Origin of the sequence: Adhaeribacter pallidiroseus (genome assembly GCF_003340495.1) — a bacterium.
Classification (GTDB): domain Bacteria; phylum Bacteroidota; class Bacteroidia; order Cytophagales; family Hymenobacteraceae; genus Adhaeribacter; species Adhaeribacter pallidiroseus.
Map to the genome: position 1 here is coordinate 4,669,343 of NZ_QASA01000001.1, position 57,671 is coordinate 4,727,013.

Sequence of the window (57,671 nt, forward strand, 5' to 3'; positions counted from 1 at the left end):
TCAAGTAACCGCCGGGGTTCCAGGCGGGCACCAACATGGGCTGCATTTTATTAGTGCTATCGGTGGCGCGGGCCCACACTTCGTAATACCCTTTATCCGGAAAGTTTATCTGCGCTGTCCATTGCTGCCAGCAATTGCGGTTACGGGGTGCTTTTAACGTACATTTTTGCCAGGTAGCCCCAAAATCAATGGAAACGTGCATGTCGTTCACTTTTAAATCGCCGGCCCAGGCGTGGCCGCGTACTTCCAGGGCCTTGCCCGCCGTTACCTGCGCCCCGGTTTTCGGGTAAGTAATCAAAGATTTTACCGGCATGGCTTCAATAATCCGGAAGTGTTCGTTGTCCTCCGGAATTTTAGCGCCGGGCGCAATGGGGTGAATAGGTAAACGGTAATCGTGGCCGTTCATTTTGGCGCCATCGTGTACTTTGTTACGGATAGAAATACGGGTTAGCCATTTGCCGCTGCAAGAGGCCGGCCAACCGCCGAATAACACCCGTAACGGGTAACCGTGCACTTCCGGAATAGCCTTGCCGTTCATGGCCCAGGCAATTAAAGCTTCGTCTTCCAGGGCTTTGCGCATGGGTACGCCCCGCGAAATAGGTACTTCGTCGGCTTTGCCGCTCAGGTGCGTGTCTTTGCCGTAGTAGCCAATGTACACCGCATCTGGCTTTATGCCGGCGGCTTCCAGCACGTCGCGCAAGCGTACGCCGGTCCACTCGCAGCAACCCACGCCACCGGTGGTCCACTGGTTACCCCGCCCCGCCGGGCTAAACTCCGACCGGCCGTTACCGGCGCATTCATGTACCAATTGGTAGGTATAATGTTTGAATTTTTTCTTCAGATCGTCCAGGGTAAATACGGTTTTCTTTTTCACCGATTCGCCATCAATGGTCAGGGTCCAGGACGAGGCATCGAGATTAGCCGGCATTAAGCCGTTGTTGCGGATAAACAGTTTATCGGCGGGCGTCACGGCATCATCGAGTAAGTACGGCGGCGTTTCGGCGTTCAAAGGTTTATCGCTCAGCAAAATTAAATCCGGATGCTTGCCCGCCGGTAAAGGCGATTTATCAGCAGAAACGCTTTTGGTTTGAGCCGCTAATTTTTCTGGGCCAGCCAGTAAACGCCAACCCAAACTAAGACCCGCTAACCGGGCTGTTTTAAAAATAAATCCCCGGCGGTCGAGTTCCGGAAGCATATTTAACTTTTCAGGAAAGCTGTTTTTTTTGTTTTCTTCACTATTCATAACAGGTACGGACAAATAATCCCGGCTTAAAACAAGGAAAATTAAGAAATATCGTTTAGTAAACGAAATACGCCAGCGCAAAGGGCAAATTTTTAAAATTTTAATTTTAACCCGGATTAATTCCTTTTCAAGGTTAAATATAGCTTGCCGGATTTACGCAAAATCGCGGTTAAATCTTCCGGTTACCGAAGAGGGCGTATAATTCCTGGCACTTTTGTGTATATTTGCTTTTAACTCAAGTCTGTAAAACCACTAGCCTCCATACTATTTTATACAACTTCAACCTGCTTTTAAATTATTGATTATTTCCAACGTTTTTTATGAAAAAAAAATTTGTTACCTGCCTGCTGTTGTGTACAGCTTTTTTGGCGCGTGCCCAAAGCAGCAAGATTGATTTTACCGAATATACCCTGGACAATGGCTTGCACGTAATTCTGCAACCCGATAAATCTACCCCGATTGTGGCAGTATCGGTAATGTACCACGTGGGTTCTAAAAACGAACAATCGAACCGTACGGGTTTTGCCCATTTTTTTGAACATTTAATGTTTGAAGGCTCCGATAATATTAAACGGGGCGAGTACACCAACTTAGTGCAAACCGCCGGCGGCACTTTAAACGCCAACACCTCCCAAGACCGTACCTACTACTACGAAGTGCTACCCTCTAACCAACTGGCTCTGGGCTTGTGGCTGGAATCGGAGCGGATGCGCAGCGCTAAAATTGACCAGGCCGGGGTAGAAACGCAACGCAACGTAATCAAAGAAGAAAAAAAAGAACGCATCGATAACCAGCCGTACGGTACTATTCTGGAAAAAACCTTTGCTAATGCGTATTCGGAACATCCGTACCGCTGGGTTCCCATTGGTTCGGCGCAATACATTGATCAGGCTACTTTAAGTGAGTTCGTTGATTTTTATAAGACCTTTTACGTACCTAATAACGCTACCCTGAGTATTGCGGGCGATATTAACGTAACTCAGGCCAAAGAATTGATTCAGAAATATTTTGCCGTTATCCCGAAAGGCACCAAAGAAATACCGCGGCCTACCGTAAAAGAAGCCCCTAAAACCCAGGAAGCCCGTGAAATTGTATTTGATAATGTGCAGTTACCCGCCGTAGTGCAGGCCTACCATATTCCGGAGCAAACCAACCCGGATTACTACGCCATTACCATGCTCACTAATTTGCTTACCGGTGGCGAAAGTGCCCGTTTGAATAAAGCGTTGGTAGATCAGCAGCAAAAAGCGGTGTACGTGGGCTCTTTCCCGATGCAGCTCGAAGATCCGGGTTTATTTCTGGCTTTTGCCGTGGCCAACGCCGGCGTAAACATCGACGAAGTAGAACGGAGCATGGATGCCGAAATAGAGCGGGTAAAGAAAGAACAAATCAGCGACGCGGAGTTCCAGAAACTGCGCAACCAAATCGAAAACAGCTTTGTCCAGAAAAACTTTACGGTAGCCGGCCGCGCCGAGCAATTAGCGAACTATCATACCTTCTACAAAAACACCAACCTGATTAATACCGAACTGCAAAACTTTTTAAAGGTAACCAAAGACGATCTGGCCCGGGTGGCGAATCAGTATTTCACCCGCGAAAACCGGGTAGTTTTGCACTACTTGCCTAAGTCTAATAATTAATTTTAAAAAAATTACTGGTTATCCGGCATTTGCCCCGGTTAAATAGCGCAATGCCCTTTTATTCAATCTCAAGAAAATGAAACGTATCTTTTATAGTTTACTGCTTACTCTTTGTTACCCCTTGGCGCTGCTGGCGCAAAATCAAACCCCGCCCCCGCCCGGTCCGGCGCCTGATATTCAGGTTGGGCAAGCTGCGTCTTTTCAGTTGAAAAATGGCTTAAAAGTATTCGTGGTAGAAAATCATAAGCTACCGGTCGTTTCCATGTCGCTGGTGCTGGATAACGATCCCATTAAGCAAGGCGATAAAAACGGGTACGTGGATATTGCCGGCACTATGCTGCGCACCGGCACCAAAACCCGCAGCAAAGAAAAACTCGACGAAGAAATTGATTACATCGGGGCCAACCTCGAACCTTCGGCGAATGGCTTTTCGGCTTCGGGTTTAAAAAAGCACGTGGGTAAACTCATGGAACTGGCCGCGGATGTTGTGCTGAACCCTAACTTTAAGCAAGAAGAACTCGATAAAATTAAAAAACAGACAGTATCGAATCTGGCTAATTCCCAAGCAGACCCGAACTTTGTTCAAAGCGTGGTGCGCAGCACTTTGCTCTACGGCAAAGATCACCCGTTCGGCGAAGTACCCACCGAGCAATCGGTTAACAACATTACCCTGGCCGATATTCAGGGCTATTATGCTACGTACTACAAACCCAATGTAGGCTATTTAGCCATTGTGGGCGATATTTCGGTGAAAGAAGCTAAATCGTTGACTAAAAAATACTTTACCAACTGGAAGAAAGGCGACGTAAAACGCAACGAAGTAGCGAAACCCGCGCCTATAACGGGTACCCGGGTAGCCATCGTGGACCGGCCGGCAGCGGTGCAAAGTGTACTGGCCATTGCCAACGTGGCTGATTTAAAGCCTGGCACCGACGATGCCATTACCGGGCGGGTATTAAACACCATGCTGGGCGGCAGCTTCTCGCGGCTTACCCAAAATCTGCGCGAAAAACACGGCTACACTTACGGCGCTTACTCCGACTTATCGGCGAGTAAATACATCGGCGAGTTTACCGCTAGCACCAACGTGCGCAACGCTGTAACCGACAGCGCCGTGCAGGAAATCTTGTTTGAATTAAACCGCCTGCGGACCGAGAAAGCGACCGCGGCTGAAGTACAAAAAATTAAAAATATTGTAACCGGCGAGTTTGCCCGCTCCCTGGAAGACCCGAACACCGTGGCTTTGTTCGCCATAAACACGGCCCGCTATAACTTACCCAAAGAGTATTACCGCGATTATTTAAAGAAAGTAGCCGCCGTTACCCCGGAAGCGATTCAGCAGGTGGCCCAAAAATACGTGAACCCCGACCAGGCCGTAATTCTGGTGGTAGGCAACGCCGACCAGATTGAAGACCGCCTGAAGCGTTTTGATAAAGACGGCACCTTGGAATACTACTCACCCACCGGCGACAAAGCCGAACGCACCACTTTAGCCTTACCCGCCGGCGCCTCCGCCGACAAAGTGCTGGATAGCTACATACAAGCAGTGGGTGGCCGGGCTAACCTGGAAAAAGTAAAAGATTTAATTGTAAGAAGCACCATCACTTCCACGGGAGCCAATTTAACCTATACCCAGTATTTTAAAGGGCCGGATAAAATGGTGCAATCCATTAAGGTGGGCGACCTGGAAATTCAGAAAACCATTATTAACGGCAATAAAGGCAAAGTAATCAGTCAGAACGGAACCAGAGTAATGGACCCGCAGGAAGTGCAGGAGCAAAAAATACAATACGGCCTGAACAGCTTTTTACGCTACAATACTTTAGGCGTCAAGAAAAACCTCAGTACTTTAGAACGCATTGAAGGACGCCGCGCTTATCGCCTGGAATTAACTTTACCTACCGGTCAGCAATTGTACCAGTATTACGACTTAGAAACCGGCTTAAAAATACGCGAAGTAGTTATTACGGCCACCGAACTCGGCAATGCCACCCAAGTAACCGAAGTAAAAGATTACCGCGAAGTAAGCGGCGTAAAAGTTCCTTACCTCACCCAACTCCGGGCCGGCAATCAATTGATTAGCACGAATGTGCAGAGCGTAGAAGTAAACAAAAACCTGAAAGACGATCTGTTTAAATTGTAATTAACAACCAGATTAAATCAGAAAAGCAAAAAAAGGAGTTAATGTAAAATTAACTCCTTTTTTTATTGGCATTAAGTTCCATTATTTAAAAATCCGGACTTATATAAAAATATTTCTTAGGCCGTTTAGGAAGGCACAAGCAATTGGCAACGCCGTCGTTTGTGTCTTCACAAACGAGTTCTACCGATGGACAGTAAACACCATCCAAAAAAGTCAAGGAGGAGAAAATTTTTAAAATTTTGTTTTTCTGTAAGAATAAAGAGCTGGTAGCTATTAATTAAATCAATTTCAATTAAACAAGGAACCCTGGATAGGCTGCGAAATGGGTTTAGATCCTTCTTGGGAAACAGGTATAGCAGTGGTGGTAGCTAATTTATCGAGCATATACCGGATTACTTTCGGAGAATGTAGGATGTCTTCGTAATGCACAAAAAAGTACACTGTTTGCAGCCCTTGTTCCAGCCAGATGACCAACTGCTTTAGCCAGGCGTCTGCTCGGGCATAGTCGATAGCATCGTGGCGGTACCCATTAAAACGGACAAAAGTTGTATTGGTAGTGAGTCGGAGGTGTAGCACATCGCGCCGGCCGGCTACATCCGTAATAACCGTGCTTACCGCGCAGGCTTCCAGCAGGGCCGCTAAGTCCGCAAAAGCTTGTTCACCGGTAAACCAATCCGGGTGGCGCACTTCCACAGCCAGCGGTATTTCACGGGGTATTTGCGTTAAGAAATTTTCTAAAACCGCTAATTTATCCGGGCCAAAGCTCGGTGGTAATTGCAAGAACGACATGCCCAGGTTTTCTTTAAAGGCCCGCAACGACGTGCAAAATGCCGTTGTGGCACTCTCTACGCCTTGCAACTCTTGCTCGTGGCTGATTTGTTGCGGCCACTTCGGACAAAATTTAAAATCCGGACGCACGGCCGCGCACCATTTGCTTACGGTAGCTTCGTCCGGGATGCGGTAGTGCGTGGTGTTTAACTCAATGGTATTAAACTGCTGGCTGTAGTAACGAAGAAAATCTTTAGCCGGTAACCCGACCGGATAATAAGTACCTAGCCAGCTTTTATTCGTCCAGGTGGGGCAACCCAGGTAAGCTTGGGGCTTTAAGTAAGTGCTTGTTTTTTGGCGCGCCAGTACTTGTTGGTTAGCCAATGGCTCGACCGGAAAGCTAAAATCGATTGCTTCTAATACAGTTACTTTGCCAAAGTCCATAAGCTTTAAACTTATAAAAATTTAAATAATTATTTGGTACTAAAAAGCAAAAACCGCTTTATAATTTATTCTTCTACTAAAAACCTTCTGATACAGGTAACAAAGCTCATTTGACCTAATTAACCCTGTAAACGTGATTTAGTAGTTTTTATCCAAGACGAGCATTGCATTATAACCCTTACAAGGCCTTATCTTAAAAATGCCCTCCTTACCACTACTCTTTATACAAGCAAGCGCTAAAGGGCTGTAATGTAGTTTTTCTAAATTTTTATTTTATATTTGTCTTTCCACCAAATAATGAAGACATGATGTTATCAAAACTACCTTATGTATTCAGCTTTACTTTCTTAATTTTTTGCAGCCTTTCTTTCGAAGGATTTGCACAAAACACAGGATCTACTACTGGTTCGGCCACTTGGTACGGCTCGCAACATCACGGCAAAAAAACCAGCAGCGGCGAAGTTTTCAATAAAAATCAAATGACTGCCGCCCACAAATACCTCCCCTTCGGCACTAAAGTAAAAGTAACGAATATTGTCACCCAAGAAAGCGTGGTAGTAAAAATAAACGACCGGGGTTCTTTCCGGCGCAAAGGCCACATCATTGATTTATCGGAAGCCGCCGCCCGCCGGATTAATGTAGGCGGTGGTACCAAAGTAAAAGTGCAGGTTTTAAGCGCTACAACCGCCGAAGAGTTAATAACGCTGGAAGAACCCGAATCGCAGGAAATGCTGACGCCCGTTGTTAGTCCGCTTTTTACGGCTACCTCTTATTTTGTCATTCAGGCCGGTTCTTTTTCAGACCCCGATAAAGCGAGATCTTTCTCCGACAAAATCAAAGCTTTTATTAAGGAATTACCCATTGCAACCAGCGAAGATACGGTAAACGGCAAAAAAATACACCGGGTAGTGGCCGGTAAATTCAACGACCGGAGTGCGGCCGAACAAGCCAAAGCTGAACTAGAGAAAAATGGTATCATGGGCATGGTAAAACAAATCAATTCCGGCTCTTAATTTTTATCCTGGAAAAGCAGCTTACCGGCATCAGAAATTTTAAAAATCTGGTGGTTTTAGCGGTTGCACGCTACCGGAGCGGGTAAGCTAATTACCAAGTCCTCCCTTTTAACCAATACTGCTTCTTATTTTTTCAGCGGATCGTGCCCCCAGTTTTTAAGGGAGTATAACCAGTTGCTGGTTTCCAGGTCGTGGGTTGGTTGCTGCGCCATGTGCCGACTGATGTACGAAATAACTTTGTGCATGTGCTCGTAATCGGCTTCTTGTAGATCCGCTTTTTTCGTTTTTTTAATTTCTATAATGCGCCGGGCCGATTTTCGCCCGATTGACTCGCCATCGCCACTATCCTGCCCTACTTTGTTTGATTCTTCGGTGCTTAGCCACCTTTCTATTTCGGCAGGGCTCATGTTTACTAATTCGTTAAAGCGGTGGTACGCGGTTTCTTGTTCGGTTGCTTCTTTCATAATATTACTTTTTAAAGAAACCGTTAAAGGGCAGAAAAGTTATTCTTTTGACTCTCACCAGATACCAACCGCAAATCTTTTAGCGCTTAAAAACTACTTGTTCTGGTATTCAGTTAAAGAGTAAATAATTTACCTTTGCGCTCCCGTAACGCAAAGCAAGATTACTGCTTTTAAAACTTAATACTAAATGACTCATCCGCGAACCACTGCCCAACGTGCCGAAAAAGGCTTACGTTCTACCTTGCTGGGCATTGTGGCTAATTTATGCATGGTAGCCATAAAAGCTTTGGCGGGTTATTTTGGCAATTCCTACGCTTTAATCGCCGACGCCATTGAATCGGCTTCGGATGTTTTTACTTCTTTTATTGTTTGGGTTGGCTTGCGGGCGGCTTCGAAAGAACCCGATCAGGATCATCCGTACGGCCACGGCAAGGCCGAGCCTTTGGCCGCGATAATGGTTGCTTTATCTTTAATTGGTGCCGCTATTTTTATCGCCATTCAAAGCGTAGATCATATTCTTACGCCGCATACTTCGCCGGCACCGTTTACTTTAATTATTCTGGTAATCATAATTTTGGTAAAAGAAGGCATGTACCGGTATACCAACCGGGTAGGTTCCGAAATAGAGAGTGCCGCCGTAAAAGCCGATGCCTGGCACCACCGCTCCGACGCGATTACTTCTTTAACGGCCGCCATCGGCATTGCCATTGCCTTAATTGGTGGCCCAGGTTACGAAAGCGCCGACGACTGGGCCGCGTTGATTGCTTCCGTTATTATTGTGATTAATGCGTACCGCATTTTTATGCCCGCTTTCACCGAAATCATGGATGCAGCCCCGCCCTCCGACTTCGCCAACGAAGTCCGAAATATTGCCGCCACCGTGCCCCAGGTGCAAGGCCTGGATAAATGCCTGGTGCGTAAAATGGGCTTCGAGTATTTCGTGGATTTACACATTATTGTGGACGGTAATTTATCGGTGCGCGAAGGCCACGATATTGCCCACGCGGTAAAAGCCGAAGTAATGCGCCAGAAACCGTCGGTGTACGATGTGCTTATTCATGTGGAGCCTACTTACTTGTAATTTTTTAAAAAAACACCTCATTTATAACAATTTACCCGTTATTTATTTCAATAACTTTTCTATTCCTAGCATTAAATTTTGGGAGCAACCTGGGCCTGAGTAGTCTGTTAAAAACAACTACCCGGGAAGTTGATGGGTTTACCTAAACTATTAAAAACCATAAGCCAAAACTTTACTACTGGGTTTGGCCAAACTCTTTGTTCTACTTTTTTAGTATTGATAATTTCTACCTGAGGATAGCCTAAGAAATGTGGTTAATAAAGCTTTGACCGCACTTAGTATTTTTTTAAAAATTTCTGGCGTTCCGATTTAATTATTTGCAGGATCGATCAAATTTCAAATTTCCATTAATATTTTACCTTACGCTTTTGATAAAACTTTAACGCTATACGCCAATGGCTAAATCCATTTCTACCCTGCTTTGTTTGTTGTTTTTCTCGTTGGGGCTGGTTAAACCCGTACAAGCCACCCATATATTAGGCGGTGAAATCATGTACCAGTCTGATACCACCGCTTTAGCCAATCCACTGCACTATTTTTTTAAATTAGTTATTTATCAGGATGGAAACACCGTGGCCGATATGCCTTCCTCTACTTTGTATTTTGGCGATGGAATCTTCCGTACTTCTGATAGAGCAAGTAAAAAATTAATTGAAAGCTCTTGTGTTGCCGTTTACCGGTCTACTTATTATTTTGATTATACTTTTGCCGGCCCAGGCACTTATACGGTTGCGTACCGGGAGATAAACCGTGACAAACAAATTCAAAATATTGAAAATGCAGTGGATCAAGCTTTTGTTATTACTGCCCAAATAACGGCTGATGCATTTGAGAAAGTAAATACTTCGCCTCGGTTTATTCTACCAATTCTTCCCTGCGCCATACAGAATCAACCTTTCCGGCATAGCCTGGCTACCACTGATTTAGATAAAGATAGTTTAGTATACGAGTTAATCACGCTCTTAAGTAGTACCAATTCCAATTCTAATGACAACTTTTCGGTAAAAAACGTAACAGGCTACACTTTGCCGCAACAGGTAAGTCTTAATTCTAAAACCGGCGAATTTATTTGGGATAAGCCCGGTCTGCTTGGCCGCTACAGTTTTGCCGTACGCGTAAAAAAATTTAGGAATAACCGGATAATAGGCAGTACCCTGCGCGACTTCGTAGTTATGGTTACGCCAGACCCTAACAATTTCACCCAAGTTTTTACCATCGAAAACCGCTCCGAACTTTCAATTACCGATGACAATCAGATTTCCTTAACTCCAGGTCAACCGCTCGAATTAAAAGTAAAATACCAAACCAGCGGCCAAGCTACAAACCTGAATGCTTATTCGGAGTTATATCAATGGCAACCGTTTACAATAGATACCACAGCCACTACCAATAGCATCACGGCCGAGCTAACCTTAAACCCCGAAGAAGCCTGGCGGCGTAGCCAACCGTATATTTTAGTTTTTCGGGGTACTTCCGAATTAAACGGCGTGCTGGCGCAGCAAGATTTTACCATTACGCTGGTAGCTACCCCCAAACTGGTAAGTGGTGGCATTAATCCGGATCCCGGAGAAGTAGCCCCTGATCAAAAAGATTTATTTGTAGTTTATCCGAATCCGGCGCAAAATCACTTTTGGGTAAAAAATCAAAAGCAACTGCCCCGCACCCGGTATGTATTGTATAACGCTCTGCAGCAACAAATTTTAATAACCGAGTTAAATAAGCTAAATACCCGCATTACGTTACCAACCATAGCCAACGGAATCTATTTTTACCAGATTTTAGCCGAAAATGGCAAGGTATTGCAAAGCGGCAAATTACTTATTGAATAAATTCTTTTGCCATCTCTCTTAAATTAAGCCCCGAATTACTATAGCCTCTTTCATTAATTCGGGGCTTGTTTTTCTCTATTTTACAAACAAATTAAATAGTATTCAGGATTTGTCCAATCTCATCTAGATTCCACCTTTTATCTGATAGCCTGATTTTAAAAAAATCATTAATGAGATGTAGTTGTTAATTTTTTAATCTTAAGCTTATTTTTAAATTTTTTATAAGATTCTACCCTAAACCTCTGTTATTTATAAATACATTTGGTATTTGCACAATAAGAATCATCGTGTTATCTTTGCACCACTTATCAAGAAAGACGGAGGGACTTGGCCCGTTGATGTCTTAGCAACCCTGGCTGGCAGGGTGCTACTTCCAGCCCCGAACGGTGCACACCGTGGGGGAAGATGAGGGTAGAAAAGGCGTTTCGCCTGAAAAACTCAGCTCAAAACTCTTGATAAGCAAAAAATTACGCCCTCCAGAAGGGTTAATCTTTTTTTGCTTATAACACGATGACACGCATAGAAGAAGAAGTAAAAAAACGCATCCTGGTGCTGGATGGCGCCATGGGTACGCAAATTCAAGGCTACCAACTCACCGAAGCCGATTACCGCGGCGAACGTTTCCGGGATTTTCCGCACGACCTAAAAGGCAATAACGATTTACTTTCCATTACCCGGCCCGATATTATCCGGGAAATCCACGCGAATTACTTTGCCGCCGGGGCCGACATTGCCGAAACCAATACGTTTAGCTCTACTACCGTGGGTATGGCCGATTACCACATGGAAGACTTGGTGTACGAACTCAATTACGAGTCGGCCAGAATAGCCCGGGAAGTAGCCGATGAATATACCGCGCAAAACCCGGATAAGCCGCGCTTTGTAGCGGGTTCCATTGGCCCGACCAATCGTACCGCTTCCATGTCGCCGGATGTAAATAACCCGGCCTTCCGGGCCATTACCTACGACGAATTAGTAGAAGCGTATACCGGGCAGATTGAAGGTTTGATTGACGGTGGTGTAGATGCTTTACTGGTAGAAACTATTTTTGATACACTCAACGCCAAAGCCGCCCTGTTTGCCATTGATCAATATTCGCAGCGCACCGGCAAACGCATCCCCATCATGGTATCGGGTACCATTACCGACGCCAGCGGCCGGACTTTATCGGGTCAAACGGTAGAAGCCTTCTTATTTTCTATTTCGCATTTACCTTTACTGAGCGTAGGTTTAAACTGCGCTTTGGGCGCGAAACAATTACGGCCGCACTTACAAACCCTAGCCAAAGAAGCGAAGTTTTACGTAAGTGCGCACCCGAATGCCGGTTTGCCTAACGCTTTTGGCGAGTACGATGAAACACCGGAGCAAATGGCCGCGCATATCCACGATTTTCTGGAAAACAATTTTGTCAATATTATCGGGGGTTGTTGTGGCACGTCGCCGGCGCACATTAAAGCCATTGCCCAGGAAGCAGCTAAATATCCGCCCCGCGCTATTCCGCAATTACCCGCCTTACCCAAATTAAGCGGTTTAGAGCCGCTCACGATCTTCGAAGGTTCTACCTTTGTGAACATTGGCGAACGCACCAACGTAACCGGTTCCAAGAAATTCGCTCGGCTTATTCTGAATGAGCAATACGAAGAAGCTTTAGCTATTGCGCGCGAACAGGTAGAAAATGGCGCCCAGATTATCGACGTGAACATGGACGAAGGCATGCTCGATTCGGAGAAAGCCATGGTTCATTTTTTAAATTTAATTGCCTCCGAGCCTGATATTTCGCGCGTACCCATCATGATTGACTCCTCGAAGTGGAGCGTGATTGAGGCTGGTTTAAAATGTGTGCAAGGTAAAGGCATTGTTAACTCAATCAGCTTAAAAGAAGGCGAAGAAAAATTTAAAGAAATTGCCCGTAAAGTACTGAGTTACGGTGCGGCCGTGGTAGTAATGGCTTTCGACGAACAAGGCCAGGCTGATTCTTACGAACGCCGCATTGAAATCTGCGAACGCGCTTACAACATCCTGACCAAAGAAGTAGGCTTTCCGGCCGAAGACATTATTTTCGACCCCAATATACTCACCGTGGCTACGGGCATGGAGGAGCATAACAATTACGCCATCGACTTTATTAACGCTACCCGCTGGATAAAAGAAAACTTGCCGGGGGTGCGCGTGAGCGGTGGGGTAAGTAACGTATCCTTCTCCTTCCGGGGTAATGATTTGGTGCGCGAAGCCATTCACACAGTATTTTTATACCACGCCATTAAAGCTGGGCTGGACATGGGAATTGTAAATGCCGGCCAGATTGAGGTGTATGAAGAAATTCCGAAAGACCTGCTCCAGTTAGTAGAAGATGTATTGTTTAATCGCCGGCTCGATGCCACCGAGCGCTTGATTGAACACGCCGAAAAAATAAAAAACAAAGGCAAAGAAATTGTAAAAGACGAAGCCTGGCGCAACGCCCCCGTGCAGGAACGTTTAACGCACTCGCTGGTAAAAGGCATTACCGATTACATTGACATTGATATTGAAGAAGCCCGTCAGCAATACGAAAGGCCTTTGGAAGTAATTGAAGGTCCCTTGATGGCTGGGATGAATGTGGTAGGCGATTTATTCGGTGCCGGTAAAATGTTTTTACCGCAGGTAGTCAAAAGCGCCCGCGTGATGAAAAAAGCGGTGGCGTATTTACTCCCGTTTATTGAAGCGGAAAAGGATAGAGTAGCAGCTTTGTTGCCCCACCCCCACCCCCTCCCCGGAGGAGAGGGGAGCTTTGCTGATAATTATGTTAAACCGATACCCCCTGAAAAATATACTAGGTTAAAAGAATTAGCGCGGGTGCATCGTAAAACCCCAACTAAAGCAGAGAATATACTATGGCAGGAGCTGCGGGGTAAGAAGTTGGATGGATTTAAGTTCCGGCGGCAACATGCTTTTGAAGACTATATTGTCGATTTTATTTGCCTAAAACAAAAATTAGTAATAGAAGTAGACGGCGAATACCACGAACAACAGCAGGAATACGACACACTTCGTACCGAATTCTTGCAAGGTTTAGGCTACCGGGTACTGCGCATCACCAACAACGAAGTAGAGCAAAACCTCCAAACGGTACTCCAAACTATAAAAAAGAACTCCACAAAGAGCTATCAAAAGAAAACTCCCCTCTCCCCCGGGGAGGGGCCGGGGGTGGGGCCAGCCGCTACGCCGGTAAAGTATTATTAGCTACCGTTAAAGGCGACGTACACGACATCGGCAAAAACATAGTAGGCGTGGTGCTGGCCTGCAATAACTACGAAATCGTGGATTTAGGCGTGATGGTTTCCTGCGATAAGATTTTACAAACCGCCATTGACATAAACGCGGATATTATTGGGCTAAGTGGTTTAATTACGCCCTCCCTGGACGAAATGGTATTTGTGGCCAAAGAAATGGAGCGCCTGAATTTTAAAACGCCGCTTATTATTGGGGGCGCTACCACGTCGCGGGCGCATACCGCCGTTAAAATCGACCAAAACTACAGCGGTCCGGTAGTTCACGTACTAGATGCATCACGTACGGTGCCGGTAGTAGGCAACCTGCTGCAACCCGAACAAAAAGAAGCTTACGCCAAAAACGTAAAAGCCGAATACGAAGTACTGCGCGACACTTACCTGAACCGCAAAAAAGACAAGCAGTTTATTACGTTACCCGAAGCCCGCGCCAACAAGTTTCCGATTGAATGGCGCGCCGAAGACGTGTACACGCCCAAAGTATTAGGTACTCAGGTATACACCGATTATCCGCTCAGCGAGATTGTCAATTACATCGACTGGACGCCATTCTTCCAGGCTTGGGAACTGCACGGCAAATATCCCAAAATACTAAACGACGAAGTAGTGGGAGCCGAAGCGGTGCGGGTTTTTGAAGACGCGCAGGTATTACTTAAAAAAGTAGTAAAAGAAAAATTATTGCAAGCCAACGCCGTAGTTGGCATTTACCCGGCCAATACCGTAAACGACGACGATATGGAAGTGTATACCGACGAAAGCCGGCAACTCAGCCAGGTTACTTTCCGGACTTTGCGGCAGCAAGGCAAGAAAGGTTCGGGCGTAGCAAACTTAGCGCTCGCCGATTTTGTTGCTCCGAAAGAAAGCGGATTAAACGATTACATCGGGGGATTTGCGGTAACGACTGGTTTGGGCATTGATAAGTTAATTGCGCAATACGAAGCCGACCACGACGATTATAACAGCATCATGATCAAAGCCCTGGCCGACCGCCTGGCCGAAGCGTTTGCCGAATTAATGCACGAGAAAGTTAGGAAAGAATTGTGGGGCTACGCGCCGCAGGAGCAATTAACCAATGATGAGTTAATTGCCGAAGAATACCAGGGTATTCGTCCGGCACCGGGTTACCCGGCTTGTCCGGAACACAGCGAAAAGCTGACCTTGTTTGAACTGTTGCAAGCCGAAAAGCATACCGGCATAACCTTAACCGAAAGTATGGCCATGTACCCCACCGCGGCGGTATCGGGCATGTATTTTTCGCATCCGAAAGCCCGTTATTTTGGCTTAGGTAAAATAGATAAAGACCAGGCCGAAGATTACGCCAAGCGCAAGAACATGACTTTAAGTGAAGCCGAGCGCTGGTTGGCGCCTAACCTGGGGTACGATAACTAAATAAAATAAAATTAGAAATTATGAATTAGAAATTAGACTTGGCTCCGGAGCAAAAATTTAAAATTTTCGGCCATTTCTAATTTCTAATTTTTAATTCATAATTCCTGACATGAAAGTAACCGAACATATCGCAAACGCGACAAAAACGCTTTTTTCTTTTGAGATTTTACCGCCGGTAAAAGGTACCAGCATCCAATCCATTTACAACGGCATCGACCCGTTGATGGAGTTTAAGCCGCCATTTATTAACGTTACTTACCACCGCGAAGAATACGTGTTTAAGGAACGAGAAAATGGCTTGCTCGAAAAAATCAGCATTCGCAAACGGCCGGGTACCGTAGGCATTTGCTCGGCTATTATGCATAAATACAATGTAGATGCCGTACCGCATATTATTTGTGGAGGCTTTAGCCGGGAAGAAACCGAAAATGCCTTAATGGACCTTAACTTCTTGGGCATTGATAACGTGCTGGTTTTACGCGGCGATTCTATTAAAACCGAAACCCAGTTTCGGCCGCATCCTGATGGACATGCATACGCATCAGATTTACTCAAACAAATTTGTGATTTGAATAACGGCAACTATCTGGACGAAGACATTGCCAACCCGGTGCCTACTAATTTTTGCGCCGGCGTAGCCGGTTACCCCGAAAAACACAGTGAAGCGCCCAATCTGGAAATCGATTTGAAATACCTGAAGATGAAAGTTGACATGGGCGCGCAGTACATCATTACGCAAATGTTTTTCGATAATCAAAAGTATTTCAACTTTGTAAAAGCTTGTCGCGAACATGGCATCAACGTACCCATTATTCCGGGCATTAAACCGCTTACCGTAAAGAACCAATTGCGCATGTTACCCAACTTGTTTCACATCGATATTCCGAATGATTTAGTGCAGGCCATTGATAGCGCTCCAACGCCGCAAGCGGTACGCCAGGTAGGTATTGAATGGGCCACGCAGCAGTGTAAAGAGTTGGTTCAATTCGGGGTGCCTTGCCTGCATTTTTATACCATGAGTAAATCCGAGGCAACCGCCGCCATCGCCAAAGAAATTTTTTAAAAAATTCTTTTGAGTTCTATCAAAGGCCAGTTGACTTTCCCGTTAACTGGCCTTTTTTGTTTTCTAACAGTTTTAAGTTGACCCAAGGAAATATTCTTGCTTAATGCTGGATTAAGAACCAACACAACTTATAGTGAGCATTAAAAGTACTGGTGTATACCATCATCATCAAACTAGTTTTATGCTGCAACAATTTCTGGAACGTGCCATTCCCTCTTGGGAATTAATCTGGCAACTCGGTCCGTTTATTTTTGGGTACGTGTTGGTAGTAGCTTTATTGGTTTCGCATTTAAAAAAGCAGCACCGGGTACGCACAGCTTACACTCGTAAAATTTTTCATTTTTTAATTTTTTCTACCGCCAGCATTTTTCAGGTAAAGTACGGTTTACCCGCGGTTATATTGTTTGGCAGTATTGTAAGTTTATTCGTGTTATATGCGGTATTTAAAGGCGACCACTTCCCCTTCTACGAGGTAATGGCCCGGCAATCCGACCGGCCACATCGTACTTTATTTATTTTAATACCTTTAATAACTACTGCCCTAGGTGGCGTTCTATCAAACCTCTTTTTTTTAAAATTTGCCTTCATCGGCTATCTGGTAGGTGGCTGGGGCGATGCCGTAGGCGAGCCAGTGGGTTCGCGCTGGGGCAAACACCGCTACCAGGTGCCATCGTTGCTGGGCGTAAAGGCCACTCGTAGTTTAGAAGGCTCCGGCGCCGTAGCATTTGTGAGTATCGTGGTGGCTTTTCTGGGGCTTTACTTTATTGGCTATCCGTTATCAAATTGCTTAAAAACCGCGGTTGTTTGTGGACTAGGCGGTGCCGCTATTGAATCAGTCAGCAACCACGGCCTCGATAATTTAACCATGCAGCTTACGGCAGCTGGTCTGGCTTATTGGCTATTAGCTTAAAATCAACCTTTTTAGCCAATCTTATAACGTTACTTTTCCTCTGTAAGAATCGCTGCAAAAATTCAGTATAAAAAGCGGCTCTGTGCTTAAGTTTTCTAACGGAATAATTACTATACTTGTACCGGTCCGATTTTTTTTGACCATACTTTAGTAAGTCATTGATTTAATAGCAGTTAAAAATTTTGCTCATTTTTAGATTTCTACACCCTTAACCTTATGCGCAAATTGCACTACTTTCTACTAATAGCTTTTTCTGGTATTTTAATTATTTCTGGCTGTAAATCCGGTTCCGGCGCACAATCCTCCACGAGTACTTCTGCTGCGATGGCTGGCCCGAAAGACACCCGTTTGTTTGAAATGCGGGTTTATTACGCGCATCCCGGCAAATTAGCCGACCTGGAAAACCGATTCCGGACCAATACTACCCGGATTTTTGAAAAACACGGCATGACCAATATTGGCTACTGGCTACCCCTGGAGAATCCAGACAATAAACTGATTTATATTCTGGCTTACCCGAACCGCGAAGCCCGTGATGCTTCCTGGCAGGCTTTCGGCTCCGATCCGGAGTGGAAAGAAGTGGCTTCTAAATCCGAAGAAAACGGTAAACTGGTAGCTAAAGTAGACCAGTTGTTTATGGAAACGACTGATTATTCGCCGGCCATTACCTTGAAAAAAGCTACGCCGGAGCGTACTTTTGAGCTACGCACGTATACCACCACGCCCAATAACTTAGTAAACCTCGATGCCCGTTTCCGGGACCATACTATGGGATTATTTAGCAAATACGGTATGGAAAACATTGTTTACTTTCATCCGGTAGCGGGCCAGCCGGGAGCCGAAAATACCTTGGTTTATCTATTAGCGCATAAAAGCCAGGAAGCCGGCTTAGCTTCTTTCGATGCTTTCCGGGTAGATCCGGAGTGGGTAAAAGTAAAAGCAGCTTCGGAAGTAAAAGGAGGCGGATCTTTAACCACCAAAGTAGAATCGGTTTACATGAAACCGACGGATTACTCCCCCATGAAATAAAAAATACCTGGTACAGCAATCCATATTCAGGCTATTCAACAAAAGCACTTACCTTCCACAGTAAGTGCTTTTTGTTTGATCAAACCAGAACGAACGTCCACTTTTTTAAATTTTAAAAATTTTGTCAGTCTGCCATGCAACAGATAGCCTGAGCCAGGTGCAAGTGTTGACGCTAAACTGTTCGAGCGGTCAGCGAGTTTTTAGCGTCTTGATCTTTTTGGTTCTTTTGTATCAAGACAAAAAGAACAAATACCTCAGCAATGAAACAACTTCACTAAGCAATAAAGCAACTCCGGCAGCTATGCGAACAATAATTAACTGGTAAGTAGCCAATGTAACAGTCGCAGCTATGCAAACGAAAGCTTTTTAAATTAAAAGACACGGAAGTAAATCCGCGTCATCGTAAAATATAAAGCACAAGCGATGCAACTACAAAACCCATGCTTCTGCTCACTTCCCAAGCACCTTCAAAAATTAGAAAATTTTAAAAATTATAGCGCTTTACAAATCAAAAGTAAAAGGCAATGATAAAAATCATTTCTAATATAAAAGAAACCTAATATTTTGCCATTCAGAAGTAAATATTGTTACATTTGACGTGCTAAAGCAAATAAGCAGCACCTTTTGGGTAATAAAATGCGTAAGCTTTTATCATCGAAAAGCTGCTTTCACTTAAACCTGTTCTTTTCTGATATGCCAACAGCTGACCAAGAATCTGTAAAAAACTTTTTAACGGAACTTCTTACCCGCGCCACCACGCCCCCAGGAATTACCTGGCTCGAAAAACAATTAGCCGAAGCGCGAACCGAAAGCAAATTTTTCAGGCTTTTAGTATGGCTCCCCGGTTTGTCGGGAAAAAGAAATTGGAAATTACCGAAACGGACCTCGCGGCGGCGCAAGCTTTACGCCCAGGTTTTAACCCGACAGGCTGGACCGCCGACCAAACGGCCCGCACTTTATTAGCTTTGTCGTTGCCGCACCAATCGCCGGAAGAGTATGTAAAAACCCTGGATAAATTGTTTGCTACCGCCGACGTAAACGAACTAGTGGCTTTGTACGCGGCTTTACCCGTTCTACCGTATCCGGAAAAACTCATCCCGCGCCTCGCCGAAGGCGTGCGTACGAACATGACTTTGGTGTTTGAAGCCGTTGCCTTACAAAATCCGTATCCGCACGATTATTTGCCCGAAGAAGCCTGGAACCAGTTAGTCTTAAAATCGATCTTTACCAGCCGGTCGTTGTACCGGATCTACGGTTTAGAAAATCGCCGAAATTTGAAATTAACCCAAATGCTGTCGGATTTTGCGCACGAGCGCTGGGCCGCCGGCCGTACTTTAAGCCCGGAAGTTTGGCGCAACGTGGGTCCGTTCGTAGACGCCGCTATCTGGCCCGATATTCAAAAGTTATTTACCCAACCCAACGATACAGAACAACAAGCCGCCGCTTTGGTATGCGCCGAAAGCAATTACCCGGCAGCGAAAACCATGCTCGACACCGTGCCGGATTTAAAAGCGAAGATTGCCAGCGGCGAACTTACCTGGGATACCATCGGCGAAGCCGTAGCTGCGCAAACCGTTTAAATAGTTGTTAGTTGCTCGTTTTTCGTTATTAGTTATTCCATAAGATTTAGAAGCATCCCGGAAACAGTAAATTATGTTTATTTATTTCTGCTGGCGTACTGCATTTTTAAAATTTTGAGGAAGAATCCTAATTAGGTTATTCCGAAAAAGTACTTAAATAAAATAGATTTAAGTAACGACGCGAGATAAAATAATTGATAATTCAGGTTTTATTATCCGCATAACCAACAACTAAAACGACCAACTACTTATACTCATTCATCATCTTTATAAACGAAATAAAATGAATACTACCAGTCCTTTCCCGTTGATTGACCCCCACGTACACATGACTTCCCGGACCACTGACGATTATGAAGCCATGCGCCGGGCCGGTATTGTCGCGCTTATTGAACCTGCTTTCTGGATGGGACAACCGCGCACCGAAGCCGGCACCTTTAAAGATTATTACAGCCACCTGATTGGTTTCGAGCGTTTCCGGTCGAGTCAGTTTGGTATTAAACATTACTGCACCATTGGTTTAAATTCTAAAGAAGCGAATAACGAAGCTTTAGCCGAACAGGTAATGGAACTGCTGCCCTTGTACGTAGCCAAAGAAGGCGTAGTAGGCGTGGGCGAAATTGGCTACGACGACCAAACCGCTGCCGAAGATAAATACTACCGCTTACAGCTCGAAATAGCCAAAGAAGTAAACCTGCCGGTACAAATCCATACGCCGCACCGCGACAAGAAAAAAGGCACCCTGCGCAGCATGGAAGTAGCCCTGGAACACGGCCTAGACCCCGGCATGGTAATCGTGGATCATAACAACGAAGAAACCGTGAAGGACGTGCTGGACCGGGGCTTTTGGGCCGCGTTTACCATTTATCCGCATACCAAAATGGGCAACGAGCGCATGGTAGAAATTGTAAAACAATACGGCCCCGAAAGAGTCATGATTAACTCGGCTGCCGACTGGGGCATCAGCGATCCGTTGGCCGTGCCTAAAACCGTAGCCTTAATGCTGGAACGTGGGATACCCGAAGAGCAGGTGCAGTTGGTAAGTTACGGTAACGCCTTAGCTGCCTTTGGCCAAAGCGGACAAATGCCGGAAAGCGACTGGCTCGAAGCCCAACCTATTGATCAAAGTCAGAAATTTTCGGGCAGTTCTATTTTACGCGGTGGCCAAACGCCCCGCATTGATGAAGCTAACACCCCTACTTCTAATATCATCCGCTAAACTTAACGCTTGCTTATGAACCGCATTTTTGCGCATCTGGTGCTTATGCGCCCGGCTAACATTGTTACGGCCATTGCCGATATTATGGCGGGTTTTGCCGCGGCCGGCGCCGTACGCTTGATTCAGCAAGAAGTTGGTTCGGCTTACGGCTCTTTGTACCACCCGCTCGCTTCGGACTTAGGCTGGCTGGTTTTATCTACCATTGGTTTATACGGTGGCGGCGTGGTATTTAACGATGTATTTGATGCGGAGTTAGATAAAGTAGAGCGCCCGGAACGACCCATTCCTAGCGGTGCCGCCACCAAGGCCAGTGCTGCTACTTTAGGTGCTTTATTACTGTTACTGGGTATTGGAGCAGCATTTGTGGTATCTACCACCAGCGGTGTTATTGCCGCAGTGGTGGCGGGCTTAGCCTTATTGTACGATGCCTGGGGGAAACACCAGGGGTTTCTCGGGCCGATTAACATGGGCGCTTGCCGGGGTGGCAATTTACTTCTGGGTATGAGTGCCGTTACTTCCAGCCTGGAGCATTATTGGTACCTGGCCTTTATCCCGATTGTGTACATTGCCAACATTACGGTTATTAGCCGCGGCGAAGTACACGGCGGCAGCCGGCCTATTTTACAGGCTGCCGTGGCCTTATACGTGCTGGTATTTTTAAGTATTGGTGCTCTCTCATTTCTACCCCATTTTTCTTTACTAACCGCCTTGCCTTTTGCTTTGCTTTTTGCTTACTTGATATTGCTGCCTTTGTTAAAAGCCGTAAAAACCTTGCAACCCCAAGAAATACGCTTGGCGGTAAAAGCCGGGGTATTATCTTTAATTATCATGGATGCCACCCTGGCGGCGGGTTTTGCGGGTTGGTTGTACGGGCTGGCAGTATTATTGCTTTTTCCGGTATCGCGGTTTATGGCCAAACAATTTGCGGTTACCTAGCCCATAAGTCAGGTACCGCTTGTTAACAGATTAAATTATAATTAAAAAACGTTTCGTACAAAACCACTTTTTTATTTTTAATTTTGTTATCTGTACAATAATAGGCCGTGATAAAAGCGGCAATTTTTTAAATCTTATTCATGCAGATATACCCGATCCAGCAGACATTTCAGGTAACGTATCATTATACCGTACACTTTACCGAAAACTTATTTTCTATCCGGAATTCTTTATTACGCGATGTAATAGCCAGCGGCGGCGAAGGAACCCGGAAAGTTTTTTTTGTGGTAGACCATCACGTAGCCGAAGCGCTGCCGGCTTTAACCGCCGATATCAAAAATATACCACGCATTATGCCGATACTTTACAACTTGCCGCTGATTCTTTGATTATTCCGGGAGGCGAACAATGCAAAAATGACCCCGCGTACGTGGATCAGGTGATTGATGTGATTAACGAAAAAGGCATCGACCGGCATTCGTACGTACTGGCCATTGGCGGCGGCGCTTTGTTAGATATGGTGGGGTATGCTTGTGGGATAGCGCACCGGGGTATCCGCCACATTCGCATTCCTACTACCGTTTTATCGCAAGACGATTCGGGCGTGGGTGTAAAAAACAGCATTAACGCCTACGGTAAAAAGAATTTTCTGGGCACCTTTACGCCCCCCTTTGCCGTAATCAACGACTTCCATTTTCTGCGTACCTTAACGCACCGCGAATGGCGGGCCGGTATTGCCGAAGCCATTAAGGTAGCGCTCATTAAGGATGCCGATTTTTTTAAATTTTTGCAGGAAAACACGCAGAAACTGGCCGAACGCGATATGGCCGCCATGCAGTACCTCATTCACCGGTGCGCCGAAATGCACGTGCAGCACATTGCCAGCGGCGACCCCTTCGAGAAAGGTTCTTCGCGGCCTTTGGATTTTGGGCACTGGTCGGCGCACAAAATGGAGCAGCTCAGCAATTACCGCATTCGCCACGGCGAAGCGGTAGCCATGGGTATTGCTTTGGATTCCACGTACTCCTATTTAAAAGGCATGCTTACCGAGGAAGAACTAAAACAAATTCTGGAAGTAATTACCGGCGTTGGTTTTGAGTTATTTGCCCCCGAAATGCTTTCGCACCTGGAAGACGATACGCACCCGCAAAGTTTACTGCGCGGTTTACAGGAATTCCGCGAACACTTGGGTGGTCAGTTAACCATTATGCTGTTGGCTAAAATAGGCCATGGCGTAGAAGTACACGAGATTGATAACGAGATTATGATTGCCGCCATCGAGCAACTCCGCCACCACGCGGAAGCTACTGTGTAGATAAATTTTTAAAAATTTACCCGAGCTGGTTAAAACTTATCTGGAAACAGGTGGTTTAACCAGCTTTTTTATTTTGTTCTGAAATTTGATAACCAGTAGCATTACCTATCTTTCATGTAATCGTCATAAACTTCTTTATTACTGTAGTATAAACTATTGTTTTTGGGGTTCTTTTTAAGTTTTTCCACAAAATCTTTTTCAAAGTAGTTTTCAATATCTTTTGGTTTTAGCATCTCCAACTTATCTATATTTTCTTGGTCGAACCCAAAGAACAAAGCTCCAGTTACGCTACATGCAACTATGCTATCAAGCTTTATAGTCGTTCGACCAGATTGGCTTTCCAGAATACTGGAAAGTGCTCTAATATCTGCCCGAAATTCAGGTATGTAAAAATGCAAGTAGAAGAGCGAATCATGTAAGCTTTTTGATAATGTGTCGCTGCTAAATGTGGGGTTCATCCGATTGAACAATTCTTCTTTATTAAACTCCAATACAAATGCTTGATCTACGTCAGCCTGAATGTTTACGCCCTTCTTAGGTAAAGTAGTGGCACAAAATGAAAAAACTGAAATAAATGCCAGTAAGTTAACTGTAATACTTTGCTGGTTTATTCCTTTATAAATTTTAGAGTTAAAATAATTAAAAGAAAGAGGAAGTATAATAAGCGTTAAAAGGTCAGAATAATCAATTGTCCGATAAAATTCAATTCCGATATTATTCCAAAAATTAAAAAGTGGTTGAGAAACAGGTAATTTCCAGAAGGTGAACAGAATTCCTGTTAGAAGGTATATTAATAGGTTAAAGCGGGGAAGTAGTGCAGAGAAGAAATACGGAAAAATAAAAAGGCCGGCAATATCAGAAAGCTTACCAGTTATTTCATTTGCAAACTCGTATTTAGCATAGAAATCATTTACCAACAAAGTTCCTAGTCCAATTAAGAAAAGAGGATCCTTTACTTTCCCAAGTTGTGTCGTGCTGTTAACTTTATCCGTAATCACAGTAATTTTGAAGACGCTAAATTTTTAAATTTACTCCGTCTTTTTCGCCCCAGACTGAAAAATCTGATCCATTAAAATCCACTTATCGCCTGCTTTGGCCCAGGGCAAGGGCACTTGGTATTTCCACATGAGTTGTTCCCAGTCCTGCACTTTAGGCACTGTAGCATCTAACGCGGCCTTTTTCTCGAAGGTAAAATCATCGTCGGTGTCCATAATCATAAACATGCGGGTACCGGTCCGGTATATTTGTAGATTAGTAATGCCGGCATCCCGGTCATTTTGGGTTACTTCGGGCCAATCGTTGCCGGGGCTGTGATAGTTTTCGTACTCCTGGATTAATTCCGGATCATCTACTAAGTCTAAAGCAAAGCAAAATCGCTGCATAATTTGGGGTGGGCTTGAATACCTTACTAATTTTTAAAAAATTTGTGGAATGCCTTTATAGTTTGCTGGGCTGCTTCGTCCGGATTAGGCCAGGGCAAAGCTTCGGCGGATACATACCCGTTGTAATTTATTTCTTGCAAAGTTTTAGCAATTTCGGCAACTGCTGTATGCCCCAAGCCAACTGGTCGACGGTTACTATCGGCAAAGTGAATGTGGCCAATAGAAGATTCGTTCTGCCGGATGCTTTCCGTTAAAGAACTTTCCTCGATGTTCATGTGAAACAAATCGGCTAATAATTTTACGTTCCGGGTTTTCAAAGAATTTAAAAATTCGGCACCATCGCTCAAGCTATTCAGTAAATTCGTCTCGTAGCGGTTCAAAGGCTCGTAAATTAAGGGAACTTCTCGGGCTACCGCTGCTTCGCCCAGAAAATTTAATCCTTCTGCCAGCCACTCCATCGCCTGCTCGCGCTCCACTCCGGCTACTATGTTGCCTTGCATCGAGCCGATAATGGCAAGAGCCTGAAACTGGGCACCAAAAGCAATCATATCCGCGATAAAAGTAGTGGCTTGTTGCCGGATAGCCGGATCAGGATCAGTTAAAGTGAAGCCTTGAATAACTTTACCCGCTCCCGTACCCACGGCTGCTAATTTAAGTCCGGATTGCTCCAACAAAGTAGTTAATGTGGCTGGATCTATAGCATCCGCAGAAGCCGTAAAAAGCTCAATTCCTTCAAACCCCAACTGAGCAGCTTTAGTTATACTGGTTTCCAGATTTTCCCAATAAATCCAAGGACCAGTTTTTATCTGGGGCACCAAGGCAATGGTTACACAAGATTTTATCATGTATTTTTAGTTAGAGCGAGTTGGAACTAGTTTATTTTAATTTTTGCTTCTGGTAGTCCACTCTAGAAACTTAGTCTCGTATCTCCAATCAAAATACGGGTGTTTTTACCTTTCAAAATCTACCATTATTTTAGTAATAGGGCCCGGATTATCCGACCAGGCCGCCAAGGCAGCACCAGCCTCGTCGATTGTTACTACTTTTGAAATAACCGCATCTACCGGAAATTTGCCAGATTCCAGGTAGCTGATTACTTCCGGAAATTCGCCGAGGCAATTACGGGAACCCAAAATTTCAATTTCTTTACGTACAAAAATGCCCGTGTTAAATTCGACGGGCTTTTTAGCGTAACCGATGCAAACTACTCGGCCGGTGTAGGCTACTTCTTCTACCGCGGCCCGGTACGTTTGCGGACTGCCCACGGCTTCAATAATAACATCCGGCCCGTCGCCATCGGTAATATCGGCTAAAGCTTGGTGCAGGTCTACTTTGGTGGTGTTAATGGTGTGCGCCACGCCAATCTTTTGGGCAATTTCCATTTTAGAATCGGCGATATCAATGGCAATTACTCTGGCGCCGCGGTTCACGGAGGCGGCTAATGCTCCCAGGCCCACAATGCCGCAACCAATTACGGCCACTGTATCTTTTTCAGAAACCCGACCCCGAGCCGCCGCGTGAAAGCCTACCGTGAGCGGTTCCACCAGAGCCAGTTCCCGGAGCGATAATTTATCGGAAGCGAATAAATTTTTCCAATGAATGCTGATGTAGTCGGTCATGGCGCCGGGCCGGCGCACGCCCATGGTTTTATTATCCTGACAGGCATTCGGGCGGCCTTTCCGGCAGGATATGCAAGTGCCGCAGTTTAAATACGGGTAGACCGTTACCCGCATGCCGGGCTTAAACTCCGCTGGCACCGCGCTACCCACTTGTTCAATGGTAGCGCCCACTTCGTGACCCAGAATATTGGGATATTCCTGCAATTCAAATAAGCCCCGGAAGCCATTTAAATCGCCGCCGCAAAAACCTACCATGCCGATGCGTAACAAAACTTCGTCAGGATTGGGTATCATAGGCTCTACTGTCCGTACTTCGGTTTTCCCGGGTTCCATTAAAAATAAAGCTTTCATAAGCGGTTCATTCGTTTATTTTTTAGGAATATTATTTTCTGGTCGGCCTTCATACCACATCTGGTTTTTAACCGGAGCTACCATTTTTAAAATTTTTTCTAGCAAGTCGGCCGGTATTTGTAAATCTAAGGCCTTTAGATTTTGCTGTACCTGCCTTGTTTCCGACATGCCCACGATAGTAGTAGCAATAGCCAGATGATCAACGGCGTATTTAATAGCTACATCACTTAGATTTACGCCATAGCTTGCGCACAATTGTAGGAGTTTGGGTTGCACGTCTTTGACAGCCTGCGGCGAGCGGTGCCAATCGGGCAAAGGCGCATCCGAAAGAATTCGTTGCATTAAAGGCGCTGCATTCATTAAACCAAAGCCTTTCTCTTGAGACAGCGGCACTAGTTCGTCGTTAATTTCATCGGCAAGCAAGTTGTAATGCGCCCACGAAAGCATCGTATCCAGTTCCACTTGCCGGGCAATTTCGGCGAGGTAACGCACTGGTAAACCCGTAATACCTATAAAGCGGGCTTTGCCCATTTTTTTAATTTTTTGAACGGCCGGGATGGCTTCTTGCAATAGCTGCTGCTTATCTACAAACTCAATATCGTGGAGCTGCAAAACATCTACGTAATCAGTTTTTAACCTTGCCAGCGATTCATCAATGCTTTTCAGAATCCGGTTATACGAAAAATTAAAATCCTGTAAACCATAGCGACCGCATTTAGTGGCCAGCAAAATCTCTTGGCGTTTTCCGGCTAAGGCTCTACCTAACCGTTCCTCGGCCAGTGTTAAACCATAAAAAGGAGAAACATCAAAAAAATTAATGCCGTTGGCAATGGCGTAATGCACGGCTCTTACACCTTCTTTTTCGTCGGCTACATCAAACACGTTACCTAAAGGCGATGCGCCAAAGCCCAGAACCGATACCTCTAAACCCGTTTTACCTAATGTACGATGTTCCATTTTTCTTGTAGCGCGTTATTCTAGGTTATTAAAATAAATCTTCTTTACATTTTTTAGGGCAAATTCCCGAATCCTGCTTAAGTTTAAAAATTTAAAAATCGGGCATACAAATTTAAAAAACTGCTTGCCTACTCCTCCAATTTCTTATTTTTTACCAAGTACTTTTATTTAAAATTTTGCCGCCGCGAACCAGTATAATGTTCTGGCTGGCTTCTAACGTAAATTCTTTTTATTACGCATTCATCAAGAATCAGATTAAACTTTGCCCAGTCGGTGTTGTTTCTGGTAGCTCTGGGGCGTACTGCCGGTAATGAGCTTGAAGTTCTTATGAAAACAGGTAAAGTTGTTAAACCCACTTTCATAACATAAATGCTTTACACTGTAGCGGTCCTCGATTAATAACTTACAGGCGTAGCCTACCCGCAACTCCAACAGAAACTGCGAGTATGTTTTCCCGGTTTTGGTTTTAAAATAACGACAAAACGAGTTTGGTGCCAGACCCGCTATTCCGGCTACTTCTTCTAAGTAAATCTTGCCCTTGAAATGCTTAAAGGTATAATCGTAAATGGCATTAATCCGCTCACTCTCTAACTCCGACAAGCTTCCCTGAAAACCCATCGAAGAAAGTAGCGTAAACTCCTGGGTTTCGGCAATTACCAGCAAGCACTCCATTAAGCCCATGATGCGCACCGGACCTTCGGCCAGCAAGATTCGCTGAATCAATTTGCCCACTTGCTCCACCGCTTGCCCCGTTATCAGAATGCCACGTTTGGCCTTCTCCAACACCATCTTCAAGGGCAGATTCTCGGGCAAGTTTAAGAAAACCTCGCCCCAGAAGTGCTCGCCAAAGTGCACCACCGTGGAGAAGGCACTCGTGGGCGTTTGCTCCTGAAAATACACGTCATCGTAGCGCCAGTAATGGGGCAGGTTGGCGCCCACCAGAACAATGTCGTTGGCTTTAAACCGCTTGATATTATCGCCCACAAACTGGGTACCGCTGCCTTTATGAAAATGAATGAGCTCTACCTCGGCGTGGTAGTGCCAGCAGTTGTTAATGTAGGGCACCTTGTCTTGGCGCACACTAAAAGAATACGCCGGACCAGGAGACACTTTGAGTAATTGCGGTTTCATAGGTTTTAAATATGCCTAAAAAAATCAACAGCTCCGCTCCAGTGGTTAAAATAGCTTAATACTACGTTAAGAAATGCCGCGCAATTCTTTGCTGATTACTTTTTCTTTGATCTTAGCCAAGCGTAGTTTAAAGAGCTTTTATCGTCTTATTCACTTTTTGCTTTCTTTTACTTATCAGCATTTATATTATAAAACAACCGCTTGGCAATTATCCTGATTACTTCTTTGTTCTGCTGGTGGAGTTTTGCGCTTAATATTAACCCTATCCTGATTCTAAATTTAAAAAAAAGCCCGTTAGCCTGGTAATAATTGCCAACAGTATGACTATTAAAAATAACCCACCCAATTTAATTGCTTTTTATGTAAAAATTATAGACGTAACAAGGGCAAAGAATTAATTCACCGGTAGTTTTATGCAGGCTTTTTAATTAACACGGAGTATTTTGATTGTAAATCAGGTTAAACCGGCTACCGAAGAAAATAAAGTTATCTTTAAATGGCGCGACGCTTTTTTGTTTTGTGCCAGGTGTTTAATATACTGCCCGCGGCGGCCTGCGTTCAGTTTGGACTGAACGCCCCGGGCGTAGTTAGCATTGCCCTAAATACCACTAGCTCCAAACGGACGAAAGAAAATGTACCTATGATCCAATGCCCTGGTACCAGCCGGGTTCTGGCGAGCCATGAAAGCATAAAAGCTTGTTCGAACGGATTATACTTTTTGGCCCGAAGAATAAGCAAACTACCAATTAGTAAAAACAGAGAAAGGCAAACAGAATTGAGCAAGCCTTAAAAGTTAAACAGAATATGAAAACACTTGTGTGTACTTCTCCCGGTCGGTTTGAATACAGCCAGGGAGTAAAGCCATTATTAACCCAAGGAAACGCTATTATTAAAATAAAACGTATTGGTATTTGCGGTACCGATTTGCATGCTTACGAAGGAACCCAGCCGTATTTTGAATACCCCCGGATTTTAGGGCACGAGCTGGCCGGTGAACTGGTAGAAACCGATGCCGCGGAAGGGTTTAGAGTAGGAGAAGCTGTTACCTTTATTCCGTATTTTAACTGTGGCATCTGCATTGCCTGCCGCAACGGCAAGCCTAATTGCTGCACTTCTATGAAAGTATGCGGCGTACACGCGCACGGAGGCATGGTGGAGTATTTATCGGTACCTTCTTCCTCGCTCATTCACGGCGAGGGCTTAAGTTTTGATGAACTGGCTTTAATAGAACCTCTGGCCGTGGGAGCGCATGGAGTGCGGCGAGCCGCCGTACAACCTACCGAACTGGTATTGGTAATAGGTGCTGGGCCCATTGGGTTGGGGACGATGGAATTTGCCCGCCTGGCCGGCGGAAATGTTATTGCTCTGGATATAAACGAAGAACGGCTGCAATTTTGCCGGGATAAGCTGCAAATCCCTTATACGGTAAACGCCCTGTCCGCTAACGTAACCGAACAACTCGCCCAAATAACCAACGGCGATATGCCTACGGTAGTAATAGATGCCACCGGTAATCAGAAAGCCATAAACAATGCTTTTCAGTACCTGGCGCACGGAGCCCGATACGTGCTTATTGGTCTGCAAAAAGGAGATATTGTATTCAGCCATCCGGAATTTCATAAACGCGAAGCTACTTTAATGAGCAGCCGCAATGCTACCCGCCAGGATTTTGAACAAGTAGTGGCAGCCGTGAAAAATGGTTCAGTAGACCCCACCAAGTACATTACGCACCGTGTATTATTTAACCAAGTGAAAAGCGAGTTTGAAAGCTGGCTTGATCCGGCTACCGGAGTAGTAAAAGCAGTAATTGAAATGGAATAAACTACCTATTGCTCAAAAGTAGCTAAACGTTAATTTCAATAAAATTAAATGTAACAGATGAACCAGATAAAAACGTACACGCTGTTTTTTTTAAGTTTCTTACTAAGAGTTAGCCCCACCGTTGCCCAGCAATATTTTTAATTATAGTACCAGCAACCCGCCAAAATTTGGTAAAGATTGGCCAAAAATTTAAAAATTTAAGACTCAGACCTTATTTATTGCCTTAAAAATAAAAGATACGTTTTGAAAAGATATTGTTTAGCCCTTGACCTGCACGATAACCCTGAGCTGGTTGCGCAATACGAGCATTGGCATAAACCCGAAAACTTTCGGCCGGAAATAAAACAAAGCATCCTGGAAGCCGGCATCACCAACATGGAAATCTACCGTTTTGGTACCCGTCTGTTCATGATTATGGATACGGATGATAATTTCAGTTTCGAACGAAAAGCAGCGATGGATGCTGCTAATCCCCAAGTACAGGATTGGGAAAACTTTGTCTGGCAGTTTCAAAAACCCGTTCCGGGGGCAAAAGCAGGCGAAAAATGGACTTTAATGGATAACATTTTTAAGTTGTGATACTTTTGCAGATTGCGGAAAGGTAAAATTTTAAAAAATCAGTAATCAGGTAGCCACTTTCAAGTAAAGTGGCTTTTTCTTTTTTAGTGGATTCTTCGATGCAACTTATTCTCCCCCTACCCTTTCCAAAGGGGGACTTTTTGCTTAAAAGTATCGTGGAGGTACTAAAGAGGGCTATTACTATTTAAAACTTTTCTACTGCGTAGCGAAATAGGTTCCTCCTGAATGACACCGTAGATGGTTTTAATGACAATTTTTAAAATTTTCCCTGCCTGCTATGCAACAGATAGCATTAGCTCGGTGCAAAGAATGACGCTAAACTGTTCTGTTGTTCAGCGAGTTTTTAGCGTCTTGCGTTTTTTTGATTCTTTTTGTGTCAAGACAAAAAGAACAATTACTTCAGCCATAAAACAACTCCAATTAGCAATCAAAGCAAAAGCCGCTGCTATGCGAACGAGAATTTACTTTATAAATCGTAAGGCGTATTAGGCACGAAAGTAAATCTGCGCTATAGTAGAGCCGTTGTTATGATAAAGAGAATTTAGTCGAATTCAACCTAACTATTAAGTTTACCGATGCAACCCGTGCCTCTGACACATTTGCTGAATAAACGTTAAACCTTTTTCGGCAATATCCCAGGGTTTGGAAAACTCGCGCCATACGCCAATAGAATTGGCAAAGTCCGGATCGTTGCGGGAAAAAGCCTCGATGGTGAGTAAACCCTGGTAGTTTATGCCGGCTAAAGCCGCAAAAGCTTCGTCGAAGTTAATGTGGCCATCGCCGGGCGTGCCGCGGTCGTTTTCGCTGATATGCACGTGCACCAGATAAGGCGCAATGGTTTGAATAGCCTGGGTAAACTTTTTTTCTTCGATGTTGGCGTGGTGCGTATCAAACATGGCCCGAACGTTCGGATGATTTACTTGCTGCAGTAACCGGGTAAGCTGCTCCATGGTATTACATAAATAACACTCAAACCGGTTTAAAGCTTCTAAGCCAAAGGTTACACCCGCCGGAGCAGCGTACTCTCCGGCTGCATGTAATACTTCGGCACTCCAGCCGTATTCGGCATCTTCGGGAGCGTGCAAAGCAAATACCGCGTGTGCCGAATGCAACGGGCCACATAAAATTTTAGCTCCTAAATCATGGCTTCGGTCAATCACCCATTTCAGGCGATCCAGCGCCTTAGCCCGCGTCTCCGCCGAGTCGCTAATGGGGTTTTCAGCTTTACCCACCGTGGATACCGTACTTACTGCTAAACCCAGGTTGCGGCAATGCTCCCCCACCTGCTTATAAGCCGCGGCATCCGGCGAGCCTACGTAAAACTCGACGCTATCATAGCCGGTTTCTTTTAATCGGTCGATAACTGGCAAAATTTCATCCGACACAACGGCCGACCAGGCGAGCACATTAAATCCAATTTTGTTCATTTAGAAAGAGCAGTATTACTGGTAATAATTAAATAAATACCGGGGTAAAATGAAGGTAAACGAAATTTCTTAAAATTAGCTGATACTCCAGTTGCTATTGCTTCACGAGCAATTACCTACAAACAATTACAAGGCAAAAATTTAAAAATTTACTTATTTACTGGCTTGTATGCCGTGGTAAGGCGCATTAATGGCGATTTTGCCGGCCCATTTTTTAGGTACGGGCTTACCAGCAGCCCAATGAACGCCATTAATTACCAACCGTTGCACCGGCTCTAAGTCAAAATCTTCCGGGTGGCCCAAGGTGGTCATAAAAAATTTTCCGCCGAAAGAATTGGTGCCGGTCCAGGCTACCGGGTTATCTTGTGCTTCTTTATCCGGGTTAACCGCATGGCCCATTAATAACAACGTGGAGCCCTTGGCAGGATAATCGGGCAGTACACGGTATAACCAGGAGCGGGCGTGAAAGTTATTGCTGACACCGGTGAGAATCGGATTTTTAGCGGCTTCGGGAATTATACTGACATCGGTGCTGGATTCGTGTCCGTAGTGCGTGTGTTTGGCCTTACCGCCCCAGCCCGGAGGTGCATTAAACACCATTTCGCCAAAAGCATTCCATTTTTCGAGTTCGTGACCGGCCGGGTAGTTAAACGCGTGCGTGGTAGTCCGGAAACCAATTACGGGTTTACCGGATTTTAAATAAGCCTCAATGTGCTTAACCTGGTCGGCGGGTAAACGGCGCCAGCGTAAAAAAAACACGGCTACGTCGGCGTCTTTCAAAGCTTCTAAGCCCGGAATGTTTTCTTCGGAGTTATGATCCGGCGAAGCTTTGAGTACTTTGGTCCGGAACCCGTAATTTTTTTCCAGTTCGGTGGCAATAGCCGGCATGGTTAATTCGCCGCTGTACTCGTGGTCGCCGGTTACAAACACGATTAAAGGCTTTTTGGCGCTACTTTTACTTTGGGCACAAGCCACAAAGACCGATTGCAACAGAATGCTGAGAAAAAGAAACAGGTAATGCATTTTTTTTAAATTTTTCATAAACCGCTAGTAAGTGGTACAGTATATTTTGCAGGAAGTACTTTGTCAAATTTAATATTATGTAAACGTAAAAAGATTACATGAACTAGAAGTAAATCACTTTATCTATAGAGGTTATTCCGCAGGAAATTATTCACGTAGCTAAATAACTTCCTGCGTAAAAACAGCATCATTAAACTTTTTTGTTTAGGCCCCAAGTTTAAATTAGTGCTGTTTTAATTTTAATTTTGGGTTAGATTTAGCAAAGCATAATTAATACTCTCATATAAAGAGAGCTTGTAACTGCCGGAAGGCAGAGACTCTTCTTTATACATTAAAGCCTCGAGCTGCTTCGCTTAACAGTAGCGCTAGCTAATTTAACTGAAGCACTCGTTTACGGATAGTTTTTTTACCAGTCGAACAACGAGCAACGAATAACCAATGCTTACTGCGCGCCGTTTTCCAGCGGATATTGTTTCAGCAGATCATCCGGAGAATAGAAACCCGTTTTGGCTTTGGTGGAGGCTCGTACTACTTTCACTTTGTCCGGAGAAATAGCGGGTGCTTTATTACCAAAAGAGTTGCGCACGTAAGTAAGCACCGCCGCTACTTCTTCGTCCTTCAGCATCCCGCCAAAAGGAGTCATGGGTACTTGCCCGCCGTAATTCTGGCCCAGTACGTTAATAGGACCTTGCATGCCATTTAACACTACTTTAATTAAGCGTTCTTCGTTGCCGGTTACCCATTTGGTGCCAGCCAGCGGCGGAAAGCCGGAAGCCGAAAGACCATTACCATCGGGCTGATGACACGTAATGCAATATCCTTCCCGGGCATAAATGGCTTTGCCTTGCACAAATAACTCGCGTTCCTTGCCTTTTAAATCCGTTGTAATAGCAGCTTCTTTTTTCTCTTCTACTGATTTACCGTTTAAATGAGCCACCGCTGTTTCGTGGGCGTGTATCATCCAGTCATCCAGAGGCTTTTTAGCGGCTTCCGCCAGAATAGGCAAGCCTTTTTCTTTATCGAGCCACGATGCCGCCACAATTGCTTCCAGGCGCACCCGTCCATGTTCGTCGCGGGCCGCCTGCATTAATAAATCGGCTTGTTCCGGTACCTGATGACCGGTGTAACGCACCACGCGCGTAGCCGCTGCCCGCACATGATAATCTTTGGCCTGCAGCAATTGCTTTAATAAATTCTGATCTACTTTATTCATGCCCCAGCTTACCCATAAGCCTTCGAGTAAGTGGTGTTCGTATTTCGGATCGTTTTTATCCAGTTTGGCGGTCCAGGTATTCAGTTGCGACAGAACCTCAGCCGTTGGCCGACCGCGAAGTTCCCGGCGGGTACGGTAGCGGGTGCGGTATTCCGGTAATTTTAAATTTTCGAACAGCTCGCTAATGCTGGCTCCCGCTACTTTGGCTGGTTGCACCAATGGACGACCCGGATAGGTAATGCGGTAAATGCGGCCGTGTACGTGGTCGCGCAACGGGTCGCGGGCATTGTGCTGCATGTGCCCGATTAAGATGTTGTGCCAATCGGCTATGTACAAAGAACCGTCCGGGGCAAACTCCATATCTACGGGCCGGAAATTGCGGTCTTCGGATACCAATAGATCTTGCCGATGCTGGCTAATGTAGCCGGTTCCGTCGTCTTTTAAGGAGTGTTGCTTCGTGCCTAAAAAGCCGATGGTATTATTGATAATAATATCGCCCTGCGCATCATCCGGAAAGTGGCGGCTCGATATAAACTCTAGGCCGGAGGTAGGCCGCACCCGGTGCTTGTCTTCTATTAACTGCTTGGATTTGTGGGTAGACACCCCGTAACGTGGTTTCACGCTGCCGGGCATCATCCAGCGCACATCGGGGCTGGAAGTTTCGGCAAAGAAATTTTGGCCCCAATCATCGAAAGCAATCCCCCAGGGATTGGGAATTGCGAGTTGAGCGGTACGTTCCAGTTGCCGGCGCTGCGGATTATAACGGTAAAAACCGCCGTTGGTCGCCCGCACCGGTCCATACGACGTTTCGACGTTGGTGTGCAGGAAAACGCCTTCGCCCATGTAAATGGCGCCGGAAGGATCGAGCGTATAGGTATGGTGGGCGTGGTGCGTATCGTGGTCATCAAAACCGCTTAACAAGATTTCCCGGGTATCGGCTTTATCGTCGCCGTTGGTATCCCGGAACAGCATAAAATTAGTACCCTGCGAAATATAAACTCCTTCCGGAGCCAGCTCAAAACCAACCGGCAAATGCAAGCCATCGGCAAAAACCGTTTGTTTATCGGCTTTGCCATCGTTATTGGTATCTTCCAGAATAATAATTTTATCGTTGGGTTTCGCGTCGCCGGGCTTATAATGCGGGTACGTAGGCATGGTGGCCACCCACAGCCGGCCTTTGTTATCGAAGGTGATCTGGCAAGGGTTGGCTAAATCGGTAAACTCTTTCTCCGACGCAAACATTTCAATTTTGTAACCCGGCGCTACTTTTAACTTGTTTAAAGCATCTTGCCCGTACAAGTATTCCATGCTGCCGTTTTTCTCCGGGTTATAGTTCGTAGTTACAGGCGGCAAAACGGTAGTTTTCTGGTCAGCGGCGGCTACGTCCATTTTTTGGCCTTTTACGGCTTGCCAAATAGCCTGATCCCGGATATCCGTCATTTCGCGGATTTTCTTTAATTCAGCGGGGTAATTATCGGGTCCGAAAGGATTGTAGCGACGACCGTACACGTGCACGCCATTCGGGATTTTAAGATCGTTGTGCCACATCCAGTTTTTCTCCTGAACGGCCGCGTGTACTAAAGCCCGGTTTTTTTCATTTTTAACGGGCGTTTTACCAAAAACCTGGTCGGCTAATAATTTAGAAAATCGGGCGTACCCATTATCGGTCAGTTGCGAACCGTCGATGGTTAAAAACTCTTCAGTGGCATCGTACCAGCCTTTAGTAGGAGTAAAAGCATTTACGAAAAGTACTTTATTTTTGGCGGCTACTTCTTTCATTGCCTCGGTATACAGGCTTAGGTTGGCGTTTTCTTTTTTCCCGTTGGGCAAATCGTATTTACCCGAAAGATCTTCGAAGGCAATGGGAGAAACTAAGGCTAGTTGCGGCGCGGTTTTGCCATTGTACTTTTGCTTTAAAGTATGTTTTACAAAAGCGTCCAGCTCGGCTTTGTAATTTTCTAAACCTGGTTTACCTTCGAAGGATTCGTTATAACCAAAAAAGGCAATTATAATATCGGCTTTGTGGCGCGTAATCCATTCATCGGGGGTTTCGTAGTGGCCTTGGCTGTCAGAATAATTAGCTAATTCCGTTTGAAACTTTTCGGCCCCGGGGAAAGCCCAGGGCGATACCCGGCCAGAGTGCGGCCGAAAGCCGGGCGTATTGCCCCCGTCGCACATATTCCGGATATACAGCTGGTTATCGGGGTAGCGCAACTGCATTTCTGTTTCAAAATGCCCAAAGTTCAACATGCGGGAACCCAGGTTGTTGCCCACCAGAATAAGGTGCGAACCTTTGCTGAGTTTTAAGGGATTGGAAGTTGACTGGGTAAATTGCAGCGTTAAAAAAGCTATGATTACTAGTCCTAAACTAGTGAGGCCAACCGGTAAATTTCCTCGCTTACTACTTTTCATCGACGATCTTATATTGTAAAAATTTAAAAAATGACGTTGTGGGTGGCAGTTGCGGGAGCAAGCTGCTTTGTATAAAGGTATCGGGTTATATAAAACTAACTATCCTGACCTGTCCTGGCCCGTGCTTCTTCATTAATTATCCGATAAGAAACGTAAACGCGCTAGTTTCTTATCGGATAAGTGCGGTAATGAAACCTTTAATATAAGCTTAAAATTTAATAACCGGTGTTCTGACCCAGGTTTTTATTGTTCCGGACTTCGGCAGTTGGTAATGGAAATAACAATTCCCGATCTTTTAATACCGGTCCGTAGGAGAACTGGTGCCCTACGTAATCGTCGAAAGTTTTGGTTTTTACATTGAAGGCTTTGCGCAAACGCACCATATCGAACCAGGTTTTATTTTCGTAACTCAGCTCATGCCATTTTTCGCGCCAGATGGCCTCCCGGAATAGTTCCTTGCTTAATCCTTGCAGCTCCGGCAGTTCAGCTCTTCTTCTAATTAAATTAACCGCTTCGTAAGCTTCGGCAGTTGGCCCGGCTGCTTCATTGGCCGCTTCGGCATAAATTAACAAGACTTCGGCATACCGCATTAACATCCAGTTTAAGCCACTGTTGGTCGTTTCCAGCTGGGCTTTCGGGTCGAAATGCTTGTAAATAAAATGCCCGCCTAAATTAATACTACTATTTCTATCGCTGCTCAGGGTATACTCGGTGTAGTAAAACTCTTTTTCCCGGGTTCGTTTGTCGTTGGGTTCGTAGGTCTGCACAAAATCAGTATTGGCGTAAATGGCCCCGGTTTCGTCGGAGTAAGCCGAAATACCTTTGTTATAGGGTATAATGGAAGTTTGCCAGTTAGACGATATCAGAAAAGGCGCAAACTGCACCATAAAAATGTGTTCGCCGGTATTTTCGGTGGCTTCGTTGTGCAAATCGTTGTAAGAAGCAAACAAGCTATAGGCGTTGGACGAAATAACCTCCTGGGCTTTAGCGGCGGCTTTCTGGTAATATTCGGTGCCTTTTTGTAAAGGGTAGCCGGCCATAGTCAGGTACACGCTGGATAGTAAAGATTTTACGGCTCCGGTAGTTGCTTTTCCGGATTTATCAGTAACCGGCAGCCCGGCTGATTCGGCCACTGTTAAATCTTCGACAATTAAGTTGTATACTTCTTGTTCCGGCGCCCGCGACGGGTATAACGCTTCCGAATTTAAATCTACTGGTTCGGTAATTAAGGGAATAGGGCCAAAAATCCGCACCAGGTTATAATAGTAATAAGCCCGTAGAAATCGGGCCTCGCCCAGTAGCCGCTTTTTCTGGCTTTCGTCCATGGTTATACTGGGTATATTTTTAATAGCCAGATTGGCATTGGCAATACCCTTGTAGCTGCTGGTCCAGTAGGTACCGCCGTAGGAGTTGTCAGAATTGTTTACCAGGTTCCGGATATTAATGCTGTTCTGGGCCTGACCTAAATCGGTGTTGGCGAGCCCGGTAGCAAATTCCAGCATCATCCAGGGAGCGCCATTAAAGCCGCCGCCGGTAGTGGACCGTAAATCGGCGTAAATGGCGTTTACAATACTTTCGGCGTGCTTGGGTTGCGTAAAATAAGTATCCTGGGTGAAATTAGACTGGTCGGTCTCTTCCAGAAAATCATCACAACTGGTACTAAAAAGCAGTAAAGCAAGGCCTAAAAACGAATGGCGCGTATATTTTTTAAAATTTCTATTCATAACAAATGTTTTTAAACGGAATAAATTAAAAACCAAGATTAAGACCCACCATAAACACCCGGGGCTTGGGATAATCGTACAAGGCTAAGCCCTGGTCGAAGGTGCCGCCCGCGGTAGCTACTTCCGGATCGTACCCTTCGTACTTAGTAATCAAAAAGAAATTTTGTAGAGAGGCATACACCCGTAACCGGTTAATGCGTAGTTTTTCGGTTACGCCGGCGTTAAAATTATACCCCAGCAGCAAATTCCGGCCCCGGATAAAGTCAGCATCCTGCACCCGGTGGCTATCATCGAAGGTATCGTAGCCGGCGGGTATGGGGCGCCATTGGGCAATATCGGTGTTTTGGTTTTCGGGGGTCCAGGCGTTTAGTACGGTAGCAAAGCTGTTGGCTATACCCTGGCGGTCTTCGGCAGAGTGCTGACTGGCTAGGGAAACATCGTTGCCGTACATAAACTGCAAATCGAGCATTAAGTCGAAGTTTTTATACTTAAAGGTGTTGATGAAGGAGCCAAAACCATCCGGAATGCCTTTGCCGATAATTACCCGGTCGCGGTCGTTGATTTGGCCGTCGTTATTTACATCCTGGTACTTTACATCGCCAGGCAGTCGTAAATATTTAGTCGCCTGATCAGCTTCGGCGGTGCTCCAGGTTCCCTGACGTACATAGCCAAAGAAAGATCCTACGGGTTCACCTTCCCGGATAATGCCGCGTCCGGAGAATATATCATCGCCGCCCGTTAAGGCCAGTACTTTATTTTTATTGATGGAAATATTAAAGTTGGTGCTCCAGGTAAAACTGCCGGCGGTAATATTAACCGTGTTCAAGCCAAATTCAATACCTTTATTCTCCATGCTGCCCACGTTCCGGGTTACGGTGGTGTAGCCGCTGCTGGAAGGCACCGGGGCACTCAACAGCATATCGGTGGTTTTTTTGCGGTATACATCTACTTCCAGGGCTACCCGGTTGTTAAATAAACCTAGTTCCAGGCCGGCATCTATCTGGTGGGTTTTTTCCCATTGCAAATTAGGGTTAGCCAAGCGGCTGACGCCTACCCCAATGGAACGGGTACCATTTAAAATAATTTCGTAGTTGCCCATACCGGCTTCGGCCTGGTAAGCATTTATTTCGGAGTTACCCGTAACGCCATAACTGGTGCGTAATTTTAAATCCGAGATAACCGGCGTACCTTTCAGGAAACTTTCTTCGGATACCCGCCAGGCTAAAGCCGCCGAAGGAAAAAAGGCATACCGGTTCTCGGAGCCAAATTTAGAAGAGCCATCGGCCCGGCCGGTAAGCGTTACTAAATACTTTTCTTTAATGCTATAATTTACCCGCCCGAAATAAGAATTGAGGCCATACGCGCTGGCACTGGAAGTAGGGGCCACGGTAGTAGCGCCGGCACCTAAATTATTGTACTGGAAATAATCATCCTGGAAATTTTGCGACTGCGCCCGGGCCGTAAAAACATCCACGTGCTGCCACGACAAACCCAACAAGCCGGTAAGCGAATGATTAGCCGATATTCTTTTGTTGTAGGTCAGGTAATTTTCGAACTGCCAGGAATTGTGCCGCTGGTTTTGCACGTACGCTACCCCACCCTGATCTTTGGAGATATAGTTCAGCTCCCGGCCCCCGTGGTAATTAATGGCTTGGTTGATAATGTTAGTACCCAGTACGGTTCGCAGTTCTAAATCTTTGGTTATCTGGATACTGGTGTATATATTACCCAGCGTATTTTGCGTTTTGAGGATATACCGGCGTTCGGCTGCCACTTGTACCGGATGGTCGCCCCCTTCCATACCCGGATAATCGGCGTTACCGGCCCAGGTACCATCGGGGTATTTTATCGGAATAATAGGTAACGCTTCCAGTACCTGGCGCATGGCGGTAATTCCTCCTTCGCCTTGCAAATCCAGTTGTTTTTCCTGTTGGTCGTTATAAGCCAGTGAGCCACCTACTTTGAGCCAGGTTTTAATCTGGCTGTCGAACACAAAACGCCCGGAATACCGCTTCAACCACGATTCCCGCATCACCCCTTCTTCGTCGCGGTAGCCCAGGAAAGCGCCAAAGCTGGATTTATCGCTGCCGCCGGTAAACGATAACTGGTGGTTTTGCGTGAAAGCTTTCTGGGAAGCTTCTTTTTGCCAGTCGGTATCGTACAACGGATTGCCGTTAGCATCAAAAAGCAAAGGGTTGGTTCTTTTGGTTTTCGGGTCGACGTATTTGCCGGCGGCCCAGCCTTCCGGGTCAAACTTTCGGCATTCTGATAGGCCACGTCTTCTACATGTAAAAATTCGGCGGAGTTTAATAAATCAATTTTACGCGCCATGGTGCCCACGCTAAAGTAGGTATCGTAATTTACGCGGCCGCCGTCTTTGCTGCCCCGTTTGGTAGTTACCAGAATAACGCCGTTGGCGCCCCGGGCGCCGTAAATAGCCGTGGCCGACGCATCTTTCAGTACTTCAATAGAAGCAATATCGTTGGGGTTCATGTAATCAATCGGCGAGGTACCATTTCCTAAATTGGTAACATTTAAAATAACGCCATCCACTACGTAAAGCGGATTATTGGTAACACTTACCGAGGTATTTCCCCGAATCCGGATATTAGCCGCGCCGCCGGGCCGACCCGAGTTTACCGAAACGTTAGCGCCCGTTACGCGGCCAGCCAAAGCCTGGGTAAGATTGGCCGAAGGACGTTCTTCCAACGTTTCCGCTTTTACCGAGGCCACAGCGCCGGTTACATCCGATTTTTTCTGCGTACCGTAGCCCACCACAATTACTTCATCCAGCGCCTTGGTGTCGGAAGCTAAGGTAATGTTCAGCGTAGTGCGGTTGTTAATAGGAACTTCCTGCGTTAAATAGCCCACAAAAGAAGCAATAATGGTGTTGTTCCCGTTGGGCACATTCAAGGAAAAACTTCCGCCGGCATCAGTAGTGGTACCATTGGTGGTACCTTTTACCAGGATAGTAACGCCGGGTAAACCTTCGCCTTTTTCATCGGCCACTTTGCCGGTAAGCGTAGTAGACTGCGCCAGCGAAGTAGTAACCGCGAGTAAAACAAAAGGCAGCGTCAAAATAAACTTCAACTTTCTAAGTATTGGGTGTAGCATAGACGTAAATTTTAGGGGTAAAAACGCTTAAAAAAAACTGAACTCTACTTCATTACTTCTTATCTCTATTAAGTTTTGGTAGATCAACAATAAAATATTCTGGTGAATTAATAGAATATTTTAAATTTAAGTGTTAAAATAACCCTTACTATCCTGCTCTGTCCGGTACTGGAGTTTAATTTTTTAAAATTTTTAAATTTTGCCCAAACCTTTGCTCTCCTTCCAAAGGAATACTCCCGAGAAGGCTATCAACCTTAAAAGAACAACGTAAATTTTTTATAATTACAAATGGCTTTCGGTTCTATTGGGGTGGCTGTAACCTGGATTTATCGCCAAAAGATAGACACTAACCTGCTTCGGAACAGGTTAGTTTATTATTAAGCCAGGAGCCTGGCAGCAGTAGTTCAGTAATGGATAGATGCTACGCAGTGATAAATCTCCATATTGCGGGAATTTAAAAAATAAAAAAGGCGAAGAATCATCTCCGCCTCTTTTATTTTTTAAATTTTTAAGACTTGGGAACAAGTAGCCTTGCAGCTATTTGTTCCCAAGTCTTGTTTTTATTTTTTCTGTTGCGATAGAAAAGTAATGAGCGAAGCAAACTCTTCGTAAGATAAAGCATTGGCTAAACCGGACGGCATCATGGAGGTTTCCATTTCTTTGCGCGAGGTTATGTCGCTGGTTTTAATCGTGAATACTTGGCCGGCAATGTTGCGCATCACTACTTTACCGGCCGTTTCTTCCGACACAAATCCCGTGAACGTTTGGCCACCTTTGGTATTAATGGTAACCGTGGCAAAGCCCTGGGAAATAGAAGCATTGGGTTTCAGGATAGATTCGGCGATTTGTTCCCGGTTCATGATGGAGCCAATCTGGCCCATAAACGGCCCTTTTAAAGTTTCGCCCCGGTTTATACTGTGGCAGGCAATGCAACCTTGCCGGGTAAACAATCCTTTACCAATAGCGGCATCACCTTTCACTTTAGCCATCGCCAGCATCACATCTTCAATCGACGATTTACCAATCTGGCCTTTCTGGTTCCGGATTTTGTCCAGATCTACTTTCACGGTTTCCTCAGTAGCTACCGAATCTTCGCCGCCAAATTCAGTAATACCCATCCGCAAACGGCCATTCATATCGGCAAACAATTGTTTGCCGGTGGCATCGGCTTGATTCCACTCCTTTTTTAAAAATTTTTCAATTTCCGGCGAAGCTTCCCAGGTTACTCCTTTGTAATAAGGGCCATGGGTATCGGGGCGAGTGCTCCACCACCAGGAACCATCGTAAGGCGCTTCTTTTTGGTACAAACGGGCTACGGTAGTCACTATCTCTTTTTTCCGGTTCGCATCTTGGGTTTGCTGGTAAGCGGTAATTAAACCATTTACGGCTTTCGGATCGTGCATATAACGCAAAGCCCAGAGCGCTAAAGTTGCATTTTCGGAATTTAGAGCTTTCACGCAAGCATCTACGGCGTTTAAGTTTACTAAAGCCCGCACCGCCAGGTGCGCCGGAATAATAGCGGCATTAGGCGTAGCATGCGGTCCTTCGGTGTTTTTAGCCGGCGCGACAAACGAGGCCGGCACTTTGGTTTGGAGTAAAGCTTCGGCGGCATCTGGCCGGCCCAAACGGCCTAAACCAATAATGGCGGCTACCTGCACTCTTTCGGAAGGATCTTTTAAAGCTTGCAGGAAAGGCTCGGTGGGTACATTTTTTAAAAATTCCTTCCGATCGGTTAATACTTTTAAGGCAAATTCTTTTACCTGATTATCTTGAATTAACTTAATTAAGTTAAGAATACCCGATTCACCGGCAAGCTGGGCATAAGTATACATCCCCGCTACGCGCACTTCCAAAGGCTGGCTTTTATCGCTGGCAATTTTCCAGACAGTTTTCGTGGCTTTTTTGGCTGGTCGAGTCAGCAGTTCCTGCTGTGCGTACAAACGAGCCACGGCGCTATTCGACTTAATTAAGCCGACTAAGTCGTTGAGGGAAGATTTTTTTAAATCCGGGAAGGCTTTGTAGGTCCAGTTCTGCGGCACTACGCGTACCACGTAGCCTTTAGCGGGGTTCCCGGAATAACCAGCGCCATCCCAGGCAGCTAAATACATGCGGCCCGAGCCGTCTACATCCACATCGGTGATTTGCGGGAGCTTAATAAATTCTTCTTCTTTTTGCGTAAAGCTGGGGCCATCCGGGGTAACCCGGTGAATGTACAACTGGCTCCGGCCCCAATCGGCCATCAGGGGTACTTTGTTGTATTTAGCGGGCCAGGTAGGTTCATCCATAAACAAAGAGCCCGTGCCGGAGCCACCGCCTACATCTACCAGCGCCGGAATAATTTCGTCGGTAAAATGCTGAAACAACACCGGGTAGCCGTATTCGCCGGATTGCAGCTGGTGACTAAACCGAATGTTCCAGCCGCCGCCGTCGTTGGTATTGTCGCGCGTAAAAATGTTCATGTAGGGGTCAATGGCTACGTCGTAGATATTGCGCATACCGTGCGAATATACTTCCATGCCGGTACCATCGGGCCGCACCCGTACAATACCGCCGCCCAGCATCGTTAGCTTTTTACCACCTTGGTCGGTAGCATTATGGAAACCAAAATCGCCCACGGCAATGTAAATCCAGCCATCAATCCCCAGTCGGATGCCGTTGGTCGCGTGGTCGGTGCCGCGGCTTTGCAGGAAGTTAGGGTTACTAATACCCGTAATTAAGGGTGTAGAAGACCCATCGGCTACGCCGTCGTGGTTAGCGTCCGTGAAAACTACTAAATCCATACCGGTGGCTTTGTTGTTTTCTTTCGAAAAAGTAGTGTGCAGCACATACACTTTATCCCCGACCGAGATAATGCCCCGCGGATTATCCACCATGGCGAAAGTGGTATGCTGGTCTACCTGGCCGTCGTTGTTGCTATCTACTAAACGTACAATGCTGCCCTTGCCCGGATCTTTCCCCAGGGAGCCGATCATATCTACGCCCACGTACACTTCGCCGGTGGGCGCTACGGCCAAACACGCGGGACTAGGGGTTAAATCGGGACCGGCAAAGTTGGTAATTTTTAAATCTTCGGGTCCTTCTAAAGCTACAGCCGCTTTTTGCCCTGTCGTTTTTTCGGTTTTTTTAGTAAGATCTAATTCCTGCGAAAGCCCCAACAGCAACAGGAAAACATAAAACAGACTTAAAGAAATTTTCAACATTTTAAAAACCTAATAATTACACCTGATAATTTAAATACACACCAAACTGACTACTAATTAACATGATAAAAATTAATTGACCTAATACCACCACGGTAAACGTATTTTCCGACCGTACTTTTTTAAATTTTTGGTTTCCCGGGGCAGCTTCACGGATCTTACTCCTATTTCTATGTTAAGTAAAAACAACTTTCACAAAAAATTAATTTTGCGTTTATGAGAGTTATTGCAAATAAACTATCGATAAAAGCCTGTTTTACTGGTGGCTATCGGAGTAGTGGTTAAGCAAAGCCACACCCGATAATCTAAAAAGAAACTTACAACCTATTAATGGTTTAAAGCGATAGGTAGAAAATTGATAGGTAGAAAATTAATAAGTAAGAAATGTATTTTAAAGTAGCAGCAGGATCGTTCGGTGATAGATAAAACAGTAAACTTGAATTTATCAAATAGATAATAGAAACTTTATAAAAGAGCTTTCCGCTATTTAGCCGCTCTTTTTACAACATCTAAAAATTTAAAATTAGCGGGCTTTCGGCGGGTTAACATTTGCGACTGCCTTAATTAACAACGGGCACTAAACAGTTACGAAATTTATTTAACTAACCCGGCCGGTAATTCCACAATAAAGGTTGCTCCGGCATTTTCCTGGCTTTCCACCCTGATGGTACCTTGGTGTTTCTCAATGATTTGTTTTACAATGTACAAACCTAAGCCGGTGGTAGGTTCACCGGCGGTGCCGTTTCGCCCCGCTTTGGTAAATTTTTGAAAAATAGTGGCTTGTAAGGACTCCGGAATACCAATACCATTATCCTGAATGTACAGCATGGTGTGTTTCCCATTATTTTTTAAAATAATGTTTACTTGTCCATTCGGTTGCGTAAATTTTATTGCATTAGAAACTAAATTTTCCAGCACCCGCCTGAACTTCTCTCGGTTTACAAAAGCGTATACCGGTTTCTTGGGAGTTTGGAACTCTATGGCAATGTTCTTGTTTTGAGCACCCACACTTAAATTTTGGAGGTGGAACTGAATAAAAGCTTTTAGATCGGTTTCTTCCAGATCTTCCTGGGTAGATTCTACTTCGCCAATAAGTAGTAAATCCTTAATCAATAATAAGGCTTTATCGGAGGTATCCGAAATAAGATTAACTAAAGCAGAAGTCTCCTCTTGTTTTTTCTGTTCATTTGCTTGGAGTTGCTCCAGGTTTTCTCTTAAAAAACCGGCTGCTAAATAAATGTTGAAAAGCGGCGATTTTAAATCATGGGCAATCATGTGCATGATCGTCTCCTGATTTTCGTACTGCTTTTTTAATTGCTGTTCTAAAGCTTTTCGGTTGCTAATATTTTCTATGATGGTAAAGCCTAACCACTCGTGCTGGTCCTGGAAAAGAATAGAAGTTACCTGGCACCAAAGACCAGAACCATCTTTCTGGAGCAAACAGGTATCCAGTTGAAAAGCCGGAATCTTTTCTTCCCAAAGCTTTTGTCGCAGTTCCTGCCAATGGTGCACAAAATCTGGGTGGGAAAGCTTGGTAATTTCAATACCAATTAACTCGGCTTTGCTGTAGCCCAGCATCTGCTGCAAAGCTTTATTTACATTTTTAATTTTTAAATCCGGGCCAATAATTTTATTTCCCATAATGGACCGGTCGAAAATACCCGCAAACCGGCTTTGGCTTTCTTCGTACCTTTTTTCAATGGCTTCTTGTTCTTTCAGTTTAGCTTTAGCCGCCGTATTCTCGGCGCGCAGTTGCTTTACTTCTTCTCGCAAAGCCATGATTTCAACTTCAAGCGGAGCTCTTTCCTTTTCGGAACCATTCAGGCTATCTTTTGCGTGGGACATGTAGTAAGATATAGTAGTACAGAAATTTATATAAAATAAATACTAAGTAACAGGACAAAATTAATTTGATAAAAACCTAAGTTTAAGTACTTGATGATTAATTTCTTATAGATCGAACAACGAACAACTAAAAACGAACAACTACTTAGTGTAGATTATGCGCGAGTAGCTAGCTTAATTTTTTTCGGAGATGTTCTGGCCGCCTTTTCTAACTAATACGTTTACTTAATTTGGCATCCAAGACGAACCTTTCGTTGATCTGGGCCAATCCCCAAGTTTTGAATGGTTTACGTGCTTAAACAAGAAAGACGCTCCCGCTTGTCGTTCACGGAAGAAAAGTTAATTCATTTTATCTTTCTTTACTGGTAAAATCAAATCTACTCTTGCTTTAACTTATTTCATCTTTTAAGCAATTAGCGTTTAAGGGTTTGATAAATCCGTTCTTTTCCAAAGGTAAGCCATAAGGGATGATTTCATCTAAATAGCGAATATGCTTTAATTTGGTTGCGGCCCCGTTCTCTTTCTTCCACATTGTAAAAATTAAAGTCTAACCATCCGGCCATAATGCTTTGTGCCAGGTAAATGATTTGTACGAAAATCAGAAGAAATAAAGGTGGAAAAAATACGTAAATGTGTGCGGTGGATACTTAAAATGGTTTTACTGAATTACAGACGAGCCAGCATTGCGCTATAACCAACCTTAAACAACTGCAAGCCAAACTACTAATTTACTAATCACAAGCTTTTTAACTAAAAATAAACGCTCCCGGCAAATACTTTTATGATTAATTAAAAACCGGTTACCAGCATCGCCGTCCGTAAAATAATTTTTAAAAATTTTGTAAGCAGACAGTCTAAACAGCATTCAGTTAATTTAAAAGTTTAAAGCTGGTTAATTAAACCGTGAAAATCAACAAGAGTAGCAGGCATTTTTGCGCTTTTAGCTTTTAAAAAAGACCAGTAGGCCCCAAAGTAGCAATTGCACGGTAAATCCCATAAATAAAGTGGCCATGCTGTATACTTTTAAAGTAGCGGCCGTTTCCAGATTAGAAAAGCGGCTGATCACCCAGAAGTAAGCATCATTGGCATGACTCACCATCATACTGCCGGCCCCCATGCTCAGAATGGCCATAGTTAGCTCCGCCGGAGAATGTAAGCCTAAATCGGCCAGTAAGGGAGTAACCAGGGAGGCAGCCGTCATGACGGCTACAGTAGAAGAACCTTGTGCCGTTTTAATAATAGCGGCAATTAAAAACGGGAAAAAAATCCCCAGCGATAAACCACTCAGCATGTTACCTAAATTTTTCCCCATGCCAGTAGCTTGCAGCATTTCGCCGAACATGCCGCCGGCGGCAATAATAGCCAAAATCATCCCGGCTTTGTCTACACCTTCAGAAAGCCAATGCGACAACTCCTTTTTATATTCTTTCTGCAGCAACGTAAAAGAAAAAATAATTCCGATGGCTAGCGCCATTATGGGTTCGCCGGCAAAAGAAATAATTTTAAAAAAAGTACTTTCTTGGCTAGCAACGGGAGTAGCATACAGCATGATGATGGACTTACTACCAATTAAAGCAATGGGCAGGATAACCGGTAAAAAAGCAAGTGCCGCCGCCGGCAAATGCTTTACCTCCCCTGGCCCCGTTTCTGGTTCTACGTAGGCGTGGGTTATTTTACGGCCTCGCCAAACACTCCATCCATAACCCACTAAAGCCGCAGGAATCGCCAGCACCAGCCCCCCCAGCATAACCATTCCTAAATCGCCTCCAGCGGTACTCACGGCCGCCGTAATACCGGGATGAGGCGGCACCAGGCAGTGTACCGCGTACAAAGAAGTAGCTAAAGCCGAGGCCATAACGGGCATCTGGTGCCGGGCTTTTTGCACCAAAGAATGATTTAAGCCGCTCAATATAATAAAGCCACTATCGCAAAAAATAGGAATACCAATAATAAACCCCGTTAAAGCAATCGCTATGGGTGCATTTTTTTCTTGCACCATTTTTAAAATAGCATTGGCCATGCTTCTGGTAGCGCCTGTTTTTTCCAGTATTACGCCTAAAGTAGTACCCAAAATAATTAGTAACCCAATTTTTTCCATGGTATGGCCAAAACCGGTTTTGAGTACCGCTACAATGCTGGCTAAGGGTAAACCGCTCAGCACACCCACCCCTAAAGCCGCTACCAGCAAGGCAAAAAAGGCGTTAACTTTTCTATAGGCCGTAATCCATATAATAAAGACTATACTGGCAATAAGCAGAAAGAATAAGTAGTACGTGGTAGCCATGCTGCAAAATATTATTTTACCAAGGATAAGATAAGTAGTGGTTCGTGGTTCGTGATCAGGCTAATAAAAATGCCAATAATTAGTTACTTAACCCAAAGTATTCATTAGCTTACTTTCGACCAAGCACTTACTTTAAAATAGAATTTTTTATTTTTAAATTAATGGCAATTAGCTGCAAAAATATACGGTAAAACAAGGTCATACTATTAGCGCAGTTTGCCTCCGCCCTATTTTTTACTAATAACGGATCAGCATTTTTAAATACTTGCATAGCCGCAAATAGCTAAGTGCCATTGTTTTTCCCGGCACTATGTAGCTAAGGTTAACAAAAAATACGGACAATTACAGGAGCTGCAACAGGAGAAGCTGTTTCTTTTACTATATTCATTTAAGCCTTTACATTTTATTAGCATCAGACCAGTAGCAGCGGTACAGCTAATGTCATTTTTTAAATAAAAGCTTTGGTATTGCCGAGCGGGGGAATAGCCATTGTAACACGACCTGGGGCTAATAAGTAGAATATATAATGTACCCAGAGTAATAAAAAAGCCTCTTCGTTTTAAACGAAAAGGCTTTTTTGCTGTAGGGGAAGGAATCGAACCTCCACGGAGTAGTTAGGCAAAAATCAACTTAGAGGTCAATAACGCTTTATCCTATAAATCTCCACCCCCGAGAGAGGAGGGCATGTCTGCCAGTTTCAACACCCTACAATGTGTTTTTGTTTACCAAATATACGTGATAAAATTAATTGCTTCAAAATATTTTAAATATTTTACTTAAAAATTATGTTATTTTAAATTTATACTTACTTTTGTTAAAACAAATCAAAAATAGGCGATTTATATGCTCAAAAATTTAGAAATTGACAATACGGATCTCAAAATCCTCTCTCTGTTGATGGAAGACGCGAAAATGGCGTACGCAGATGTAGGAAAAGAAGTGTTTGTTTCGGGCGGTACGGTACACGTGCGCATGAAAAAAATGGAACAAATGGGCATTGTAACGGGTACCCAACTTAAATTAAACTATGGTAATTTAGGTTACGATGTAAATGCTTTTTTGGGAATTTACCTGCGCAAAAGTTCGATGTATAACGAGGTGTTAGAGCAACTTCGCCGGATACCAGAAGTAATTAGCGTAAATTACACTACCGGCATTTACAGCATGTTTGCGAAATTAATCTGCAAAGATACCATGCACCTGAAAAATGTTTTAACCGACAAAATCCAGAAAATACCGGGCATCCAGCGGACGGAAACCTTTATTTCTCTGGAAGAAAGTATTAGCCGACCGGTACAATTACTCTAATTAAAGCAGCGTGATATGGTTAAAAACCTGCATCTGCCTGTAACAAAAGTGGCATCCGCTATCAGGTAAATCTCCTGGTACGCTGATGCCGCTTTTAAATATTTAAAAATTACTTTAAACGGATACTTAATTCGTTTAATTGGGCTTCGGCAATTGGCGACGGGGAATCAATCATCATATCGCGGCCGGAATTGTTCTTAGGGAAGGCAATAAAATCGCGGATGGAATCGGCGCCGCCAAATAAAGAACACAGCCGGTCGAACCCAAAGGCAATGCCTCCGTGCGGGGGTGCGCCGTACTCAAAAGCATTTAATAAAAAGCCAAATTGCTCCCGGGCTTCTTCATCGGTAAATCCTAAAAGCTTAAACATCCGTTCCTGCAGAGGCCGCTCGTGAATCCGGATGGAACCTCCTCCTACTTCTACGCCGTTAATAACCATGTCGTAGGCATTGGCGCGTACCGCCCCCGGATTGGTTTCCAATAATTCAAAATCTTCTTGCTTGGGTGAGGTAAACGGATGGTGCATGGCAAAATAACGTTTTTCGTCTTCGTTATACTCCAGCAACGGAAAATCCAGTACCCACAACGGCGAAAAAGTATTTTTATCGCGTAAGCCCAGGCGTTCGCCCATTTCTAAACGTAATTCAGATAATGCTTTACGCGCCTTATCAGCGGTACCGGCAATAACCAAAATTAAATCGCCGGGTTTGGCGGCAAGAGCTGCGGTCCACTGTTGTAAATCTGCGGGAGTAAAAAATTTATCTACCGACGATTTTACCGCGCCATTGGCCTCCACACGGGCGTAAATTAATCCGGTGGCTCCAAGTTGTGGTCGTTTCACAAATTCGGTTAGTTCATCAATCTGTTTGCGAGTATAAGTGGCCGCACCGGTTACATTTATGCCCACAATTAATTCTGCCTCATCGAAAACTTTAAAATTTTTGTTTTGCACAAAACCATTCATTTCTACAAAGCGCATGTCAAAGCGGGTATCGGGCTTGTCGTTGCCGTAATATTTCATAGCGTCGGCGTAGGTCATGCGGGGTAACTCCGCGATGTCGATGCCGCGCACGATTTTGAATAAATGCTTTACTAAACCTTCAAAAGTATTCAAGATATCTTCCTGGTTCACAAAAGAAAGCTCGCAGTCAATTTGGGTAAATTCCGGTTGGCGGTCGGCGCGTAAATCTTCGTCGCGGAAGCATTTTACAATCTGAAAGTACTTATCGAAACCCGACACCATTAACAATTGCTTAAATGTTTGCGGCGACTGGGGTAAAGCGTAAAATTCGCCAGGGTTCATGCGGCTGGGCACCACAAAATCGCGGGCGCCTTCGGGCGTAGATTTAATTAGTACGGGCGTTTCTACTTCTATGAATTGCAAACCATCCAGATAGGCCCGGGTTTGCTGCATCATGCGGTGCCGGAGTTCCAGGTTTTTGCGCACACTGCTGCGGCGTAAATCCAGGTAACGGTATTTCATGCGCAGGTCGTCACCGCCATCGGTATCGTCTTCAATTAAAAAAGGCGGCAGTTTGGCAGGGTTCAGAATCGTTAACTCCTGTAACTGAATTTCAATGTCGCCGGTAGGTAATTTATCGTTTTTAGAAATGCGCTCCAGCACTATACCGTTAGCTTTAATTACAAATTCCCGCCCTAATTGCCGTGCTTGAGCAATTACTTCGGGAGCGATAACGCCTTCTTCGAGTTTTAATTGCGTAATGCCATACCGGTCGCGGAGGTCAATCCAGAGCATACCGCCTTTGTCGCGGGTTCGTTGTACCCATCCGGTGAGCGTAACTTCTTGCCCCACGTTTACTAACCTTAATTCACCGCACGTATGTGTTCTTAGCATAAGTAAAAATGTAAGTATTTACAATAAATTACCTGCCTTTTACCAATTTACCTTACTTAAAAAGCTGGCCGGTAAAATACAGGTATTCGCTTGTAAAAAGTTGAGGGGCAAACTTAAAAAAAATAAGTAATCCAGCCAAAGTAAGTCAAACAATCTAGCAGAAACTACTTGCGTTAAAAAAACGCTGGTTTAAAATGGCAACTGTATTTACTGCCACAAAAGGGAGAATTTAAGCCCGCGTTGTTTGGGCGCGAAGAAGCAGGTACATTAAAAAGCGGACAAGCGCTTAAGCCACGTACGCGGAAGAAAGTTTTAAATAGGGTTAGAGCAAGCGCCGCTAAAATCAAAAAGCGGGTAGAAAGTAAAAATTCTAAAATCTACTAAGTAACTATTTGAGAGTGGCTATTCTATTGGAGGCGGCTTTGTATTGTTCGTACTCCGGCGAAGAAGCATAAATATTGGCTTTCTTGGCTACCTTTTCTTCTTCGGCGTTGTAGTTTAAAACTAAAAGTAAACAGATAAATGCAATAATATGAAAGACTAAAGAGCTTAAACTGTAAAGTTCTTTTTTTTGTTTGGCATTTAATTTTTTCATAGTAATCAACGGCAAATAAAATTAAGATTTCAACGTCAAGACCCTACCCATGCATTCTTAGTTGCACGCCCGAATATTTTTTTTACTTTTTTTACAGTATTATCTAACCAGATAACCGGCAAAATTTAAGTACTGCCTTAAAACAAAAAGGTTTAAATTTATTTAATAATGGGGCCAAAGGTAATAGATGCTTTTGAAGGGAACTAAACATTTTTACTTTTTTATAACGAACCATCTCTCTTTTAAAAGAATATATAATAATTAAAGTATATGATTATTAAAAATGTAATTGCCCCAATTAGCTTTCATATCAACCCGTAGCCAGTTTTTTAAAAAAACATCAGAAGGCCTAACCTACTCAAACCAGGCTAGGCAAGACTTTCGGTAACCTATTACTTGTAAAGCAACTAACCTTCTTTTCTATTTGTTTCTCATCATAAATACGGTAAGCCTACTACCTGTTACCGGTAATGCTCCTTATCTTTGAACAATTAATTATTATTACTTATGAAATATGTTTTGCTTTTTGGATTGTTGTTTATTGGCTTAAGCAGCTTTAAACCCGGCAAATTAAAACCCGTTAAAATCGCTAAAAACATTACAACCTCCTTGCCTTCCGATTTCGGGATAATGCCCGACGAACTGATTGCCTCGCGGTACCCGGCGCAGCGTAAACCCATTGCGGCCTATACTGGTTTTAATGGGCAAATAGATTTAGTAGTAACGGAAAAGCCGTCTACTTTTTCTAAAAAAGATTTACCGCTCTTACAAAAGTTTTATAAGCCGGCTATCCTGAGTATGTATTCCGAAGTAGCGTTTATCCGGGAAGAAGTAAGCACCATTAATGGCCGAGAATTTTTAATTTTTGAGTTTGTTTCGGCGGTAAAAGATGATGAAAAGAAAAAGCACAAGCTGGCTCCTATCCGGAAATACACCATTGTGCAATACACCATCGAGAACGACAAACTGCTGATTTTTACTTTTAATTGCCCGGCTGCTTTAAAACCCGAGTGGCAGGCCACGGCTAATAAAATGATGCGTTCGGTTAAAATAAGTTAAATATATAAAACAAAAATAATCCGCTGGCAGTTAAAACTACCACGTTCCCGATTTATTACCTAAATAAATAAAGTGTGCTTTCGGTATTTAGTGATGATTTTTTTATGAAAGAAGCGTACAAGCAAGCGCAGTACGCTCTGGAAGAAGGTGAAATTCCGATTGGGGCCGTAGTGGTTAGCCAAAATAAAATAATTGCCCGGGCCTACAACCAAACCGAAAAACTAAACGATGTAACGGCCCACGCCGAAATTTTAGCCATAACGGCAGCCTCTAATTATTTAGGTAACAAATATTTACACGAATGCACTTTGTACGTAACCGTGGAGCCTTGCGTGATGTGTGCCGGAGCCAGTTACTGGGCCCAAGTAAAACGATTAGTATTTGGTACCACCGACCCGAAAAGAGGTTTTCGCCGGTTTGGCAGTACTTTGTTACATCCTAAAACCGAGATAGAGAGTGGTATAATGGCCCACGAATGTGCCCATTTAATGACGGAGTTTTTTTTGAATAAACGAAATTAGCGGCTATATTTGGCTGCCTACATGCGTAATCAATACGTTTTTCTATTTATCTAACCCTTAAATCTACTTAAAACTATGGCTTTTGAATTACCGCAATTACCGTACGCCTACGATGCCCTGGAACCGCATATTGATAAGCAAACCATGGAAATCCACCATACGAAACATCACCAGGCTTATACCACTAATCTAAATAATGCCATCCAAGGCACGGAGTTAGAAGGTAAGTCCATCGAAGAAATTCTACAAAATATTAGTAAAGCGCCGGCTGCCGTACGCAATAACGGTGGTGGCTATTACAACCACAATCTGTTCTGGACTATTCTGGCTCCAAACGCGGGCGGCGAACCAAGCGGCCCGATTGCTGATGCCATTACAAGTTCGTTCGGTTCTTACGAAAAATTTAAAGAAGAATTTACCAAAGCCGCTACCACGCGATTTGGTTCGGGCTGGGCCTGGCTTTGCCAAATGGATGGCGGCAATTTACAAATATGTTCTACCGCCAACCAAGATAGCCCCCTGATGGATACCGAAAGTAACTGCGGTGGCTTTCCGTTATTAGGCTTAGACGTTTGGGAACACGCCTATTATTTAAAATATCAGAATCGCCGGCCCGAATATATTACGGCTTTCTTTAACCTGATAAACTGGGACGAAGTAAACCGCCGATTCTCGCAGGCCAGTTAATTACCTCTTATCTTATTTAAAGGCTTCAGTGAATAACTGAAGCCTTTTTCTTTGTATCGGATTTTACTCTGGAAACTCATTCTGTTAACGGGATACCAAAATTCCGGCGTTAATCGTTAGAAATAGATTATCTTCAGCGGTTCAAATCACCCGAAAACCCTTTCCCAAACAGGAGTACCTGCCAGGTGAGTAATAATTAACACAAAAAATACCTTTTTTAAATTTTTTATTTTTTATGGAGCGATTTACGGGACTGATTGGAATTGTGCTGATTTTAGGCTTAGCTCTTTTACTTTCTAATAACCGCAAGGCAATTAACTACCGGCTGGTGGGCGTAGGATTATTATTACAATTTGGCTTAGCCGTATTTATTTTAAAAACCGAGGTAGGTAAAGCTATATTCGGGTACTTGGGCCACAGCATTGAAAAACTGCTGAGTCTCTCGCAGAAAGGTTCGGAGTTTGTTTTTGGCTCATTGGTAAATCAAGAAGTTTTAACCAAAGCTTTTGGCGTAGGCAACGCGTACATCTTCTTCTTTAACGTTATTCCTACCATTATTTTTGTGGCGGTACTGGTAAACATTGCTTACCACATTGGCCTGATGCAAATTATTGTTTCGGCCATGGCCCGATTAGTTCATTGGGCGATGGGCGTAAGCGGTGCCGAAGCCGTATCGAACGTAGCGAGTGCTTTTGTGGGCCAGGTAGAAGCCCAGATTATGATTAAGCCTTACCTCAAAGGCATGACTAAGTCGGAGTTGATGGCCTCCATGGCAGGTTCGTTTGCCTGTATCGCGGGCGGGGTAATGGCTACGTATATTTCGTTTGGCGTACCGGCCCCGTATTTACTAGCGGCCAGTTTAATGGCGGCACCCGGCGCCTTGGTAATTGCCAAAATTGTTTACCCCGAAACCGAACAATCTGAAACCAAAGGCATTGTAAAACTCGAAGTTAAAAAATCGCACGCCAACATTATTGATGCTATTGCGGCTGGCGCTTCGGATGGTTTAAAAGTAGGTTTAAACGTAATTGCCATGCTCATCGGGTTTATTGCCTTAATTGCCCTGGTAGATGTTTTACTGGGCAAATTAGGCGTCGCGATTCAGGTACCCACTTTAAGTTTAAACTTTTTACTGGGTAAATTATTTGCGGTTTTTGCCTGGGCTATGGGTGTACCCACCAAAGATATAGAAACCGCCGGTGCCTTAATGGGCACCAAAATGGTGGTAAACGAGTTTGTGGCTTACCTGGATTTAGTTAAAATTAAAGAAACCCTCCATCCTAAAACCTTATTAATAACCAGCTTTGCCTTGTGCGGCTTTGCCAATTTTTCGTCGATTGCCATTCAGGTGGGCGGCATTGGGGAATTAGCTCCTTCGCGCCGCGCCGATTTAGCTAAGTTGGGTTTTCGGGCACTCATTTGCGGCACTTTGGCCTCTTACCTGTCGGCTACTTTAGCGGGTTTATTAATGTAAATTTAAAAAAACAGGAAACCGGCATTTTTTTTAAATTTTACACTGCTAGCGCCTTATTCTTTTTAGTTTTTGGCTGCCTGTAAAAATACCAGTACAAATTTGGAAATATCCCGAATCATCTACTTAATTTGCAGCATCAAACCCTGTTCCTGAACAGAATTGATTTATAAAGAAGAGGCGAGAGAATAGGCTCCTGGACCCTCTGGCAACCATCAGAAAAGTTGAAAGGTGCCAATTCCTATCCCAAATGGGGAAATATAAATTAATTTCACATGAAAAATCCAGTAAACCTTTCGAGGCCTGCTAATACGCCTCTTTCTGCTTTTAGATCTGTATCGCCGTTGTTTTACTGGTCAGCTGCTTCTGGTTGTTGCACGCGTTATTGTTGCCGTTAAGTTTTTTTAAATTTTTCTTCTTTATAGCCCGCTTGGCTCTTTAAACTTTTACAAACAAGCATTGTATTTTCTTATATTTTACTTTTAACCATCAACCATATGTCTGCGCAAAATTTAAAATTTGAAACCTTGCAATTGCACGCGGGTCAGGAACCAGATCCGGCTACCGGTGCCCGGGCGGTACCTTTGTATCAAACTACCTCCTACGTTTTTAATAACGCCGAACACGGGGCTAACTTATTTGCTCTGAAGGAGTTCGGCAACATTTATACCCGCATTATGAACCCCACCACCGATGTGTTTGAAAAACGCATCGCAGCTTTAGAGGGTGGAGTTGCCGCTCTGGCGGTAGGTTCCGGTCAG

The 57,671-nt window shown here is 44.5% G+C and carries 39 protein-coding genes, 2 pseudogenes and 2 riboswitches (2 of these 43 running past the window's edge); of the genes and pseudogenes, 22 read left to right on the plus strand and 19 right to left on the minus strand.

The window, feature by feature from the left end; all coding sequences use genetic code 11:
• Positions 1 to 1,243, minus strand: partial view of a sulfite oxidase gene (locus AHMF7616_RS18640; RefSeq protein WP_233507644.1) — the 5' portion only. Its footprint begins 38 nt before the window's first position; the window shows 1,243 of its 1,281 coding nt (coding positions 1–1,243); the start codon lies at positions 1,241 to 1,243; the stop codon falls past the left edge of the window.
• A gap of 320 nt (positions 1,244 to 1,563) precedes the next feature.
• Between AHMF7616_RS18640 and AHMF7616_RS18645 the strand changes: the two genes are divergently transcribed.
• Both AHMF7616_RS18645 and AHMF7616_RS18650 read left to right on the plus strand, forming a co-directional pair.
• Positions 1,564 to 2,883 (plus strand): M16 family metallopeptidase, encoded by a 1,320-nt coding sequence (locus AHMF7616_RS18645; RefSeq protein WP_115374255.1) that lies wholly within the window; start codon positions 1,564 to 1,566, stop codon positions 2,881 to 2,883.
• A gap of 76 nt (positions 2,884 to 2,959) precedes the next feature.
• Positions 2,960 to 5,026, plus strand: a complete 2,067-nt coding sequence (locus AHMF7616_RS18650) for a M16 family metallopeptidase (RefSeq protein WP_115374256.1) — start codon at positions 2,960 to 2,962, stop codon at positions 5,024 to 5,026.
• A gap of 288 nt (positions 5,027 to 5,314) precedes the next feature.
• Here AHMF7616_RS18650 and AHMF7616_RS18655 read toward each other — a convergent pair whose 3' ends face one another.
• The gene (locus AHMF7616_RS18655; RefSeq protein WP_115374257.1) at positions 5,315 to 6,238 is read right to left on the minus strand and encodes a DUF72 domain-containing protein; all 924 of its coding nucleotides are present in this window, start codon (positions 6,236 to 6,238) and stop codon (positions 5,315 to 5,317) included.
• A gap of 305 nt (positions 6,239 to 6,543) precedes the next feature.
• Here AHMF7616_RS18655 and AHMF7616_RS18660 point away from each other — a divergent pair, with 305 nt between their 5' ends.
• The gene (locus tag AHMF7616_RS18660; RefSeq protein ID WP_115374258.1) at positions 6,544 to 7,251 is read left to right on the plus strand and encodes a septal ring lytic transglycosylase RlpA family protein; all 708 of its coding nucleotides are present in this window, start codon (positions 6,544 to 6,546) and stop codon (positions 7,249 to 7,251) included.
• Between the two features lie 125 nt (positions 7,252 to 7,376).
• Here AHMF7616_RS18660 and AHMF7616_RS18665 read toward each other — a convergent pair whose 3' ends face one another.
• Positions 7,377 to 7,715, minus strand: a complete 339-nt coding sequence (locus AHMF7616_RS18665; protein ID WP_115374259.1) for a DUF3140 domain-containing protein — start codon at positions 7,713 to 7,715, stop codon at positions 7,377 to 7,379.
• 187 nt (positions 7,716 to 7,902) lie between these two features.
• Between AHMF7616_RS18665 and AHMF7616_RS18670 the strand changes: the two genes are divergently transcribed.
• The 11 genes and pseudogenes from AHMF7616_RS18670 (at position 7,903) to AHMF7616_RS18720 (ending at position 23,332) form a co-directional block, all read left to right on the plus strand.
• Positions 7,903 to 8,796 (plus strand): cation diffusion facilitator family transporter, encoded by an 894-nt coding sequence (locus AHMF7616_RS18670; RefSeq protein WP_115374260.1) that lies wholly within the window; start codon positions 7,903 to 7,905, stop codon positions 8,794 to 8,796.
• Between the two features lie 395 nt (positions 8,797 to 9,191).
• Positions 9,192 to 10,625 carry a T9SS type A sorting domain-containing protein gene (locus AHMF7616_RS18675; RefSeq protein ID WP_115374261.1) on the plus strand — a complete coding sequence of 478 codons (1,434 nt, stop codon included), beginning with the start codon at positions 9,192 to 9,194 and terminating at the stop codon, positions 10,623 to 10,625.
• Between the two features lie 302 nt (positions 10,626 to 10,927).
• Positions 10,928 to 11,037: riboswitch (SAM riboswitch) on the plus strand.
• A 98-nt stretch (positions 11,038 to 11,135) separates the two neighbouring features.
• Positions 11,136 to 13,844 (plus strand): methionine synthase, encoded by a 2,709-nt coding sequence (gene metH, locus AHMF7616_RS18680; RefSeq protein WP_115374262.1) that lies wholly within the window; start codon positions 11,136 to 11,138, stop codon positions 13,842 to 13,844.
• Positions 13,808 to 15,280, plus strand: a pseudogene (locus AHMF7616_RS18685) (vitamin B12 dependent-methionine synthase activation domain-containing protein); the annotation flags it as partial. The gene metH and the pseudogene AHMF7616_RS18685, both read left to right, overlap by 37 nt.
• Positions 15,281 to 15,389: 109 nt before the next feature.
• Positions 15,390 to 16,343, plus strand: coding sequence for a methylenetetrahydrofolate reductase [NAD(P)H] (gene metF, locus AHMF7616_RS18690; protein WP_115374263.1), 954 nt, complete (start codon positions 15,390 to 15,392; stop codon positions 16,341 to 16,343).
• Positions 16,344 to 16,524: 181 nt separating this feature from the next.
• Positions 16,525 to 17,253 carry a diacylglycerol/polyprenol kinase family protein gene (locus tag AHMF7616_RS18695; RefSeq protein ID WP_115374264.1) on the plus strand — a complete coding sequence of 243 codons (729 nt, stop codon included), beginning with the start codon at positions 16,525 to 16,527 and terminating at the stop codon, positions 17,251 to 17,253.
• Positions 17,254 to 17,469: 216 nt separating this feature from the next.
• The gene (locus AHMF7616_RS18700) at positions 17,470 to 18,282 is read left to right on the plus strand and encodes an NIPSNAP family protein (RefSeq protein WP_115374265.1); all 813 of its coding nucleotides are present in this window, start codon (positions 17,470 to 17,472) and stop codon (positions 18,280 to 18,282) included.
• An 833-nt stretch (positions 18,283 to 19,115) separates the two neighbouring features.
• The gene (locus AHMF7616_RS18705; RefSeq protein WP_115374266.1) at positions 19,116 to 19,862 is read left to right on the plus strand and encodes an EboA domain-containing protein; all 747 of its coding nucleotides are present in this window, start codon (positions 19,116 to 19,118) and stop codon (positions 19,860 to 19,862) included.
• Between the two features lie 283 nt (positions 19,863 to 20,145).
• Positions 20,146 to 21,081: a TatD family hydrolase gene (locus AHMF7616_RS18710; RefSeq protein WP_115374267.1), complete on the plus strand. Its 936-nt coding sequence runs from the start codon at positions 20,146 to 20,148 to the stop codon at positions 21,079 to 21,081.
• Between the two features lie 15 nt (positions 21,082 to 21,096).
• Positions 21,097 to 22,017, plus strand: coding sequence for a UbiA-like protein EboC (gene eboC, locus AHMF7616_RS18715; RefSeq protein WP_115374268.1), 921 nt, complete (start codon positions 21,097 to 21,099; stop codon positions 22,015 to 22,017).
• A gap of 232 nt (positions 22,018 to 22,249) precedes the next feature.
• A complete protein-coding gene (locus AHMF7616_RS18720; RefSeq protein WP_394335786.1) occupies positions 22,250 to 23,332 on the plus strand; it encodes a 3-dehydroquinate synthase in 1,083 nt (360 codons plus the stop codon).
• 101 nt (positions 23,333 to 23,433) lie between these two features.
• On the opposite strand, the gene AHMF7616_RS18725 is transcribed toward AHMF7616_RS18720, so the two are convergent.
• The 6 genes from AHMF7616_RS18725 to AHMF7616_RS18750 form a co-directional block, all read right to left on the minus strand.
• Entirely contained in the window at positions 23,434 to 24,330 is an 897-nt protein-coding gene (locus tag AHMF7616_RS18725; RefSeq protein WP_115374269.1) for a hypothetical protein, read from the minus strand.
• A 30-nt stretch (positions 24,331 to 24,360) separates the two neighbouring features.
• Entirely contained in the window at positions 24,361 to 24,714 is a 354-nt protein-coding gene (locus AHMF7616_RS18730) for an L-rhamnose mutarotase (protein ID WP_115374270.1), read from the minus strand.
• A 26-nt stretch (positions 24,715 to 24,740) separates the two neighbouring features.
• Positions 24,741 to 25,559 carry a sugar phosphate isomerase/epimerase family protein gene (locus AHMF7616_RS18735; RefSeq protein ID WP_115374271.1) on the minus strand — a complete coding sequence of 273 codons (819 nt, stop codon included), beginning with the start codon at positions 25,557 to 25,559 and terminating at the stop codon, positions 24,741 to 24,743.
• 105 nt (positions 25,560 to 25,664) lie between these two features.
• Entirely contained in the window at positions 25,665 to 26,684 is a 1,020-nt protein-coding gene (locus AHMF7616_RS18740) for a zinc-binding alcohol dehydrogenase family protein (protein ID WP_115374272.1), read from the minus strand.
• Between the two features lie 15 nt (positions 26,685 to 26,699).
• Complete coding sequence (locus AHMF7616_RS18745) at positions 26,700 to 27,641, minus strand: aldo/keto reductase (RefSeq protein ID WP_115374273.1); 942 nt, start codon at positions 27,639 to 27,641, stop codon at positions 26,700 to 26,702.
• Between the two features lie 255 nt (positions 27,642 to 27,896).
• Entirely contained in the window at positions 27,897 to 28,772 is an 876-nt protein-coding gene (locus tag AHMF7616_RS18750) for an AraC family transcriptional regulator (RefSeq protein ID WP_115374274.1), read from the minus strand.
• Between the two features lie 804 nt (positions 28,773 to 29,576).
• On the opposite strand from AHMF7616_RS18750, the gene AHMF7616_RS18755 reads away from it, so the two are divergent.
• Together AHMF7616_RS18755 and AHMF7616_RS18760 are read left to right on the plus strand one after the other, a co-directional pair.
• Positions 29,577 to 30,593, plus strand: coding sequence for a zinc-binding alcohol dehydrogenase family protein (locus tag AHMF7616_RS18755; protein ID WP_115374275.1), 1,017 nt, complete (start codon positions 29,577 to 29,579; stop codon positions 30,591 to 30,593).
• A gap of 243 nt (positions 30,594 to 30,836) precedes the next feature.
• A complete protein-coding gene (locus tag AHMF7616_RS18760; RefSeq protein WP_115374276.1) occupies positions 30,837 to 31,172 on the plus strand; it encodes an L-rhamnose mutarotase in 336 nt (111 codons plus the stop codon).
• A 569-nt stretch (positions 31,173 to 31,741) separates the two neighbouring features.
• Here AHMF7616_RS18760 and AHMF7616_RS18765 read toward each other — a convergent pair.
• From AHMF7616_RS18765 to AHMF7616_RS18800, 8 genes and pseudogenes are all read right to left on the minus strand, one after another.
• Positions 31,742 to 32,599 carry a sugar phosphate isomerase/epimerase family protein gene (locus AHMF7616_RS18765; RefSeq protein ID WP_115374277.1) on the minus strand — a complete coding sequence of 286 codons (858 nt, stop codon included), beginning with the start codon at positions 32,597 to 32,599 and terminating at the stop codon, positions 31,742 to 31,744.
• Positions 32,600 to 32,752: 153 nt separating this feature from the next.
• Positions 32,753 to 33,640, minus strand: coding sequence for a ThuA domain-containing protein (locus AHMF7616_RS18770; RefSeq protein WP_233507645.1), 888 nt, complete (start codon positions 33,638 to 33,640; stop codon positions 32,753 to 32,755).
• A gap of 424 nt (positions 33,641 to 34,064) precedes the next feature.
• Complete coding sequence (locus AHMF7616_RS18775; RefSeq protein WP_115374278.1) at positions 34,065 to 37,247, minus strand: PVC-type heme-binding CxxCH protein; 3,183 nt, start codon at positions 37,245 to 37,247, stop codon at positions 34,065 to 34,067.
• Positions 37,248 to 37,462: 215 nt separating this feature from the next.
• Complete coding sequence (locus AHMF7616_RS18780; RefSeq protein ID WP_115374279.1) at positions 37,463 to 38,971, minus strand: RagB/SusD family nutrient uptake outer membrane protein; 1,509 nt, start codon at positions 38,969 to 38,971, stop codon at positions 37,463 to 37,465.
• 25 nt (positions 38,972 to 38,996) lie between these two features.
• Positions 38,997 to 42,085: pseudogene (locus tag AHMF7616_RS18785) on the minus strand (SusC/RagA family TonB-linked outer membrane protein).
• Positions 42,086 to 42,645: 560 nt separating this feature from the next.
• Positions 42,646 to 45,285 (minus strand): DUF7133 domain-containing protein, encoded by a 2,640-nt coding sequence (locus tag AHMF7616_RS18790; protein ID WP_115374280.1) that lies wholly within the window; start codon positions 45,283 to 45,285, stop codon positions 42,646 to 42,648.
• A gap of 594 nt (positions 45,286 to 45,879) precedes the next feature.
• Positions 45,880 to 47,130, minus strand: coding sequence for a sensor histidine kinase (locus tag AHMF7616_RS18795; RefSeq protein WP_115374281.1), 1,251 nt, complete (start codon positions 47,128 to 47,130; stop codon positions 45,880 to 45,882).
• A gap of 940 nt (positions 47,131 to 48,070) precedes the next feature.
• Positions 48,071 to 49,414, minus strand: a complete 1,344-nt coding sequence (locus tag AHMF7616_RS18800; protein ID WP_115374282.1) for a GntP family permease — start codon at positions 49,412 to 49,414, stop codon at positions 48,071 to 48,073.
• Positions 49,415 to 50,257: 843 nt separating this feature from the next.
• On the opposite strand from AHMF7616_RS18800, the gene AHMF7616_RS18805 reads away from it, so the two are divergent.
• Entirely contained in the window at positions 50,258 to 50,722 is a 465-nt protein-coding gene (locus AHMF7616_RS18805; protein ID WP_106932747.1) for an Lrp/AsnC ligand binding domain-containing protein, read from the plus strand.
• Positions 50,723 to 50,831: 109 nt separating this feature from the next.
• Here the strand turns inward: AHMF7616_RS18805 and aspS are convergent, their stop codons facing one another.
• Both aspS and AHMF7616_RS18815 read right to left on the minus strand, forming a co-directional pair.
• The gene (aspS, locus tag AHMF7616_RS18810) at positions 50,832 to 52,577 is read right to left on the minus strand and encodes an aspartate--tRNA ligase (protein ID WP_115374283.1); all 1,746 of its coding nucleotides are present in this window, start codon (positions 52,575 to 52,577) and stop codon (positions 50,832 to 50,834) included.
• Between the two features lie 388 nt (positions 52,578 to 52,965).
• On the minus strand, positions 52,966 to 53,172 hold the full coding sequence (locus AHMF7616_RS18815) for a hypothetical protein (RefSeq protein WP_115374284.1): 207 nt from the start codon (positions 53,170 to 53,172) through the stop codon (positions 52,966 to 52,968).
• A 507-nt stretch (positions 53,173 to 53,679) separates the two neighbouring features.
• Here AHMF7616_RS18815 and AHMF7616_RS18820 point away from each other — a divergent pair.
• The 5 genes from AHMF7616_RS18820 to AHMF7616_RS18840 all read left to right on the plus strand — a co-directional run.
• Positions 53,680 to 54,231, plus strand: a complete 552-nt coding sequence (locus AHMF7616_RS18820) for a hypothetical protein (protein ID WP_115374285.1) — start codon at positions 53,680 to 53,682, stop codon at positions 54,229 to 54,231.
• A 74-nt stretch (positions 54,232 to 54,305) separates the two neighbouring features.
• Positions 54,306 to 54,752, plus strand: coding sequence for a nucleoside deaminase (locus AHMF7616_RS18825; protein ID WP_394335767.1), 447 nt, complete (start codon positions 54,306 to 54,308; stop codon positions 54,750 to 54,752).
• 75 nt (positions 54,753 to 54,827) lie between these two features.
• Positions 54,828 to 55,439: a superoxide dismutase gene (locus tag AHMF7616_RS18830; protein WP_115374286.1), complete on the plus strand. Its 612-nt coding sequence runs from the start codon at positions 54,828 to 54,830 to the stop codon at positions 55,437 to 55,439.
• A gap of 235 nt (positions 55,440 to 55,674) precedes the next feature.
• The gene (locus AHMF7616_RS18835) at positions 55,675 to 56,913 is read left to right on the plus strand and encodes a NupC/NupG family nucleoside CNT transporter (protein WP_115374287.1); all 1,239 of its coding nucleotides are present in this window, start codon (positions 55,675 to 55,677) and stop codon (positions 56,911 to 56,913) included.
• 161 nt (positions 56,914 to 57,074) lie between these two features.
• Positions 57,075 to 57,177, plus strand: a riboswitch (SAM riboswitch).
• 230 nt (positions 57,178 to 57,407) lie between these two features.
• A protein-coding gene (locus tag AHMF7616_RS18840) for an O-acetylhomoserine aminocarboxypropyltransferase/cysteine synthase family protein (RefSeq protein ID WP_115374288.1) crosses the window boundary here: on the plus strand, positions 57,408 to 57,671 show its 5' portion. 1,125 nt of this gene lie beyond the right edge of the window; 264 of the gene's 1,389 nt are visible here — the first part of the coding sequence; the start codon lies at positions 57,408 to 57,410; its stop codon lies off the right edge, out of view.

What these genes read in the sequence shown, in the direction of transcription:
- AHMF7616_RS18645 (WP_115374255.1), top strand. Translation starts at nt 1,564, where the DNA reads ATGAAAAAAAAATTTGTTACCTGCCTGCTGTTGTGTACAGCTTTTTTG.
- AHMF7616_RS18650 (WP_115374256.1), top strand. Translation starts at nt 2,960, where the DNA reads ATGAAACGTATCTTTTATAGTTTACTGCTTACTCTTTGTTACCCCTTG.
- AHMF7616_RS18655 (WP_115374257.1), bottom strand. Translation starts at nt 6,238, where the DNA reads ATGGACTTTGGCAAAGTAACTGTATTAGAAGCAATCGATTTTAGCTTT.
- AHMF7616_RS18660 (WP_115374258.1), top strand. Translation starts at nt 6,544, where the DNA reads ATGATGTTATCAAAACTACCTTATGTATTCAGCTTTACTTTCTTAATT.
- AHMF7616_RS18665 (WP_115374259.1), bottom strand. Translation starts at nt 7,715, where the DNA reads ATGAAAGAAGCAACCGAACAAGAAACCGCGTACCACCGCTTTAACGAA.
- AHMF7616_RS18670 (WP_115374260.1), top strand. Translation starts at nt 7,903, where the DNA reads ATGACTCATCCGCGAACCACTGCCCAACGTGCCGAAAAAGGCTTACGT.
- AHMF7616_RS18675 (WP_115374261.1), top strand. Translation starts at nt 9,192, where the DNA reads ATGGCTAAATCCATTTCTACCCTGCTTTGTTTGTTGTTTTTCTCGTTG.
- metH (WP_115374262.1), top strand. Translation starts at nt 11,136, where the DNA reads ATGACACGCATAGAAGAAGAAGTAAAAAAACGCATCCTGGTGCTGGAT.
- metF (WP_115374263.1), top strand. Translation starts at nt 15,390, where the DNA reads ATGAAAGTAACCGAACATATCGCAAACGCGACAAAAACGCTTTTTTCT.
- AHMF7616_RS18695 (WP_115374264.1), top strand. Translation starts at nt 16,525, where the DNA reads ATGCTGCAACAATTTCTGGAACGTGCCATTCCCTCTTGGGAATTAATC.
- AHMF7616_RS18700 (WP_115374265.1), top strand. Translation starts at nt 17,470, where the DNA reads ATGCGCAAATTGCACTACTTTCTACTAATAGCTTTTTCTGGTATTTTA.
- AHMF7616_RS18705 (WP_115374266.1), top strand. Translation starts at nt 19,116, where the DNA reads ATGGCTCCCCGGTTTGTCGGGAAAAAGAAATTGGAAATTACCGAAACG.
- AHMF7616_RS18710 (WP_115374267.1), top strand. Translation starts at nt 20,146, where the DNA reads ATGAATACTACCAGTCCTTTCCCGTTGATTGACCCCCACGTACACATG.
- eboC (WP_115374268.1), top strand. Translation starts at nt 21,097, where the DNA reads ATGAACCGCATTTTTGCGCATCTGGTGCTTATGCGCCCGGCTAACATT.
- AHMF7616_RS18730 (WP_115374270.1), bottom strand. Translation starts at nt 24,714, where the DNA reads ATGCAGCGATTTTGCTTTGCTTTAGACTTAGTAGATGATCCGGAATTA.
- AHMF7616_RS18735 (WP_115374271.1), bottom strand. Translation starts at nt 25,559, where the DNA reads ATGATAAAATCTTGTGTAACCATTGCCTTGGTGCCCCAGATAAAAACT.
- AHMF7616_RS18740 (WP_115374272.1), bottom strand. Translation starts at nt 26,684, where the DNA reads ATGAAAGCTTTATTTTTAATGGAACCCGGGAAAACCGAAGTACGGACA.
- AHMF7616_RS18745 (WP_115374273.1), bottom strand. Translation starts at nt 27,641, where the DNA reads ATGGAACATCGTACATTAGGTAAAACGGGTTTAGAGGTATCGGTTCTG.
- AHMF7616_RS18750 (WP_115374274.1), bottom strand. Translation starts at nt 28,772, where the DNA reads ATGAAACCGCAATTACTCAAAGTGTCTCCTGGTCCGGCGTATTCTTTT.
- AHMF7616_RS18755 (WP_115374275.1), top strand. Translation starts at nt 29,577, where the DNA reads ATGAAAACACTTGTGTGTACTTCTCCCGGTCGGTTTGAATACAGCCAG.
- AHMF7616_RS18765 (WP_115374277.1), bottom strand. Translation starts at nt 32,599, where the DNA reads ATGAACAAAATTGGATTTAATGTGCTCGCCTGGTCGGCCGTTGTGTCG.
- AHMF7616_RS18770 (WP_233507645.1), bottom strand. Translation starts at nt 33,640, where the DNA reads ATGAAAAATTTAAAAAAAATGCATTACCTGTTTCTTTTTCTCAGCATT.
- AHMF7616_RS18775 (WP_115374278.1), bottom strand. Translation starts at nt 37,247, where the DNA reads ATGAAAAGTAGTAAGCGAGGAAATTTACCGGTTGGCCTCACTAGTTTA.
- AHMF7616_RS18780 (WP_115374279.1), bottom strand. Translation starts at nt 38,971, where the DNA reads ATGAATAGAAATTTTAAAAAATATACGCGCCATTCGTTTTTAGGCCTT.
- AHMF7616_RS18790 (WP_115374280.1), bottom strand. Translation starts at nt 45,285, where the DNA reads ATGTTGAAAATTTCTTTAAGTCTGTTTTATGTTTTCCTGTTGCTGTTG.
- AHMF7616_RS18795 (WP_115374281.1), bottom strand. Translation starts at nt 47,130, where the DNA reads ATGTCCCACGCAAAAGATAGCCTGAATGGTTCCGAAAAGGAAAGAGCT.
- AHMF7616_RS18800 (WP_115374282.1), bottom strand. Translation starts at nt 49,414, where the DNA reads ATGGCTACCACGTACTACTTATTCTTTCTGCTTATTGCCAGTATAGTC.
- AHMF7616_RS18805 (WP_106932747.1), top strand. Translation starts at nt 50,258, where the DNA reads ATGCTCAAAAATTTAGAAATTGACAATACGGATCTCAAAATCCTCTCT.
- aspS (WP_115374283.1), bottom strand. Translation starts at nt 52,577, where the DNA reads ATGCTAAGAACACATACGTGCGGTGAATTAAGGTTAGTAAACGTGGGG.
- AHMF7616_RS18815 (WP_115374284.1), bottom strand. Translation starts at nt 53,172, where the DNA reads ATGAAAAAATTAAATGCCAAACAAAAAAAAGAACTTTACAGTTTAAGC.
- AHMF7616_RS18820 (WP_115374285.1), top strand. Translation starts at nt 53,680, where the DNA reads ATGAAATATGTTTTGCTTTTTGGATTGTTGTTTATTGGCTTAAGCAGC.
- AHMF7616_RS18830 (WP_115374286.1), top strand. Translation starts at nt 54,828, where the DNA reads ATGGCTTTTGAATTACCGCAATTACCGTACGCCTACGATGCCCTGGAA.
- AHMF7616_RS18835 (WP_115374287.1), top strand. Translation starts at nt 55,675, where the DNA reads ATGGAGCGATTTACGGGACTGATTGGAATTGTGCTGATTTTAGGCTTA.